This window comes from Agrococcus sp. ProA11 (assembly GCF_039880525.1).
GTDB lineage: Bacteria > Actinomycetota > Actinomycetes > Actinomycetales > Microbacteriaceae > Agrococcus > Agrococcus chionoecetis.
This window is the reverse complement of sequence record NZ_CP156989.1, coordinates 57,672-113,309: the sequence shown is the minus strand read 5'-3', so window position 1 is coordinate 113,309 and position 55,638 is coordinate 57,672. Positions and strand designations below refer to the sequence as shown.

Genomic DNA, 55,638 nt, shown 5'->3' with positions numbered 1-55,638 from the left:
GGCTCTGTCGATGCTGGGGTCGGGAGCGAGAGCGCACGCAACGCCCTGCACGTCATCGGAGCAACACTGGCGATCGGCGGCGGGATGCTGCTGGTGGGCGCCGTGGCCGGAGCGTTGCTGCACGCCGGCCAGCGAAGGTTGAGCGCCGCCATCGGCGCGCTGGCCCTCCTCGACGGGATCGGTGTCGTGCTCTTCACCATCGGCCACGAAGCCACCATCGGAGCCACCGAGCGCCTGGCCGTCTGGCCCACCACGCTCGCCTTCGTCACGCTGGGCGTCGCGGCACTCCACGGAGCACGGCGTGCGTATCGATCCCCCAGCAGCCCGTCCGGATCCTGATTCTGGACCGGCCTCGCTGTGCTCGACTCGCGAGACGTGGTTGCATCGGGTGCGTGGAGGCGACGATGCGCGACGGTGACGGGCACGCGACCCGCAGGGAGTCGCAGGCGATCGTCGCCGCCTGGACCTCGTTCGGCGTCGGCGTGCTCTTCGGCCTGGTCGCGCTGGCGGGCGAGCCGCGGCCGATCGCGGGCGCGGGGTCGGTCGCGCAGCCTGCCGCCGGCATCGCGGCGCTCGTGGCGGCTGCAGCGTTCGTGGCCAGCACGCTGCTGCATCGCCGCGGCGAGACCGCCCCGATGCCGCCTTGGCAGCGCACCGTGGCGCGCGTCTCGGCCGTTGCGCTCACCATCGCGTTCGCCGCGGTCGCCTACATGGGCGTCATCACCGGTGGCGAGATCCTGGCGCTGGGTCTGCAGGGCCTGGAGGCTCCCGTCATCGGCGGCGCGCTCCTCACCGGCGTCGCGAGCGCCGCCAGCGGCTGGCTCGCCTTCCAGGCGGGCGTCGAGCTCAGCACGCACGACCTGGCGACGCTGCTGTTCAGCTACCTGACGATCGGCACGCTGTTCGCGATGATCACCGCGGCGGATCCCCGCTGGTGGGAGCGGCACTTCTCCGAGCTCGGCACGGGCGACGGCGCATGGGCCTTCAACGGCACCCTCGTCGTCGCGGGCCTGCTGGTGGCGACGATCGGTGCCTATCTGGGCCGTGACCTGCACCGGTGGCTCGGCGACGCCGCGCTGCGCCGCATCGCCGCGGTGGTGGTGCTGTTCGCACTCGCGGGTGCCGCGCTCGCCGCGGTCGGGCTCTTCCCCGTCAGCGATGCGCCGCTCCTGCACAGCATCGCGGCCTTCGGCACGCTCGGGGTGTTCGCCGCCAGTGCCGTCGCGGTGATGATCGTCATGCCGGGGCCTCCCCGCGCGATGCGGCTGACGACCGCGGGCGCCGGCGTCGGCGTGGTGCTGGCGCTGCTGCTGTGGCGCCCGTTCGCGCTCATCAGCATCGCGGGGCTCGAGGTCATCGTGGTCGGCGTCATCTTCGTGTGGCTCACCACGCTCGTGCGCACCGTCGCTGCAGGCGCCCCGCAGGCCACGCTCGTCTCGAGCCGATCGAGCCTGCGCCGCGCCTGAAGGCGCGCGCCGCGACCCGATCGGCGGATGCGGTTCGGCCGCAGGGCGGGTCGGGGTCGACATCCGCGGGTGAAGGCGGCAAGGTTGAGGCATGACGAGTCACGATGCCGAGCCGGACGAGGTCGAGACCCCTCCGGACACCCCTGAGGGCAGCGAGACGCAGGAGGACGCGCAGCGCCGCAAGTTCCGCGAGGCGCTGGAGAAGAAGAAGCTCGGTCACCACGGTCAGGGCATGAGCCCCAGCAGCAGCGTGCAGGGCGCCCACAGCGGGCCCGCCGTGCAGAAGCGCGTGCACCGCCGCAAGAGCGGCTAGGCCTCCCGAGCGGCCCCGGTCGCTCTGATCGCAAGCCGCAGGGCCAGCCTGGCCTCCACGTCGCCGAGGTCCATGCCGAGCAGCGACTCGGCGCGCGCGACGCGCTGCGCGACCGTATTGCGGTGGATGCCGAGCGCACCCGCCGTCGCTGCAAGCGAGGACTCGTGGTCCAGGTACGCCGCGAGCGTCTCCCGATCAACGTCGCGCAACGGCTCGAGCAGGTCGCGAGCCGCGGGCAGGAACGCGTCGCTGCCAGTCCATGCCAGCAGCAGTTGCTCGACGCCCAGCCGATCGACGTGCAGGAACCATCGCGCAGCTGACCGGTCCGCAGCGAGTCGGGCAGCGTCGATGGACTCTTGGATGGTCTGCGCGAACCCCTGCACGCCCCGCTGCAGGGTGCCGACGCCGGTCGCGATCGGTAGTTGACGGAGCGCCGACTCGTGGAGCTGCTGCAGGGCGGCGACGGCGCGCTCGAGCTCAGGGCGCGTCGGGGCGTGGGGGAAGCTGATCCATCCGGCTACCCCTGGGCCGCGGATCGTCAAGTACGCGGCGACCGGCAGCGTGCTGAGGGCTGGTTGGAGCAGGCGCAGCAACTCGAGCGGCTCGACCCTGCCCCGAGGTTGCGCGCTGAAGCCGACGTGCCATCCCTCGGGACGCCACCCGCGTTCAGCAACCCTGCGGTCGAGCTCCGAGTCGTGCGCGGTGAAGGGGTCGAGTAGCTCACTCAGCAACGACGACGAGCGCGACGCGTCGTTCATCTCGGCGACTTCATCGATCAGCATGCGTGCCGCGACCGCTGGCATCGCGATCTCGGCGGCGGCGGCGAGCGCAGAGAGCTGAGCGAGGCTGAGCGAGGTGCCATGGAACACAAGGCGCAATCGATCGGCACCCTTGCTGTCGACCCGCACCGAGGCGACGCTGCCTCGTCGATCCTGGAGGCGGTCGACCCAGGAGTCGAACGCGATGCGCTCGAGCAGCTCGGGATCGAGCGCCGGCCCAGCCTGCTGGAGCACGCCGTGCGGGCCGACGAGCGCCACCCCGTGGCCGATGCCGGATGCGAGGTGGCGCAGCTGATCAGGCAGATCGCGCGCGGAGTACTGGATGGTCTGCGCGACCTTGCGCACGAGTGTGAGCTTGAGCGCCTCGCTGCTCGTCGCGAGCTCCCAGCACGTTCGGGCCAGGACGACCGGGCGATCCGTCTGCAGCACAGTGAGACCGATGCGGCGCGCGAGCGCCGCCGTTCCGACGGAGAGCATCACATGATCCGGGAGCGCGATGCCGGTGTATCCGAGATCGCGGACTCTGCGCAGCATCGCATCCAATTGCCACGCGGTGGTGGTGCGATTGGTGACGAGGACGGCGAGCGAGGGCGATGCAACGCGCCCGAGCGACGCCTCGTCGGGTTCGACCTCGACGCGATCCCACGAATCGCTCGCGCGCACGACGACCTCGATCGTCGCGCGCGTCGGCTGCTCCAGAAGCTCGTCGAGGCTGAGTCCGCTCATCGGTCGACCTGGTCGAGCCCCTCGAGGCCATAACGGGACGGCAGCACCATCGCGAGCCGCTCCGGGCTCGCCGTCCACCACGCCGGCGCGTCGAGAACGAGCACAGCGACGCTCTTGCCCACGGCGATGTCTTCGACCTGCAGCACCGCGCCCGACTGCGGGTCGACGACATCGATGATCTGCGGTGCGCGCGCGGCGACGCGACCGTCGACCATGCAGGCAAGCGCGTCGTCCCGGGTGATGACGCGAACGAGCGCGCCATCACTGCCGGCGATGTCGACGGTGCGGATGCGCACATCGGACCGATCGTGCTCGATCGCGGTCACGCGCCCGACCCCCAGCCGCTCCGCGCCGATCGCCGCAATCCGTGAGCCGATCGACATCGGGGCGGCGCCCCAAGCGCCTCCGAGCTCGAGGGCGCGTGCGAGCCCGCCGGCGATCGCGTGCTGCGCCAGATCACCGACGCGGAAGCCGCCGATCACGGTGCCGGCCCACCCTCCCGCAGCCTGGAACGCGGCGCGCAGGACTTGCTCGACATCCTTCGGGCGCGCGTCGGTCATCAACACCGTGCCACGCGTCCACGCCGAGATCGCCACGACGAGATCCGGCACGTCGTCGGCGAGCAGCGTGAACTGGTCGAGCTCGGGCAGCGCTGTGCCCATAAGATCCGCGTCGACCAGTCGCAGCTCATGCGCGAGGGGCAGGGCCGAGAGCGCGTTCATTCCACCGATCTCCGTCATGCACACCGCTTCGGCAGGCGCCCCTGTCCAACGGTCGATGGTCGCGATCGCCTCCGCGAAGAGATCCGGGTGTGGCAGGCGTTCGCCGAAGACGGTCGTGGAGCCGCCCAGGCCGACCGCGACGCAGGGCGTCGCCGGGTCGAGCTCGGCGACCTGGTGCACCTGTACGGGCCAGTCGGCGGACTCGCCCGCGCTCAGGGCCATCAGCCGCGGATTCCCACCGCCGCCGCCGCCAAGCAGTGATGCGCCGCGACCCAGCGCGGCCAGATCGGCACGCTCGAGAGTCCAGGGCATGGGTTCAGCCTAGATCTGCACCGCTCCTGCCCTCGTCTCGACCGGCACAAAGCGCTCCGCGAGCCCGAACGCGGACGGCCCGAACGCCGCGAGCGCTTCCGGCGTGCGCATCATCTCGGGTGTCGAGATGCCCAGCACGCGCACTCGCTGCCCGTAGCGCAGCCCCTCGGTGGTGATCGGCTCCGCCGTGTCCGCGTCCAGCACGCAGATCAGGTCGGGCACGATCGCGACGGTCTCCCCGCCGCGCGTGGCGATCAGGTTCTCGTTCTGGAATCGGATCTCGAGATCGTCGCCCTCGCCTCCGAGGCCGGCGATGCGAGCTCGACCCTTCGCGAAGCCGTCGGTCGTCCTGCGCTCGACGTCAGCCACCTTGCCGTGGAACAGCTCTCGGACGTGGCTGTAGAGCGTGCTCGCGAGCGCGTCTGCGATGGCGTCGAACGGCGACCGATTGTCCTCTCGCGCCTCTCGGATCGCGCGACCGAGCGAGAGCGCCATCGAGAGCGTGCGTGGGATTGCCGTGCGTCGCACATCTGCGCCCGACATCGCGTATTCGGCGATGTGCCCCACGCCGCCCAGCCGGATCGTGATTGCGCGCGCGAGCCACTCCATCTGCCGGTCGTCGTCGCCGGTGTCGATGATGATGCGCTCGCCGCGCTCGCCGGCGAGCGCGAGCGGAGACCCGTGCACGCCGTAGACGGCGAAGGTCTCCATCGACAGCTCGGGGAACGCCCGCCCCATTCCATCGGCATCGACGACCGGCAGCCCCGTCTCCGCTGCCACGACGAGGGGGATCATCGAGTTGATGCCACCGCACTCGATCGGCATCGTCGCATCCGCCCTCCGGCCAAGGTGCTCCTCGAGGATGCGCAGCGAGAGGCTCGGCTCCGTGCCTGCCGGGATCTTCTCGATCATCACGGTGGGCGCACCCATCTGCGCGGTGGGGATGACGAATAAGTCGTCAGCGATCTCGTCGGGGTCGAGGATCGTGATCGCACCGTCGCCGAGCACGCGCTCGACGAGCCGGCGGCCGATGTAGGGATCGCCCCCGCCACCGGTCCCCAGCAGCGTCGCGCCTCTCGCAAGGTCGCTCAGATCGCTCGCGCGAAGCTCGAAGCTCATGCCGCAGCCTTCCTCACCGTGCCGTCGAATCGCGTGGGTGCATGGTCGTACCCGAAGTAGCCGGGGCCCGCCAGCGCCAGACCCTCATCTGAGTGCCACCGCTCGTCTGCGGGTGCCGCGATCACCCGCACCCGCTGGCCGTAGCGCAGCGCTTCCGTCGTGATCGGTTCGCCCGTGTCGTGCTCGAGGACGATGATGAGGTCGGGCGTCGTGACGAGCACCTCGCCGTCGAGCTCGGCTATGAGGTGCTCGTTCTGGAAGGAGAGCTCGAGCTCGCCCTCAGAGCCTCTGAGGTGCGCGCTGCCGCGGGCGAAGCCTGCGGTCGTCGCGCGTGCGACATCGATGACCTTGCCTGCGAAGAGCTCGCGGCCACCGAGGCGGTGCACGACGGCCGCCACCGGATCGTCGTTGGCAGCGCGCGCGTCGGCGATGCGATCGCCGAGCTCGACGCACAGCGAGAGCGAACCGTCGACGAGCGACTCTCGCGCCTGCGCACCGCTCATCGCGAAGCCCGAGATCATCACCGAGCAGCCCATCTCGACCGCCGCGACCCGAGCGATGCGCTCCGTCCAGTGGTTGTCGGCGGTCTGGAGCACGGCGACGTTCCCCTTCTCGTCGGCCAGACCGAGCGGCGACGCGGTGATGCCGTACATCGTCGGAAGCACCATCTGCAGCTCAGGGAACGCCCGTCCCATGCCGTCGGCGTCGAGCAGCGGCAGTCCGAGTGCGGCTGCCGCCGCCACGGGGATGGTGGAGTTGACGCCGCCGATCTCCGCGCAGGCGATGTGCGTCACGTCGCGACCGAGGCTCGCCGCGAGCGCCTCGATCGGCGCCAGCACCTCGTCGATGCTCGGCAGCTTCTCGACCATGACCGTCGGAGCGCCCATCATCGCGGCCGTGATCACGAGTGCGTCGTCGCGCAGCTCGCGGAGCGGGACGACCTCGACCGACCCGTCCCCGAGCGCTTGGCGGGCGAGCAGCGCGCCGACGTACGGATCTCCCCCGCCGCCGGTGCCGAGGACGGCGGCTCCCCGCGCCAGGCCGCGAATGCTGTCGGCGGTGATGTGCCAGCTCATCATCGGCCCATGTCGAGATCGCCGACGGCCTTCGCGCGCACGCGCGTCGCGTTGCCGGGAAGGTACGGGAGCGGCACCTCGTCGAAGTCGACGATCTGCACGGTGCGCGGGGCGGCGCCGGCCGCGATGGCCTTATCCACGGCCTCCTGCCGCACTGCGTCCAGGATTGTGTCGCGGCGACCGGGGTCGACGGCGACGACCTTGTCGATCTCGCCGCCCACCTGCGCGATGGAGGCGCCGATGGCGTTGGCGACCGCATAGTTGTCGGGGCGCTGCACCGCGCCGAAGATCGGCAGCTCGTCCGGTAGCAGGATCGAACCGCCGCCGACGGCGACGACCGGGATCGGCGCGGACGACGTGCGCATGCGATCGACGGCCTCGGAGACCCGCTCCGCGATCCGCTCGATCACCGCGGTGGCGAAGCCCTTGTCGATGTGTCGGACGCGGTCGGCGTCGCCGATGTCTGCCCGACCCGCGGCCACGGCGATGTCCGTCGCCGTGAGCGTCGCCCCGCCGAAGACGAGCGCATCCGTCGTCAAGCGGTACCCGACAGAGGTCGGGCCGACCTCACGGCTCTGCTCGTGCACATGGCTGCCGCCGCCGATGCCGAGCGAGAGCACGTCGGGCATCCTGAAGTTGGTGCGGATCCCGGCCACGGTCACCTCCGTCGACGTCTCCCGCGGGAAGCCGTTGACGAGCAGCCCGATGTCGGCCGTCGTACCACCGACGTCGACCACCGCGCAGTCGGTCAGTCCACTGGTGATGGCTGCACCGCGCATCGAGTTCGTCGGACCGGATGCGAATGTCGCCACCGGGTAGTGCCGCACGAAGTCCTCGTCCATCAGCGTGCCGTCGTTCTGGCTCAGGAAGATCGGCGCCGTGATGCCCTGGGCCCGCACTGCCGCGCTGAGCCCGTCGACGATCTCGACCGCGAGCTCGCGCAGCGCCGCGTTAATGACCGTGGCGTTCTCGCGCTCGAGCAGGCCGATCCGTCCGATCTCGTGGCTCAGCGAGATGGCGACACCATCACCCAACTCACTGCGCACGATCTCCGCGGCCTGCACCTCCAGATCGTGGTTGACCGGGCTGAACACGCTGGAGATCGCGAGCGAGCGGATGCCGTGGGCAGCCATGTCCGCGGCGTGGCGGCGCAGCTCGTCGGGGTCAAGCGGCGAGATCGGCCGTCCGTCAAACTCGTAGCCGCCATGCGCGAGGTAGGTGCGCGCCTTGATCGCCTGCCGCAGCTCCTCCGGCCAGTCGACCAGGGGAGGCAGTGCGCGGGTTGCGGGCAGTCCGAGTCGGAGCGCGGCCGTCGGGGCCAGGTTGCGGGCCTGCACCAGCGCATTGATGAAGTGCGTCGTGCCGATCATCACCGCCGTCACGTCCGAGCCCTCGAATGGCCGATCGGTGCGTAGCGACTCGATCGCAGCGACGATGCCGCTCGTGACGTCCGCGCTCGTCGAGCGCTTGACGCTCGCGAGCACCGTGGTGCCCTCCATGAGCACTGCGTCGGTGTTCGTGCCTCCGACGTCGATTCCGATATGCATCCGATCCCTCTTCCTCTTCCAAGTCTGTGCCGGAGCGCTGGGGCGCGCCCCAGCGCCAACGAGGGCTCGATGGCGCGGCGCCACCGAGCCCTCGCCTGTCAGCGCTCCTGCGGCGCAGCTTCCACGGGGGTTCCGCCAGCACGCGCGTCCGATGCGATCGTCTCTGTCTCGACCTCACCGACTCCGCGCACGAGGCCAAGCTTGCCCGCAGCCACGTAGAGCACGAAGGAGACGAGCAGCGCGGTGATCGACGGGATGCCCCACGTGAAGAAGTAGCCGACCAGGCTCGCGATGAGCCAGATCGCGATCGTCGCGGGCACGACGCGCGGTGCCGTCCTCGGCATCGTCTCGGCGTCGCGAGTCTCATCGAGCTGCGGTCGGAACTTCCGCACAACGAAGTACTCGGCGACCATGATGCCCGCGATCGGCGGGAATGCTGCGGCGAGGATCGTCAGGAATGGGATGAAGCCCTGGAGGATGCCGAAGGCCGCGAGCAGCGTCCCGGCCAGTCCGACGACCAGGGTCGTCGCCAGATGCGGGAGTGCCCTGTTGAAACTGGTGGAGACGAAGTTCACCAGTCCCAGCACGGAGGAGTACAGGTTCCAGTCATTGATCTTCAGCGTCCCCGTGACGATGATGAGCAACCCGATCCAACCGACCGCCGACGTCACGATGGCCACGATGTTGCCCGACTGCGCCGCATGCGCGAGCAGCACGCCGGCCATGCCGATGACGAACTCTCCGAGGGTGATCCCGACGACGGTGACCTTGACCACATCGCCAGGGGTGCGGTTGAACCGCGTCATGTCGCTGGTGATGATCGCTCCGACGATGAAGCCGCCGGCCACGACGCCAGCCCCGGCGAACACCGACATCGGCTCACCAGCAGGGGCGCGCGACATCAAGTCGGCGATGGAGTGCTGGCTCAGCTCACTGACGACCGACCAGCCGACGAGCACGAGGAAGAGCGGCACCGTGACGTTCGCGAGCCACTGCATCCCCTTGAAGCCGAATGCGACCACAGCCGTGACGAGCAGCCCGAAGAGGATCGACCAGACCGGGATGGGCATGAGGTCGGGCATCAGCGAATCGAGGGACTCTGCCGAGATCGCGCTCTGAATCCCGAACCAGCCGATCAGGCTCATCGCGATCGCGAGGCCGACGAGTGCGGAGCCGATCTCACCGAAGCCGGTCCAACGGGTCAGCAGGGAGGTCTGCATGCCCTCCTTCTGCCCGATGATGCCGACGATCGTGATCACGATCTCGAGGATGATCGAGCCGATCAGGAAGGCGAGCGCCGCATCCCAGAAGCTCAGCGCGTAGCCGAGCGTCGCACCCAGCAGAAACTGCGAGAGCGCTGACACCTGCCCGAACCGCTGCACCGCGATCGGAAACCAGTGGCTGCGCGCCGCCTTCGGAACGCGCTGGAGTGAGTAGTCATCGTGTGCCGTGGTAGCCATGCGGGGCCCTTTCCCGGAGCGTGCTGCAGATGCGGCCAACGTATTGAGCCAGCCTCGGGGCCGCCATGTGCACTCCGCTGCTTCTTGGTGCAGATCTGTGCACTCTGCACTCTGCACGCATCCCGGTTCGCACGGCCACCGGGTTCGCAGCATGGCTGCACCACCCTGCCGGCCCCGGCAGCGCGGGCGCGCCGGTCGCGCTCAGTCCGTCGAGCTCAGATACGCGAGCTGCGCCGCCATCGACGCCTCCGCGGCGAAGCGGATCTGCTCGTCCACGTCGGGGTAGACGCGGTCGGTGACCGCGGCGACATCCGCATCCCCCGCGTCGGTCCCAAGCGCGCGGAGCGCCTCGCGCACCTCGGCAAGCCGCTCGCGCCGGTGGGCCCGGTACTCACGTGCCGCTTCGGCGATCGACGGCCGCGGTGCGCCATGCCCCGGCAGCACCTCGAGGTCGCCGAGCGCCTCGAGCTTGTCGAGGCTGGCCAGGAACGCGCCGACCGCACCGTCGGGATGCATGATCACGGTCGATCCGCGACCCAGCACGGTGTCGCCCGTGAGCACCGCCTGCTCTGGGACCACGAAGCAGACGGAATCGGAGGTGTGGCCGGGGGTCGCCAGCACCTGGAGCTCGATGTCGTCGACCGGGATCCACTCGCCGTCGACGAGCGGCTCGCCCCCCAGGCACTGATCCGGGTCAAGTCCGCGCAGCTCGGCGCCCACGGAGCGCGCGAGCTCCGCGGCGCCCTCGGTGTGGTCCCCGTGCCGGTGCGTCACCAGCACCAGCCGCGGCCGGAGCGCCACGAGTCGCTCGATGTGCTCCGGGTCCGCCGGACCCGGATCGACGACCACCTGGCCGCCGATCACATAGGTGTTCGTGCCGTCAAGCGTCATGAGGCCTGGGTTGGGCGCGAGGATGCGCCGGATCTCGACCATGTCCCGACCCTACGCGCCGCGCGTCGCTGCCGCTCGCCCGACCTCGGGGCGGCGCGCGTGGGGTCCGCACGCGCGTGGGTGGCTCGTGGTGTGGTGGCTGCATGGACCCGCTGACCCTTGTCGTCGCTCTCGTCGCCGTGCTGCTCGCGCTCGGCCTCGGCGCGTGGTTCGGCACCCGGATCGGTGCCGCGCGCGCCGGCGCCGAGCTGCATGCCGTGCGCGGCCGGCTCGACGCCGTCGAGCAGGAGCGCGAGCGAGAGCGCGACGCGGCCGAGCGAGAGCGCGACTCAGCCGAGCGACGGCACGCGGCGCAGCTCGAGGAGCTGCGCGCCGAGGCGCAGCGCCGCCTCGCGGACGAGCGCGAGCGCGGTCGTGCGGCGATCGCCGAGCTGCAGGCCGACGCGCAGCGCCGGGCGGACGAGTTCGCCAAGCTCTCGAGCGCGGCGCTTGAGCGCAACTCGGCGGTGTTCCTCGAGCAGGCCGAAGAGCGGCTGCGTCGCTCGTCCACCGAGGGCGCCGCAGAGCTCGCGAAGCGCGAGGCCGCCGTGCAGCAGCTCGTGGAGCCGCTGTCGAAGTCGCTCGAGTCGGTGCGCGGTGAGGTGTCGGCCGCCGAGAAGGCACGAGCAGAGGCCACTGCGGCACTCGCCGAGCAGCTGCACGCGATGCGCTCCTCCTCCGAGCAGCTCTCGCTCGAGACCCGGCAGCTCGTCAACGCCCTGCGCGCACCGCAGGTGCGCGGTCGCTGGGGCGAGCTGCAGCTGCGGCGCGTGGTCGAGGCCGCCGGCATGCTCGAGCACGTGGACTTCACGGAGCAGGCGCATCTCGCCACCGACGACGGCGCGCTGCGACCCGACATGCTCGTGCACCTGGCCGGCGACAAGCAGATCGTCGTCGACGCGAAGGTGGCGTTCAACGGCTACCTGGAGGCGATGGAGGCGCGCGACGACGCCACCCGCGACAAGCGGCTCGACGCCCACGCGCGGCACCTGCGCGACCACATCGACCAGCTGGGCGGCAAGTCGTACTGGGAGGCGGTGCCCGGCACGCCGGAGTTCGTCGTCATGTTCGTACCGGCGGAGCCGTTCCTCAACGCGGCGCTCGAGCGCGACCCGACGCTCTTCGAGCGCGCCTTCGAGCGCAACGTGGTGCTGGCGACCCCTGCCACGCTCGTCGCACTGCTGCGCACGGTCGGCTACACCTGGCGGCAGGAGCAGCTCGCCGGTGAGGCGATGCGCGTGCTGGAGGTGGGCCGCGAGCTGCACAAGCGGCTCGGCACCATGGGCACGCATCTGACGACCCTCGGCACCCGCCTGAACAAGACGGTCGAGGCCTACAACGCCTTCAACGCCTCACTCGACCGCAACGTCGTCACGCAGGCGCGGCGCTTCTCGAGCCTGCAGGGCCTGGATCCATCGCTCGAGCACGCGCCGGCGCTCGAAGTGCTCGCGGTGCCGGCGCAGAAGCCCGACCTGCACACCGTCGACCGCGAGCATGAGGCGCCGAGCGATGCCACGATCCGCGCCACGGCGGGCGAGGCATCCGAAGACCTGCGCGACGCGGCGATAGCGTGAACGTGTGACCGACATTCGCACCGCCGCGACGCTCGTGCTCCTGCGCGACGGCCCCGGCGCCATCGAAGTGCTGCTGCTGCAGCGCCCCGACCGCGGCGCCTTCGCCGGCGGCTGGGTCTTCCCGGGCGGCAAGGTGGAGCCCGTCGACACCGCGCCCGACGACGCCGTTCCGGCCGATCAGGGCGCCGCCGCCACCGAGGCGTCCGCGCGCAACGCCGCCGTGCGGGAGACCGCCGAGGAGACCGGCCTGATCGTCGCACCCGACGCGCTCGTGCCCCTGTCGCACTGGTCGCCGCCAGCCCAGCTCGACACCAAGTTCCTCACCTGGTTCTTCCTCGCCGAAGCACCGGATGGCGAGATCGTGCCGCAGCCGAGCGAGGTCGAGGCGCACGAGTGGATCCGCCCGGCGGATGCGCTCAAGCGTCACGGCGCCGGCGAGCTGCGGCTGTTCCCGCCGACGTGGATCACGCTCGACACCCTGATGGCGTTCTCCACCACCGAGGCCGCGCTGCGCGCGGTGCGCGAGCACGAGCTGCGGGTGTACGAGACGAAGCAGGACACCCAGCGCGGGTTGGCCATCTGGCACGGCGACGAGCGCTACGACGGCGCGCCCGAGACCGAAGAGGGCCCGCGCCACCGGCTGCATGTCGGTGCGCTGCCCTGGCGGTTCGAGCACCGCTGACGCAGCAGCGCTCGCGCTACGTCGCGACGAGGCTTGGCGTGCGCTGCTGCCGCCCGCGCGCCCGCGCCACCGTCTGCCCGATCGTGACGCCCGCGAGCACCACGGCGATGCCGATCCACTGCCCGGCTGTGAGCAGCTCGCCTCCGAGCAGCACCCCGAGCAGCACGCCCGTGACCGGGTTCAGCAGGCCGAGCAGGCCGACCTGCCCAGCGGTCAGATGCCGCAGCGCGCCGAACCAGCACACGAACGCCAAGGCCGTCGCGATGAGCGAGAGATACGCGTAGCCGAGCACCGCAGCGGGATCGAGCCCCGACGGCACACCTTCGAGCGCGAGCGCGAAGGGCAGCAGCAGGCCGCCGGCGGTCAGCTGCCACGACGAGGAGGCCACGGCGTCGACCTCGCCGCTCCATCGCTTGGCGAGCACCGAGCCCAGCGCATACATCGCCATCGCCGTCACGGAAGCGGCAACGCCCCAGCCGTCGATGGTGCCGACGGATGCTGCCATCAGCAGCACGACGCCGATGACACCCATCCCCGCGCCGAGCAGACGCCGGACGGTCGGCCGCTCGGCCACGAGCCCCCAGGCTAGGAGCATCATCGCGACGGGAGACAGGCTCATGAGCATCGCCGCGACCGACGTCGGCAGCAGCTTCGCCGCGAGGTAGACGAGCATGAAGAAGAGGCCGCAGTTGAGCGCGCCCAGCACGAGCGCCTTCCACCACCAACTGCCGCGCGGCAGCGCACGCCGCAGTGCGAGCAGCAGCAACCCGGCGGGCAGCGCGCGCAGCACCGCAGCGGTGAGCGGCTCCCCCGCCGGGATCCAGTGCAGCATGACGAAGTAGACCGACCCCCACGAGATGGGCGCCAGCGCGCCGAACAGGATCCATCGGAGCGAGCCCGAGGCAGCCCCCGAAGTCACTCCCGACGCGAATCTTGTTTCCATAGAAACTATTCTAGTTTCTTGGTCAACTAGAGTGCAAGGATGGATCGCGACCATGTGGCAATCATCATCGAGCAGTGGCGCACCGAGCGGCCTGACCTCGACCCGTCCCCCATCGGGATCTTCGGGCGGCTCAGCCGCGTGACGCAGCGGGCGACTGAGGAGATCGTCGGGCTCTATCGGCGCTTCGACCTCAACGAGGGCGAGTTCGACATCCTCGCCACGCTGCGCCGCACGGGCGCACCCTTCGCGCTCGCGCCCACCGCCCTCGCCGAGCAGACGATGGTGACGAAGGGCGCGGTCTCCAAGCGCCTCGACGCCCTCGCGAGCAAGGGGCTCGTCACGCGCGAAGCCGCGGATCACGACGGGCGCGGTCGCGTCGTGCGCTTGACGGATACCGGTCGCTCACGGATCGACGACGCGGTCGCCGCGCACCTGGCGCAGGAGCATCAGATGCTCGAGATGCTGCCGGCACGTGACCGCGACGCGCTCGAGCGCATCCTCACGACGTGGGCGCTGGCCTACGAGGCTCGTCCGTGACCGGAGCGTCCTGCGTCGGGACGCGTCGCAGCCGCGCGATCACCGTGGCGGCACCGATCACGACGCACACGACGGCCGCGGTGACCGCGACCGTGACGGAGGCGGGCTGATCGTAGAGACGGCCGATGCCGATCCACGACAGACCCCAGAGGATGGCGAGCGTCGGCGCGATGGTGCCACGACCCCGCAGGGTGATGGCGACACCGACCACCGCCACCGCCGCGAGCACCACGATCGCCAGCGGCTCGAAGGGCTCGGGCCGCCAGCCTGCTGCCGTGAGCGCCGCAGCGATGTTCGCCACCGTCGCCACCGAGACCCAGCCGAGATACAGACCGAACGTGCCGTCGACCAGCACCTCCTCCACCATCGACTGCGGCTCGCTGCGGCGCAGCAGCGCGAAGATGGCGGCAAGCACACCCAGCAGCAGCACGATCACGACGACCGTGAGCGGCAGCAGGCCCGCCTGCGCGCACAGGATCCAGGTCGCGTTCAGCACCAGCGACGCGGTCGCCAGCCAGCTGATGGAGCGCTGCCTGGCATCGTGGCGCTGCTTCGGCAGCACCTGCCAGATCGCGTAGGCGGCGAGACCGAGGTAGATCACGCTCCAGATCGAGAACGCGGGCGAGGCCGGAGCGAGCGGCGTGGCGTCGGCGGAGAGCGCGCCGCTGGAGGAGGCCTGCACCTCCTGCCCGCCGAAGGCGCCGGAGCCGAGCGCCGCGGCCGCGAGCGTCACCGGCAGGGCGATGAGCACGACCCACGGGCGGATGCGCTCGGCCGTGGATGGGGTGGTCATGTGGGAAGCGGTCATGGCGGTGCTACCTCTCTGCCGGTGTGCGGTCATCGGGAAGAACGATCGGGTCGGGGCGCTCCCACTCGGCGATGGGCCCCGGTTCGACGGTGAAGAGCGGATGCGGCAGCGGCACGGCAGGCAGCGGCATCTTCGGGCTGCGCACGGTGAGCTTGCGCCGCAGGTGCGCGAGCTCGAAGGCCAGCTGGCCCTCGCTCACCGGGATGCGCGGCGCCGGCCTGCCGTCGGTCGGCACGCGGTCGATGCGCGCCCGGTCGAAGCGGTAGCCGCGCGCATCCGCCTCGGCCGCCACCTCGGCCAGGTATGCGCCGATGCTCTCGAGCGGCTCCGGCTGCTGCTGGAAGCGCAGCAGCTGCGGGTGCCGGGTGTAGCCGCGCGTGCGGCCCGCGAGCACAGCTTGGGCGAGCAGGCCCTCGCGCCAGCAGGCGGTGAGCCCCTGCCGATCCAGCGCGGCGGGATGCAGCGACCAGAGCCTCATCCCGCGGCCCTCGCCTCCGCGGCCGCCACGATGCGCGCCGCCATCGCCTCGAAGATCACGTGATGCGCGGGCACCAGCGACCACCAGTAGAGCCGCCCGGTGAGCCCGCTGGGCAGGAAGATCGCGCGCTGGCTGTAGCGCGTGCGCTCGGAGCCGCCATTGTCGATCGGCTCCACCCGGAACTCGATCCACGCGCGCCCCGGCACCTTCATCTCGGCGCGCAGGCGCAGCAGGCTGCCGCGCTCGATGCGCTCGACGCGCCACCAGTCGACCGTGTCGCCCTCGCGCAGCCGCGCCGGGTCGCGGCGGCCGCGACGCAGGCCCACGCCGCCGACCAGTCGGTCGGCGATGCCGCGCAGGCTCCATAGCAGCGGCACCGAGTACCAGCCGTGCTCGCCGCCGATGGCCTCGACCACCTCCCACACCGCCTCGGGCGGGGCGCTCGTCGTGCGCTCCCGCGCGTCCTCGTAGACCGTCGAGCCCGACCACGCCGGGTCGCTCGGCAGCGGATCGGACGGTGCGCCGGCGGCCGACGCCGATCGCCAGCTCGACTCGATGTCGCCGGCCCGCTCGCGCGCGAGCGCGAGCCGCACGGCCTCGCGATAGCCCATCAGCCCTTCCTCCGGCGGCGGGATGACGGCGTCGATCCGGCGCTCCTCGACCACGCAGTCGTGCAGCAGCGAGCCGATCAGCGGCATCGCGATCGCTCGCGGCACCGGCGTCACGAGGTTCACCCACTGCGAGGCGAGCCACGGCGTCAGCACCGGCAGCGGGGCGATCGGTCGCTGCGGCAGTCCCGCCTCGAGCGCGTAGCCGTTCATCACCTGCCCGTAGCGCAGCACATCCGGCCCACCGATGTCGAACGCGCCATGCACGTCGTCGGGCACCGTCGCGGCCGCGACCAGGTAGTGCAGCACATCGCGCACGGCGATCGGCTGCACGAAGTTGCGCACCCACCGGGGCGCGGGCATGTAGGGCAGCACCTCGGTGAGGTGTCGGATCATCTCGAAGGATGCCGAGCCCGAGCCGATCACGATGCCCGCCTCGAGCACCAGCGTCGGCACGCCGGAGGCGAGCAGCGCATCCCCCACGGCGACGCGGGACGCCAGGTGCTTCGAGAGCTGCTCGCCCTCGGGGTGCAGGCCCGAGAGGTAGACGATCCTGCTCACCCCGGCAGCCTTGGCCGCCGTCGCGACGTGCCGTGCCTGCTCGAGCTCGGCGCTCGCGAAGTCCCCGCCGGCCGCCATCGCGTGCACGAGGTGGAAGACCACGTCGACCCCGTCGACCGCGCGAGCGACGTCGCCCTGCACCTCGAGGTCGCCCTGCACGATCTCCACCGAGTCCGCCCACGAGGCGCCACGCAGGCGGCCTGGGTCGCGGGCGAGCACCCGCACCTCGTGGCCCGCATCGACGAGTCGCGGCGCGAGCCGACCTCCGACGTAGCCGGTCGCACCGGTCACCAGGATCCGTCTGCCGTTCATCGCACTCCCATCGCCCACGCAATGCTCACCATCGTGACGACGAAGCCGCTCACGTAGTTCACCCACAGGAACCGCCGCCAGCCGCGATTCGCGGTCGCGCTCTCGTCGTCACGCACGCTCCAGAAGGGCGCCGCCAGCACGAGGTAGGGCACGGCGATGACCGCGGCAATCGAGGCCGGCCAGGGCGTCAGCAGCATCAGCACGCCGGCCGCCGCCCACAGGGCGATGGCGAGCCGCACCGTGCCGCGAGCACCGAGCGCGGTCGCGATCGAGTGGATGCCGGCCTGGCGATCCGGCTGCACATCCTGCACCGCGCCGAACGCGTGGCTCGCCATCCCCCAGCAGAAGAACGCAGCCAGCAGGGCGACCAGCTGCGGCGTCCACTCGGCGCCCGCGAGCACGAGCCCGTAGACGGCAGGGCTGACGAAGTGGGTGCTCGAGGTGACCGAGTCGAGCACCGGCACCTCCTTGAAGCGCAGCCCCTTGGCCGAGTACGCGACGACAGCGAACAGGCTCACGGCCAGCACCGCCCAGGAAGCCGGGGAGCCGAGCACGACGAGCGCGACGACGAACGGCAGCGCCAGGCCCGCCGACCACGCGAGCGTCGCGCGGTGCGTCTCGGGCGGCAGCAGCGCACCCTCGATGCCGCCCTTGCGCGGGTTCTGGGCATCGGAGGCGTAGTCGAAGACGTCGTTGATGCCGTACATCGCGAGGTTGTACGGCACCAGGAAGAACAGCGTGCCGATGACCAGGCGCGCGTCGATGGCGCCGGTCGTCAGCAGCATGGCCGCCGCGAAGGGGAACGCGGTGTTGATCCAGCTCACCGGTCGCGACGCGAGCAGCATTCGGCGTGCGAGCGAATCCGGGCGGATGCTGCCGGTGCCGGCGGTGCGCTGCGGACGCTCAGGCATCGGCATCCGCCCGTCGCGTTCCCGCATCGAGCGCTCGCGCCCGGCCGAGCAGCCGCCAGATAGCGGCGACGGAGAAGAGCGCGATGAGCGCGTAGCCGAGGTCCTCGACCGGCGCCAGCCCCAGCCGCAGCCCGAGCAGCAACGCGTCGTCGAAGCGGAACAGGTCGATCGCGATCATGAGGGAGTCGAAGGCGACCGTGAGCGTGAGCACCGCGGCGGCCGCCAGCGCGAGCGCGGCCCAGCCGCGGCGGTCGCTGCGCAGGGTGCTGACGGCCAGGATCGCCGTGGCCAGCAGCGGTGCGGCGAGCAGCAGGGCGTAGCTCATGCGCGGCGCTCCTGCCTGGCCGCCAGCAGGCGCTCGGCTCCGGCGAAGGCCACGAGCGAGACGTAGGCGAGGAAGACGATGAAGACGAGCTCCTCGATGGGCAGGTGCGGCAGCACCTCGATGCCGGTCATCCACGGGGAGGCGCCGAGCCGGAAGTTGCCGGTGGCGATGCCCGCGAGGTCGATCAGCAGCAGCAGCAGGGCCGTGGCCCCGACCGCCGCAAGCGCCCGGCCGGTGTCGCGGAACATCGCCAGCCGCCAACGCGCGTCGATCGCGCCGGTGCCGAGCGCCGCGAGCAGCAGGGCGCCGAGGTAGGCGAGCATCACGACGGCACCGCGGGGTCGAGCGGCTGCAGCGGGCCCGTCGATCGATCGCCGCGGACGTGCTTGACCACCAGCTCTGCCGACAGCAGGCACATCGGCACCCCGATGCCCGGCACGGTCGTCGCGCCGGCGAGCAGCAGGCCGCGCACCTCCGAGTGCTTGGTCGAGCCGCGCAACATGGCGCTCTGCCGCAGGGTGTGCGCCGGCCCGAGCGCCGTGCCGCGCCAGGAGTCGAAGTCGCTCGCGAAGTCGGCGGGGCCGATGGTGCGCCGCGTGACGATGCGGCTCGCGAGGTCGTCGATGCCCGTCCACTCGGCGATCTGCGCGATCGCCCGATCGGCGACCAGCTCGACATCGGGGTCGCCGGCGCCGTCGATGCCGCCGGCCCCGAGCCGGATGTCGGGGCGCACGGGCACCAGCACGAACAGCGCCTCCTGCCCCGCGGGTGCGACCGAGGGGTCGGTGGCGGAGGTGCGGCTGACGTACAGCGAGGCGGGATCGGTGACCCCGTCGATCGCGCGCTCGGGCTCCGCGCCGAAGATCCGGTCGAAGCCGCTCTGCCAGTCCTTCGCGAACAGCAGCGTGTGGTGGCTCAGCTGCGGCAGCGGCCCGTCGACGCCGAGCATCACGAGCACGGCGGATGGCCCGGCGACCCTGGCGGCCCAGCGGCGTGGGCCCCGGCGCGCGACGCTCGGCACCTGCGCCAGCAGTCGCGTGTCAGTCGCATGGCCGTCGACGGCCGAGACCACGATGTCGGCGTCGATCCGCTCGCCGTCGTCGAGCTCGACGCCGCGCGCCGTGCCGTCCTCGACGAGGATGCGGCGCACGCCGACGCCGGTGCGGAGCGTGGCTCCCGCCTCCGCGGCAAGCCGCGCGAGCGCATCCACGATCTTCGTGAAGCCGCCCATCGGGTACCAGACGCCCTCGACGAGGTCGAAGTGGCTCATCAGGTGGTACATCGAGGGCGCCGACCGGGGCTCCGTGCCGAGGAACACCGCGGGGTAGCCGAGCACCTGTCGCAGGCGCGGATCGCGCACGACCCGCGCCACGCGCGATTCGAGCGACTGCAGCAGCAGGCGCGTGAGCGTCGGCACCCGCCGCGTCAGCCCGAGGCCCAGGAACGAGCCGACCGAGTCGAAGCGGTTGGAGAGCAGTCCACCGGTCGCGAGCGTCGCCGTCTCGGTCGCGGAGCGAAGGTAGCGTCGCAGCCGGTCGCCAGCACCGGGCTCGATGGCCTCGAAGCGCTCGATGGTGGTCTCGACGTCGCCGGAGACCTCGAAGGGCTCGCACTCGCCCTCGAACAGCACGCGGTAGGCGGGATCCAGGCGCCCGATCTCGAGCTCGCGCTCGAGCGTCGACCCGAGCATGCGGAACGCATGCTCGTACGGCTCGCGCATGAGCATCCAGGACGGCCCGGTGTCGAAGGTGAAGCCCCGCGAGCGCCAGGCGCCGGCGCGGCCGCCGAGCTCGGGCCGGCGCTCGAGCAGCGTCACGTCGTGCCCGTCGCGCGCGAGCAGCCCGGCCGAGGTGATGCCGGCGACGCCGCCGCCGATGACGACGATGCGACTCATCGTGAGGCCGCCGTCGGCATCGGGCGGGATGCGGAGGCTCGAGCGATGCCGGCGCCGAGCGCCGCACGCGAGACGATGCCCGCCTTCTCGAGCTTCGGCACGCTGATACGGCGATGCGGCAGCTGGGCGGCGGGCGTCGCGCGGATCCGTCGGGCGAGCGCCGCGAAGATGTCGTGCGCGGCGATCACGGCGGGCCGCGCCTCGCGCGGCAGCAGCTCGATGGTTGCCCGAGCGATGCGCAGATCGCCGTCCAGGCCATCGAGCACGCGACCGATCGCGGCATCGGTGGGATGGACGGGATCCACGCCAGGAAGGTAGGCGCGGCCGAGCGTGTCGGCGTCCGCACCGAGGTCGCGCAGGAAGTTGACGACCTGGAACGCGCGGCCGAGCGCGCGGGCGCCGCGAGCGACCGTGCGGGCCTGCGCGTCCGGCAGCGTGCGACCGCCGAGGAAGCACCGCACGCACATGAGCCCGACGACCTCGGCCGACCCATAGACATACCTGCGCAGCTCGCGCTCGTCCTGGAACGTGACCGGCTCGAGATCGCGGCGCATGGCGGCGAAGAACGGCGCCGTCTGGCCCTCGTCGATGCCGACCCGGCGAGCCGTCTCCGCGAAGGCGTGCACGACCAGATCGGCGCTGAAGCCCGTGCGCATGGCGCGCATGACCTCGCGCTCGAAGGCGTCAAGCACCTCGCCGCACGCCGCGGTGTCGAGTCCCGCCTCGGCGCCCGGGCCATCGACGATCTCGTCGGCGACCCGCACCAGCGCGTAGACCGTCTCGATGTCGCCGCGCATGCCCGGCGGCAGCAGCCGGCTCGCGAGCCCGAAGGAGCTGGAGTATGCGCTGATGACGGCCCCGCTCGCGCGCCGGGCGGTGGCGGAGTAGAGCTCGAGCCCGGTCATCGGGTGCGCTCCACGCAGCGCTCGAGGATCTGCCGCAGCTCGGCCCGCAGCGCCTCGTCGACCGGGGCCACGTCGATCAGGCTCCGCAGCGTCGCGCTGCCCTCGCCGATGCGCTGCTCGATCGACGCGAGCGCGCCGCTCTCGCGCAGTACCCGCCGCACGCGCTCGGCGGCGTCGGCGTCGGCGGCGGGATCGCCGTAGTCGCTCGCGATGCGCTCCCACGACGGGTCGCGACGCGCGAGGGCCGAGAGCAGCGTCGGGGTGCCGGCGCGGATGTCGCTGAGCACGCTCTTGCCGGTGTGCTGCTCGTCGCCGAAGACGCCCAGCACGTCGTCGCGCAGCTGGTAGAGCACGCCCAAGCGCAGGCCGATCTCGCCGAGTGCTGCGATCGCGGCCGGGCTGCGACCTCCGAGCACGGCACCGAGCTCGAGCGGCGCGCGGAAGGAGTAGTCGGCCGTCTTGCCCTCCAGCACCCGCTGGATCACGCCCTCATCGGCTTCGCGCCCCGCCAGCAGCACGTCATCGTGCTCGCTCTCGGCGGCGCGGAGCATTGCGCGCTCGATGATGTCGACCAGCTGCACGCGCACCTCGAGCGGGACGTCGAGGCGCGCGATCGCCGCGAGCGCGCGGACGAGCAGCGCGTCGCCCGCCACGATCGCGGTGGTGAGGCCGAGCCGTGCCGCGACGCGCGCGGTGATGCCCGAGGCGGCGGCCGCCTCGCGGGAGGCGCGCGCGACCGACGCCACGCCCCGGCGATCGTCGTCGTCGTCGATCACATCGTCGTGCACCAGCAGCGCAGCATGCAGCAGCTCGATCGCCGCCGCCGTGAGCACCACGGCTTCGCGATCGCCGCGCTCTCCGGCTGCCGCGATCACGAGGCGCGGTCGCAGCAGCTTGCCGCCGTGCACCGCGTGGGAGGCCGCCAGCTGCACGGGGTGCGAGGCGGTCGGGGTCGCGAGCTGCCGAATGCACTCCTCGACCTCGGCGAGCAGCGTCGGCTCCTCGACCGGGATCACGATGCCCCCGCGAGCGCCGGCAGCTGCTCGGCCTGCAGCACCAGCCACGGGCTGAACGCCCAGGGCGTCGCGCGGATGGCCACGCCGAGCCGCTCAGGCTCCACCCACTCGAACTCCACGACCTCATCCGGGTGCGGCTGCAGCGACCCGGTCACCCGGGCGAAGAACACCGGGCACTGCTCGTGCTCGACGATCCCGCTCGGATCGACCGCGCGGTAGCTGAAGTCGGGCAGCACGAGCTCCAGCTCGTCGGCGACCGCGCCGAGCTCCTGCTCGAGTCGGCGGCGCACCGCGGCCTCCAAGGGCTCGTCGGGCGCCGGATGCCCGCAGCACGCGTTCGTCCACACCCCGGGCCACGCGACCTTGCCGAGCGCGCGACGCGTCACGAGCATCCGCCCATCCGCATCGAGCACATGGCAGGAGAAGGCCTGATGGTAGGGCGTCGTGGTGCTGTGGACCGTGGCCTTGTCGGCGGTGCCGATCGGCTGGCCGTCGTCGTCGAGCAGGATCACGAGCTCGGGTGCGGCGATGGGCGCGGGCGACATGTAGACAGCCTAGCAATACTTAGCCAAGGCAATAATGAGTCACGCGCCTAGGATGAGGGCATGACCCGCACGCCGCCGCAGCACGCACGCGAGCGCGCGATGCTCGATCCGCGCCGGATGGACGCCACCTCGCAGCTCGTGACCGAGCTGGGTCTCGGCGACGACGACGTGGAGGAGATCGTCGATCTCTTCCACTCGCTGCGCAGCTGGCACGAGGTCGCCGAGGAGCACAGCGCTGCGGGCCGCCGCTTCATGCAGCTGGGCGAGAACGACATGCGGGCGATCCGCTTCATCATGGCCGTGACGCGCGACGGCAGCGTCGTCACATCGACCATGCTCGCCGCGCACCTGGGGATCACGGGGCCGTCGGTGACGAAGCTGCTGGACCGGCTCGAGCGCGCCGGCCACATCCGTCGGTCGCAGCACCCGACCGACCGCCGGGCGCTCTCGCTCGTCGTCACGGAGCACACGCGCGCCGCGGCGACGGCGACCGTGGGGCGCGACCACGCGCGGCGCTTCGCGGTGGCGGCGGCAATGACCAGCGAGGATCGTCGTGCCGCGACGCGGTTCCTGCGCGCGCTCGCCGCGCTGCCGGTCATCGATCACGCCGCCGAGTCGCAGACGGCCTGACAGCCCGGCAGTCGCCGGATGTCGCCGCGCCCGGCCTGCTAGAACGGCGTGGGCCCGCCCGGCGCGAATCCGGCATCGATGCGATCGCGCGTGTCCTCCTCGGCGGCGGTCTCCGCCGGCGCGGCGGGGCTCTGCGTAGACGGACTCTGCGCAGCCGGCCCCGTCGCCGAGGCGCTCGAGGCGCCTGGTGCCGGGGCGTCGCGCAGGTCGTCTCGAGCGGCGCGTGCGGCATCGCGTTCGCGCACCTCGTGGATGAAGCGGCGCACGCGCTGGTCGACGATGATGTCGCGCGGCTGCAGCGGGCGCGTGAGGTAGAGGCCGGCGAGCGACGTGAGGCGGGAGAGCGCGACATAGGTCTGCCCGGGCGCGAACGCGCGCGAGCCGAGGTCGACGACGGCGCGGTCGAAGGTCTTGCCCTGCGACTTGTGGATGGTCACGGCCCACGCGAGCCGCAGCGGGAACTGCGTGAACTCGGCGACCACATCCCGCTTGATCTCCTTCGTCGTCGGCGAGTAGGAGTAGCGGAACTGCTCCCACACGGCCGGCTCCACCTCGTGCTGCTCGCCATCGACCTCCACCCAGACGGTGCCCCCGATGTCGACGACCTTGCCGAGCGACCCGTTCACCCAGCGGCCGGCCGAGTCGTTGCGCAGGAACATCACCTGCGCGCCGATCTTGAGCTGCAGCTCGGCATCCGCCGGGTACTGCCGACCGCTGAAGTCGCCGGAGACCTCGGCGACCGCGGTCTTCGACCTGCCGGAGAGACGGGCGAGCTCCCGCGAGTTGATGCGCGACACGGTGTCGTTGCGCGTGGCGAGCGTCAGCACGTCGTCGCCGGGAGGCGTCCGAGCGCCCGCATCGTTGAGCAACTGGGCGATCTCGGCGGTCACCGTGCCGTGCCGCACCGCATTGAGTGCCTGCTTGAACTCCAGGTCGGTCTGGCGGTGGATGTGCACGAGCTCGACCACCTCGAGCCGCTCCTCGCGCCACACGCGGGCGTCGAAGAACCACATCGAGTCGTAGTGGTCGGCGAAGTAGGCGCGCTCCTCGGCATCGCCGGGCACGGGGGCCAGCTGGTACGGGTCGCCGAACATCACTACCTGCACGCCGCCGAACGCCACCGAGCGCACGCCCCGCGCCTGGCGCAGCGATCGATCGATCGCATCCATCAGGTCGGCATTCACCATCGAGATCTCGTCGATCACGAGCAGATCGAGCTTGCCGAGCATGCGCTTGAGCTCGGCGCTCTGCCGCAGCGGTGCCTCGGCGATGACGCCCAGCGGCAGCTTCAGCAGCGAGTGGATCGTCTGGCCGCCGACGTTGAGCGCGGCGACCCCGGTCGGCGCGCAGACGATGATCTGCTTCTTCGAGGTGTCGGTGAGGTGCCGCAGCAGCGTCGACTTGCCGGTGCCGGCGCGGCCGGTGATGAACAGGTGATCGTTGCCCTGCTCGATCCGCTCAGCGATCGCCAGCTGCTCCTCGGTCAGCGCGATCGTCGGGTCGTCAGGCACCAGCCCAGGGTAGTCACGCGGGTGCGATCCGGTCGCGACGACTCACAGCCAGCGACGCAGCAGCCAGCGCTCCGCGACGCCGATGAGCGCGTCGGTCGCCTTGCCGAGCAGGGCGAGCAGCACGATCGCGAGCAGGATGCGGTCGACCCGCCCGTTGTTCTGCGAGTCGATCAGCAGGAACCCGAGCCCCATCGATGAGGCGATGAGCTCGGCTGCGACGAGGAAGAGCCATGCCTGCGCGAGCGCGAGGCGGAGGCCCGACACGACCGAGGGCACGACTGCGGGCAGCTGCACGGCGGCGAGCAGCCGCACGCCGTGCAGCCCGAAGGCCCTGCCCGCCTCCACCAGGTGCGGATCCACATGCCGGAGCGCCCCGGCAACGGTCGTGAAGACCGGGAAGAGCGAGCCGATGGCGATCAGCGCCACCTTGGAATCCTCGTTGATGCCGAGCGAGAGCACGAGCAGCGGCACCCAGGCGAGCGACGGCACGGCGCGGAACGCGCCCACCGTGGGCCCGAGCAGCCTGTTGGCCCCGCGCGAGAGGCCCACGAGCGCCCCGAGCGCCAGCCCGGCGGTCGCCCCGATCGCGAACCCGAGCACCACGCGCTGCGCCGAGATGCCGATGTGCCGCCACAGCGCGCCGTCGTCGGCGAGCTGGAGCCCGGCGTCCAGCACCGCCGCGGGCGGCGGCAGCCGATGCGGCGGCACGAGCCCGAGTGCCGTCGTCGCCCACCACAGCGCCAGCAGCGCCACCGGCACGATCGCGCCGGCCAGCACCGCAGACGTCGGGACTGCGCGCCGGGCACCGACGCGGCTGGTGGAGGGCGACTCCAGCACGGCGGTCACGAGAACGAGCCCGGGTCGGCCGCGTCGGCGAACCGCGGCTCGAAGAGCGAGTCCAGCGCCGCATCGACGGCGTCCTGACTGGTGACGTCGCCCGACTCGACGAAGATCGGCCCGATGAACTCGAGCACCTGCCGCTGGGCGTCGCCGGGCGCCGGATCCAGCTCGAAGTTCGTGCGATCGCGGATGACGGCGGTCGCGACCTCCGGATCGATGCCGGCGACCTCCGCGAGGATGCTGGCGGTCTCCTCGGGCTCGGCGATCGCGAACTCGCGCGCCCGCTCGTAGGCGTCCACGACGAGCTGCGCCAGATCTGGCGAAGCCTCGAGGAACTCCTCGGTGGCGTTGAGGAATCCGTAGGAGTTGAAGTCGATGTTGTCGTAGACGACCCGCGCGCTGCCGTCGGCGAGCGACGACGAGAGCATCGGGTCGAGCCCCGACCACGCCTCCACGGCGCCCGACTGCAGCGCCGTGAGCCCGTCGGCGTGCTGCAGGTTCTGCACCCGCACGTCGGCTGCCGTCAGCCCGCCCGCCGCCAGCGACTGCAGCAGGAAGAAGTAGGGGTCGGTGCCCTTCGTCGCCGCGATGGAGGCGCCCTGCAGCTGCGAGACCTCGGTCACCTCGGATGCGGCGGGCACCAGGATCGCCGACCAGTTGGGCTGGGAGTAGACATCGATCGTGCGGATGGGCAGGCCGTTCGCGCGAGCGAGGAGCGCGGCGGAGCCGGCGGTCGAGGCGACGTCGGCGGCGCCAGCGCGCAGCAGCTCGTTGGCCTTGTTCGAGCCGGTCGACTGCACCCAGTTGACCGCGACCTCGCCTGCCGTCGCATCCTCGAGCCATCCCTGCTCCTTGATGATGAGGCTCAGCGGGTTGTAGGTTGCGAAGTCGATGTCGAGCGTGTCGGCGCTCCAGCCGGCCTCGGGGTCGCCGGTCGAGCTCTGCTGCGGGGCGACGCTCGAGCCCTCGCCCGCACAGCCGACGAGCATCGCCGCCGCGACGAGGCTGGCGCCGATGGCTGTGGTTCGTGTGGGAATCATGCGAGGACCTCCTGGTCGACGGTGTTCGGTACGTGGTCGGGGACGAGTGCGTTCGGCGTGGACCTGCGCGGCACGCCGAGCCGCTCGAGCAGCTGGGCGCGAAGCTCGCCGAGCGCCGCGGTGCCGCGATCGCGCGGCCGCTCGCCCGGCACGTCGACGAGCGACACGACGGTCGAGCCCTCGGTGGTCAACGCTGGGCCCAGCAGCACGATCCGGTCGGCTAGGCGGAGCGCCTCATCGACGTCGTGGGTGACGAGCACGATCGTGCGCGGCTCGGCCGCGTGCACATCGAGCAGCAGCTCCTGCATCGCCAGCCGCGTCAGTGCGTCGAGCGCACCGAACGGCTCGTCGAGCACGAGCACGCCCGGCTCACGGGCGAGTGCGCGGGCGAGCGAGGCCCGCTGCGCCATGCCGCCGGAGACCTGCCGCGGTCGCAGGCCCGCGGCATCCGAGAGCCCGACCAGGTCGAGCAGCTCGTCGACCCGCGCCAGGCCTGCGCGCGATCGGCCGTGATCGGCCAGGCCGAGTGCCACGTTGCGCGTGATCGTCCGCCACGGCAGCAGTCGTGGCTCTTGGAATGCCACCGCGACGCGCTGATCAGCGGGGAGCGCGGGCACGCCGGCGATGCGCACGGCGCCCGCATCGGCGGCGTCCATGCCTGCGATCAGGCGCAGCAGCGTCGACTTGCCGCAGCCGGAGGGCCCGAGGATCGCGACGATCTCTCCCGCGCCGACCCGCAGATCGACATCGGAGAGCACGGTGCGCGACGTGCGGCCCTGCGCGAAGGCACGGCCGATGCTGTCGAGTTCGACGGGGAGGGCTCTCGTGGTCATGCCGCTGACGCTACGAACCCTGGGCGCCGTGCGCACGCCGACGCCGTCACGTGGCGTAGCAATCGCCCCGGCCCTGCGGCGCAGGCCCGAATGTGACCGACTGTGACGGCTCGCGCGGTGCCCGCTTGACGCATGCGAGAGAATGGAGGAGGAAACGGAGGGGATGCATATGTGTCGGTTGCTCGCGCACGTCTCCCCGACCCCTGCCACGACCCGGGATGTCATCGGCGATGCCTCCTGCCAGGAGTGGCAGCGGCTGGGCCGCCTGCACACCGACGGCTGGGGCACCGCGTGGCTCGATGGCGACCAGGTGCGCCGCTACCGAGACGCCGCCCGCGGCCTCGACAACGCCGATCTCACCGACGCCCTCATCGACACCCCGACGCGCGCTCGGCTGACGCATCTGCGCCTGGCCACCGAGGGCCTCGCGACCCGGGTGGCGAACACGCATCCGTTCCGGGTGGGCGAGATCGTGCTGGCGCAGAACGGCTCGATCACGCCGATCTCGCGCCTGCGCGAGAAGGTGACGGATGCCGAGCTTGCCCGCGTCGGCGGCGAGACCGACACCGCCATGGTCTTCGCGCTCATCCTGCGTCGACACGAGGCGGGCGAGCCGCTCTTCGACGCCGTGACCTCGACCGTCGCGGAGATCCGCCGCGAGTTCCCGGCAGCGGCGCTCAACCTGCTGGTGCTCTCACCTGATGAGCTCATCGCCACGCACGCGAATGCGGGTGCGCCCGTGCCGCACGACCTGTTCGAGGAGTCGGGCCTCGGCGACGACCTGCCGGCCGATCACATCGACCACTACTACCAGCTGTCGTGGCGGCGAGCGGAGGACGGCGCCATCGCCGTGACCTCGAGCGGCCTCACCGGCGAGGGCTGGCAGCGCATGGCTCCCGAGACCGCGGTGCGTGTCGATCTCGCCACGCTCGAGGTGTCGCGCCGCGATCTGCACGAGCACGCAGCGCAGCCTGTCGCCTAGCGCGATGACAGCTGCCGTCGAGCACGTCGCGCTCCTCGTGCACGGCGGCGTGCTCGTCGACGCGAACGGCTCGCTGCCGACGCTGCCGGGGGTCGAGGACGGGCACACGCTGGCCGAGGTGCTCGCGCTCGTCGACGCCGACATCCCCATCGCTCCGACCGCGAAGCTCGCCGATGGGCGCCTCGTGCACTTCGTCGGCACGCGAGCCGACGCGCGCGCGGTCGGCTCCTTCATCGTGCCCGAGGCCCTGCCCGATGCCGCGCTCGCCATCGTCGTCGCACGTGCGGTCGACGAGCTCGATCCCGCGCGGACGCCCGCCGGACGGCCCGACTGGTTCCGAGCAGGGTGGTTCGACGTGCTCGAGGCGTGGCTCGACTCCGTGCTCGAGCCGCGCGGGCGGCGTCGCACGGGCCCAGTGGAGCCCTACAAGGTCTGGAGCATCTCGGCGGTCGTGCGCGTGCCGACCGAGCACGGCACGCTGTGGTGCAAGGCGCCGTGCGCGCACTTCCGCGCCGAGCCGCGCATCCATGCCGCGGTGTCCGACATGCTGCCTGCGCTCGTGCCGGAGCTCGTCGCGATCGAGGCGACCGAGGGATGGGTGCTCATGGAGCCGTTCGCGGGCGCCGAGGAGGACGAGCAGGCGCAGGGCGCTGCGCTGGAGACCGCTCGCCGCTGGGCCGCGGCGCAGCTTGCGACGATCGGGCGCGTGCCGGAGCTGCTGGCGGCCGGCTTTCCGGATCGCGGCCTCGAGAGCACGATCACCGCGTTCGAGCGCGTGCTCGAGGGGAGCGCAGAACTCGCGCTGCTCAGCGACGCGGAGCGGCTCGCCCTCAGCACGGCGGCGGCGCCCGCGATGGAGCTCGTGCGAGCGTTCTGGGGCACCGGCATCCCCGACACGCTCGCGCACGGCGACCTGCACCTGGGCAACGTCGCGTGGGATGGCGCGACGCTGCGGATCTTCGACTGGACGGACGGCTGCGTGAGCCACCCGTTCCTCGACGCGAGCCATCTCGGTCGCTGGGCCGATGACGATAGCGCTGCTCGCGCGCTCGCCGCCTACGCGGATCCGTGGCGCGCGCGCTTCCCTGACGCCGACATCGACCGCGCGCTAGCGCTCGCTGCGCTGGCCGATCTGGTCTTCCAGACCGTCACCTACGACGCGATCATGAACGCCACCGAGCCGCAGTCCGCGTGGGAGCTGGGCGGCATGGTCGCCCGAAATCTGCGGCAGCTGCCGCAGCTGGTCGCCGAGGCCTAGCGCCGCCCGAAGACGGCCAGCGCGATCCCGCCGATGATGACCACCGCGATGCCGGCCGCCGCAGCGATCCACGGCGTCGGGTCCTCGTTGTAGGAGTCCTGTGCCTTGCCCACCGCGCGGTCTGCGACCTTCTTCGGGTTGACGCGATCCTCGAGCTCGTTGAGGTGCTGACGCAGCTCCTCGCGCTTGCGGTCCACTTCGCGCTGCTCGGTCATCGCCGTGCTCCATTCGTGTCGGCACCGGTCGTGTCGCCGCCGGTCGTGGCGGCACGGGTGGTGTCGCCGCCGGTCCGGTGCACCCCGGTCGTGTCGAGGTCGTCCAGCGGGTCGCTGCCGTCTGCCGCGTGGCCGAGGCCGCGCACCATGTTGACGTCGTCTTTGATGCTGTCGACGGCCTCGAGGTTGCTGAAGTCCTTGTTCTTCTTGATCGACGAGATGCCGACGAGCGCAAGGATGACGATGAGCACCAGCAGGAACGCCGAGACCAGCAGCGCCGAGAGCCACGGTGCGAAGACCACGTTGAGACCCTCGAAGGCGGCGTACAGCAGCCAGCTGAGCAGGAAGATCCCGAGCAGCCCCGCGACGGCGAGCAGCGCTCCGCCGATGCCGATGCCCTTGGCCTTCCCCGCCACCTCGGCCTTGAGGTTGTCGATCTCGGCCTTGACGAGGTCGATCATGAGCTTGGGGATCTCAGCGACGAGGTCGCCCAACGGCTTCCGCGGCGCCATCAGGCACCACTCGATCCTGTGCTCCCGGTGCCGCCTGCGCCGCCCTTGGACGATCGCTTCGACGAACCCTTGGACGAGCCCTTGCGCTTGGAGACCTTGTCGATCGCGCCGGTGGCGACGTCAGAGGCCGACTCCATGAGCTTCGGGGCCTGCGTCTCGACGAAGTGCTGCACCTCGTGCCGCTGCTTCGTGACCGAAGGGGAGTTCCAGACCTTGTCGGCCGCTCCCGCGATCTGCTCGTAGCGCTGACGGCCAGCCTTGGCTCCGAGCACGTAGCCCGTGCCGAGTCCGACCACGAAGAGGATCTTGCCGCGCATGTTCGCTCCTGCCGTTGGTTTGCCAGCGAACGCTGGCCGGTCGACACCACGATACCGACGGAGCGCTTGGGTGCGCTCTCAGGTTGCTGCGCATCCGCACGCGGTTCGCCTCGTTCCGCCCTTGTCGGTGCCAGAGCGCTCCCCCGCTCGGCGGAGCCGGCACTCCGACGCGGGCCGGATGCGCAGGCGCTCGCCGCCGACGAGGATGGAGCCATGACGACGCCGACCGCCCTCGACCCGCAGCGCGTGCCCTGGCGCGCAGTGGCGCTGTTCGCCGCGCTGGCCTGCACGCTCGCGTGGCTGGTGCAGATTCCCACCTGGCTGACCGGCGGCCTCGAGTCCCCGCTGTTCCTGCCGCTCACCACCGTGATGATGGCCACGCCCGCGATCGCCGCGCTCGTGGTCACGTTCTTCGTGCTGCGGCCGTCGCACCGGGCCCGCTTCCTCGGCCTGATCCCGTTCCGGCCCGTGCGCCGATCGATCCTCGTGATCCTGCTGGCGCCGGTCGTCTGGCTCCTGCTCGCCATGGGCGCGCTGCTGCTGGCCCAGGCGCTCGGCTGGGTGCAGCTCGACTGGAGCATGAGCGCGGTCGCGGCCACGCTGCCGGACGACCTCGACCCATCCGCCCTGCTGCTCATCACGGTGCTCGCACTGCCGCTCAACACGCTCGTGAGCGCCGTGCCCGCGTTCGGCGAGGAGCTGGGCTGGCGCGGGTTCCTGCAGTCCGCGCTCAGCCCGCTCGGGTTCTGGCGCATGAGCCTGCTGTCAGGCGTGCTGTGGGGCGTGTGGCATGCGCCGGTCATCCTGCTCGGCTACAACTTCGCCCGGCCCGATCTCATTGGCCTGCTGAGCATGATCGTCTTCTGCGTGCTCGTCGGCACCCTGCTGCACTGGCTGCGCGCGATCTGCCGCAACGTCTGGGTCGCGGCCGTCGCGCACGGCGCGATCAACACCGTGACCGGCACCACGCTGCTGTTCCTGCCGTCGGGTGCCGATGTGCTCTGGACGACCGTGCTCGGCGTGCCGGGATGGATCGTGCTGGGCGCGGTCATCGCCGTCATGGCGTCGTTCGGCCTGTTCACCGCGCGACGCCTGGGCGCGCTGATCCCCGCGCCTGAGCGGTCGACAGATCCGACGATCACCAGATCGTGACGCGCGCCTCCGGGTCGAGCCATAGGCCGTCGCCCGGCTGCACCCCGAACGCCTCGACGAATGCGTCGATGTTCTTGACCACCTGGTTCGTGCGGTGCTCGTTGGGCGAGTGCGGGTCGACGGAGACGAGGCGCACGGCCTCCTCCGGCCGTATCTTCATCTGCCAGGCGTAGGCCCACGACAGGAAGAAGCGCTGCGCGCCGGTGAGGCCGTCGATGACCGGCGGCTCCTCACCCGCGAGCGAGTGCAGGTATGCCTTCCACGCGATGCCGAGGCCGCCGAGGTCGCCGATGTTCTCACCGATGGTCAGCGCGCCGTTCACCTTGTGGCCGGGCGCCGCGTCCGGCTCGAGCGCGTCATACTGCGCGATCAGCGAGCTGGTGCGCTCCTCGAAGGCCGCGCGATCGGCATCCGTCCACCAGTCGATCAACCGGCCGTCGCCGTCGTACTTCGAGCCCTGGTCGTCGAAGCCGTGCCCGATCTCGTGCCCGATGACGGCACCGATCGCGCCGTAGTTCGCCGCCGCATCCCGGTGCGCGTCGAAGAACGGCGGCTGCAGGATGGCGGCCGGGAAGACGATCTCGTTGAAGCCCGGGTTGTAGTAGGCGTTGACGGTCTGCGGGTTCATAAACCACTCGTCGCGATCGATCGGCTTGCCGATCTTGGCGAGCTCGCGATCGTGCTCGAAGCGCGTCGCGGCCTGCACGTTGGCGACCAGGTCGTCGCCGATCTCGAGCGCGGCGTAGTCCTTCCATCGCACCGGGAAGCCGATCTTCGGCGTGAACTTGCCGAGCTTCTCGAAGGCGCGCTCGCGCGTCTCCTCGCTCATCCACGGGAGCTCCTGGATCGACGAGCGGTAGGCCACCACGAGGTGCTCGATGAGCACATCCATGGCCGACTTCGCCTCCGGCGGGAAGTGCCGCTCGACGTAGATCTTGCCGATCGCGTCGCCCAGCATGCCCTCGACCAGCGAGATGCCGCGCTTCCAGCGCTCCCGCTGCTCGGTCGTGCCGGTGAGCGCGGTGCCGTAGAACGCGAACTGGTCGCGCGAGATCTGCGTGCTGAGGTAGCTCGCGAAGGAGCGCAGGATGCCCATGCGCAGCCACGACTTCCACTCCTCGATGCGCTCGTCCACGAGCAGCGAGGCGAGCCCGGCGAAGAAGCTCGGCTGGCGCACGACGGCCTCGTCGTAGGTGCCGGCCGGCGCGTGGATCGCCTGCAGCCACGCCCGCAGCCGCGGGTGCTCGTCGGTGACGCGCTGCAGGTTGTAGGTCTTCTCGTCGTCGCGGCTGTCGACGCGATCCCAGTGGTGGCTCGCGAGCTCGGTCTCGAGCGCGAACACGACGGCGGCCTCGGCCTCGGCGTTCTCGGCGCCGAGGTGCTCGAACATCGTCTGCAGGTGCGCCAGGTAGGCGGTGCGGATCTCGGCGAACGCATCCTCCCGGTAGTACGACTCGTCGGGCAGGCCGATGCCGCCCTGGTTCAGGTGCACGAGGTAGCGCGTGGGGTCGCCCGGGTCGGTGTCGACCCACTGGGCGGCGAACGTGGGGCCGCCGATCGACTCGAGGTCGCCGAGGAGCGCGAGCATACCGTCGATGTCGCTCACCTGCTCGACGCGCTCGAGCAGCGGCCGGATCGGGTCGATGCCCTTCGCGTTGGCCGCATCCTCGTCGAGGAACGAGGCGTACAGGTCGCCGACCTTGCGGGCATCGGTGCCCGGCTCGGCGTCCTGCATCTCGATGACGATCTCGCGCACCGCCGCCTCGGCAGCCTCGGCGAGCACCGCGAACGAGCCCCAGCGGGCCTTGTCGGCGGGGATCTCGCTGCGTGCGAGCCACTGCGAGTGCACGTGCTGGAAGAGGTCGTCCTGGGGGCGGATGTCGGCGTTGAAGTCGTCGACGGGCAGGCCGGAGGGCAGAAGCGTCATGCGATCCAGCGTACGCGGCACGCCTGGGCGCCCTCCGTCGCGCCACCGCCGTCCGTCGACCGGGCCCCTGGTCTGGGAGCCGCGCTCTTGGCTTGCCAGACCAGGAGGCCGGTTGACGGACGGGGTGGGGCGCGGGGTCGGTAGCGTGGAGCGGTGCGACTGAAGCCGGATGCGCTGGATCGGCAGATCCTGCACCTCGCGATCCCCGCGCTCGGCGCGCTCATCGCTGAGCCGGCCTTCCTGCTGGTCGACACCGCCCTGGTCGGTCACCTGGGCGCAGAGCAGCTCGCTGGCGTGGGCATCGGCGTCGCGGTGCTCTCGACCGCGGTCGGCCTGCTGATCTTCCTCGCCTACGGCACCACGCCAGCTGTCGCGCGGCTGTTGGGCGCCGGCGATCGGCCAGCGGCGATCCGCGCGGGCCTCGACGGCATCTGGCTCGCGATCGTCGCCGGCGGCCTGCTGCTGCTGACCGCCCCGCTCGCAGGCCCTTTCGTCGCCGTCTTCGGCGCCGCGCCCGCCGTCACCGAGCATGCCGCCGTCTATCTCGGCATCTCGATCCTCGGGCTGCCCGCGATGCTCATCGTGCTCGCCGCGACCGGCCTGATGCGCGGGCTGCTCGACACCAAGACGCCGCTCGTGGTCGCGACCATCGGCTTCACCGCCAACGCGGTGCTCAACGTGGTGCTGATCTACGGCCTCGGGCTGGGCGTCGCCGGCAGCGCGCTGGGCACGGTCATCGCGCAGTGGGGCATGGCGGCGTTCTTCCTGTGGTTCGCGGTGCGCGAGGCCCGCCGCGAAGGGGTGTCGCTCGCCATCCACTGGAGCGATCTGGGTCGCACCGCCTCGACGGGCGGCTGGCTGTTCCTGCGCACGCTGTCGCTGCGCGCCGCGCTGCTGGCGACGACCGCGGTGGCGACGCAGGCCGGCACCACGACGCTCGCCTCGACGCAGATCGCCTTCGCGCTGTTCTCGACGCTCGCGTTCGCGCTCGACGCGCTCGCGATCGCCGGCCAGGCGATGCTGGGCCAGGCGCTGGGGTCGGGCGATGCGGGCGCGGCACGCGCCGTGACCCGAAGGCTGCAGGCCTGGGGCCTCGGCTTCGGCTGCGTCGTGGGAGCCCTGCTGCTCGCCGTCGCGTGGGTGCTCGGCGGCGCCTTCACGAGCGATGCGGCGGTGCTCGAGGCGCTGCCCATCGCGCTCGTGCTGCTCGCGCTCGCGCAGCCCATCGCCGGGTACGTCTTCGTGCTCGACGGCGTGCTGATCGGCGCCGGCGACGTGCGCTACCTGGCCTGGACGGGCGTGCTGAACCTGCTCGTCTACCTGCCGCTGCTGCTGCTCGCGCTCCTGCCGGGCTGGAACGCACTCGCGGTCATCTGGGGCGCGTTCTCCTTCGGCTACCTCGGCGCCCGGGCCACCACGCTCGGTCTGCGAGCGCGCTCCGACGCGTGGATGCGCCTCGGGCGCCACTGATCGATCGAGCCGAAGCGGCGAATCAGACGAGCGCGTCGCGCCGCCGGAAGCGCCATACCGCCGCGACCAGCAGCACCGCCGCGATGCCGAGCAGCCACCAGCTGCCGGTCCAGTCGGGATCCGCCTCCAGCGGGTTCGCCACCCAGTGGAAGGGACTGAGGTTCTCGAGCCACTGCCATGCATCACCCAGCAGCGGCGCGAAGTCGCCGACCAGCAGCAGACCGATGAGCAGCACCCACCCGAGCCACGCCACCGTCGAGGGCAGGAACGCGACGAGCGCCGCGCCCACCGCCAGGTAGACGAGCACGAGCGGCACATGCGTGAGCGCGATGTCTCGCAGCACGGCCCAGCGTTCCTCCCCGTCGAGCGCGATCGACGCGCCGGCGACCACCGTGAAGACGGCCAGCACGAGCGCTCCGGTGAGTGCGCCGATGGCAAGGTGGCTCGCGAGCCAGCCGGTGCGGGGCACGGTCGTGGCCAGCACCAGCTCGCCGCGCACGAGCGCCTCGTGCCGCAGCCGCAGCACGCCCTGCATCGCGGCTGCGCTGGCGACCACACCGACGATCGCAGCCAGAGCGACGAGGAACAGCGTCTCGCTGTCGCCGCCCGTCTCGCCGCCGAGCTGCGCGATGATGGCGCGCATCTGCGGGATGTCGTCCAGCGCCTCCGCGATGACGGGTACCAGGCGACCGGTCACCAGCCCCAGCACCGCGGCGACGATCGCCCACGAGAGCATCGCTCCGCGCTGCAGCCGGAGCGCGAGCCCGGTGGGTGCGCCCGCCGGATGCCAGCCGAGCAGCGCGCTGCCGGTCGCGCTCCCCAAGCGATCGGGCAGCAGCGAGCGACCGAGCTCGCGGCGCGCCTCGAGCGCGAGCACCATCGCCAGCAGCGCGAGCACCGCGGGCACGAACAGCAGCAGCGGCGTGCCGTCGGGCGCCCATGGCTCGTCGACGAACGGATGCGTCTGCGCGCCCCAGCCGATCGGCGACAGCCACGCGAGCCAGGCCGACGTCACCCGGCTGAGGTCGGCGCTCGGCTCGCCCAGGGCATCCCCGACGCCGCGCACCAGGAACCAGAGCCCGATCACCATCGCGGCGGCGCCGTTGGCCGAGCGCGAGGTCGGGAACACCTGCCCCGCCAGCAGCCCCGTGAGCATCGCCAGCAGGCCGACACCGGCGAGCGCCCCGGCGAGCAGCCACGACCCGGTCGCCTCGAGGCCCATCGCCAGCGACACGGCGAGCATCGCGCCGCACACGATCACGAGCTCCACGAATCCCGCGAGCAGGGTCGCCAGCAGCGGCGCCCAGCGACCGACCGCCGTGCCGCGCACCAGCTCGGCCCTCCCGGCATCCTCGTCACCGCGGGAGTGCCGCACGGCGAAGAACGTCATCATGAAGCCCACCATCACGGCGAGGTAGGCATAGACGGAGACGAACATGACGGCGCCGAGGCTCGTGCCGGCGGGTGCCCCGCGCAGCAGCAGGAGCCCCGGCTGCGCCGACAGCAGCGCCACCAGTCCGCGGCGCGCCTGCTCATCGAAGGCGGCGCCCAGCCCGCCGAGCACCGCTGCCCAGAGCCCCACGATGCCGAGCACCCACAGCAGCACCAGGAGGCGATCGCGGCGCAGCGCCGCACGCAGGAGCAGCCCGGTCCCGGTCAGCATGGCGTCACTGCCCGATCACCGCGCATGGCGGCCATGCGGCGGGCGATCCGGCCTGCCCGCGCCCGCCTCGACATCCGCATGCGGGTTCGAGGATGGCCCGGCCGGCGCGGGCGCAGCCGTCGCATCGGTCGGCTCTCCGGTCGCGTGCGACAGCCCGATCGCACGCTCACCGCGCGCGGCCTCGACCCGCGCCTCGTCGCCGTAGTGGCGCAGGAACAGCTCCTCCAGGCTCGGCGGCGTGAGCGTGACTGCCTGCGCCTCGCGCTCACCCAGCCAGCGCAGCACGGCGGGCACATCCACCCCTGCTGCCGAGCCGCGCACGTGCTCGCCGTCGACCTGCACGTCGGTGAGCGGCAGCCCGAGCGGCGCCGGGCCGCGGTAGGCGACCACGGTGTGCTGCAGGTGCCGCAGCTGGTCGAGCGTGCCGGCTTCCACGATGCGCCCGTCGCGGATGATCGAGACGCGCGAGCACAGCTGCTCGACTTCACTGAGGATGTGGCTCGAGAGCAGCACGGTCGCGCCGCGGTCGGCGACGCGACGGATCTCTGCCTGGAAGACGCTCTCCATGAGCGGGTCGAGCCCGCTGGTCGGCTCGTCGAGGATGTACAGCTCTGCCTCGCTCGCGAACGCCGCGATGAGCGCCACCTTCTGCCGGTTGCCCTTCGAGTAGGTCTTCGCCTTGCGTCGCGGATCGAAGTCGAATGCCTCGATGAGTCGTTGCCGGTCGGATGCGGGGGCGCGGTGGCCGCGCAGCCGCGTGATGGTGTCAATCGCCTCACCGCCCGTGAGGCTCGGCCAGAGGGTGACGTCGCCCGGCACCGTGGCGACGCGTCGGTGGATCTCGACCGCGTCGCGCCAGGGATCCATGCCGAAGACGCTTGCCTCCCCGCCGGTCGCACGCAGCATGCCGAGCAGCACCCGGATGGCGGTGGACTTGCCCGCGCCGTTGGGCCCGAGGAAGCCGTGCACATCTCCGCGCTCAACGACGAGATCGAGCTGATCGAGCGCCCGAACGCGCCCGAATCGCTTGTCGAGCGCCCGGGTCTCGATTACCGGCGCTGCCATGGAGCCGACGCTACTCCCCCGGCGCCCCGACACAACGCACGTCGGATGCTCGAGCGCAGCGGCGCAGCCGCGACCGCGGTGGGGCGGGGCCGGGCGGGCTGCCTCAGGGCAGGTGGTGCGGGGGCTGGTCGTGCAGCCTGTGCTCGGCGTGCTGCAGGGTGTTCTGCACCAGGCGTGCGACGTGCTCATCGGGCTGGCTGTAGCGCACCGAGCTGCCATCGCGGCGCGCGACGACGAGACTCCTCGCACGCAGCTTCGCGAGATGCTGCGAGACCGCCGGCACGGGGCGGCCGAGCGCCTCGGCGATCGCACCGACCGGCAGCTCGGCGCTCTCGAGCATGGCGAGGATCGCGAGCCTCGTCGGGTCGGCGAGCAGCTTGAGCACCTCGACGGCGACGCGCACCTCGTCGGAGCTCGGCGGGCGCGACGGCCGCTCTGGGTGACTCATGCCTGCATCGTGCCAGACGCCGAGCGCGCCGGAGCCGGCCAGAGCCGCCACGCGGCGATCGTCGCCAGCAGCGCCACTCCGGCGAGCACGAGCGCGGTTCCCGGCAGCCCGATGACGCCGAGCCAGCCCGCCAGCGGATAGGTCAGCAGCCAGCACGCGTGCGAGAGCGCGAACTGCGCCGCGAAGGCCGGCGTCAGATCGGCGGCCTTGACCCCGCGGCGGATGAGCCTGCCCACCGGGGTCTCCACCGCACCCCAGCCCAGCCCGACGACGAACCACAGCCCCGCGATCACGAGCGCTCCCGGCAGCGCCGGCACCATGACGGCGGCGGCTGCCGCAGCGGTCGCGATCACCAGCAGCGCGGCACCGCCGAGCATCACCGGGCGCTCCGGCGCGCGCCGAAGCACGACCGGCAGCGCGAACGCCGCCGCCATCGAGCCGGCGCCGTTGGCCGCCAGCAGCAGCGCCACCGCCTCGTCGCCCAGGCCGAGCGAGCTCTTCGCGATCACGACCGTCTGCACCAGCACGAAGGCGCCGGCTGCGGCGACCACGAGGTTGAGCGCGAGAATCGGCCGCAGCGACGGTGTGCGCACGAACAGCCGCATGCCGTGCCGGACGCGGTCACCGAAGGGCATCGCCGGGGCATCCGGCTCCGCGCGGCGACGCGGCACGGCGGCCGCCAGCACCAGCAGCGCCGAGGCGGCGAAGCCTGCGGCGGTGCCGAAGAAGAGGGCGCTCGCCGGCACGAGCAGCAGGAGCACCGCGGCGAGCACGGGCGAGAGCACCGCCTCGAGGTCGTAGGCCAAGCGCGAGAGCGACAGCGCCGCGGTGTAGTCCTCCTCGTCCTCCAGCACGTCGGGGATGACCGACTGGAAGGTGGGCGTGAAAGTGGCGGAGGCCGCCTGCAGCACGAAGATGAGCAGATAGATCTGCCAGACCTCGCTCACGAACGGCAGGCTCGCGGCGATCAGCAGCCGCACGACATCCGCCCCCACCATCACCGCGCGACGCGGCAGCCGCGCGAGCAGCGCCGCAGCGAGTGGAGCAACGACGACGTACGCGATCATCTTGATGGCGAACACCGTGCCCAGCACGCCCGCTGCGTCAGCCGGTGCGAGCTGGTAGGCGAGCAGCCCGAGCGCGACGGTCGCCAAGCCGGTGCCCGCCAGTGCGACCACCTGCGCGAGGAACAGGCGCCGGTAAGCGGGGTGAGCGAGTGCGCGGCGCATGCCTCCATGATCGCGCGACTTGCATGATTGCGCAAATGCGTAACCAACGGGTGCGGTGCGCATCGGCCGCGCACGGGACCGGGGCACGCATCACAGCCCGAAGCACGGCAGAATGGCTCGGTGCCCTCCCTGACCGCCTGGCGGAACGCCGTCTTCGCCACCTTCTTCGCGATGGGCTGCAGCCTCGCGAGCTGGCTCGCCCGCGTGCCGCACGTGCGCGACCAGCTCGACGTGACGACCGGCGAGATGGGGCTCATCCTGCTGGGCATCTCGATCGGCTCGGTGTCCGGCCTGCTGCTCGCCAGCCACATCCTCCACGCCTTCGGGGCACGTCGGGTGATCCCGCTGGGCATGGTCATCGTCGGCCTCGGGCTCGGGGTCGCCGGCTGGGCCGCCGATGCGAGCCTCATGTGGCTGCTGGTGGCCGGCTTCATCCTGGGCGGCAGCGTCATCGGCATCACCGACGTCGGCATGAACCTCACGGGAGCGGCCTACGAGCGCGCGTCCGGCAGACAGATCATGTCGCTGTTCCACGCCTCCTTCTCGCTCGGCACCGTTGCGGGAGCGGGCCTCGGCGGGCTCTTCGAGCTGCTCGAAATCGGCATCGGCTGGCAGGCGACCGGGATCGGCATCGGCATCGCGGCGCTCGCGGCGTTCGTCGCCCGCGCCATCCCCGAGGAGGTGCTGGAGGAGAATCACGAGCCCGTCACGCTCAGGGAGCGACTCTCGGTCTGGAAGGATCCGCGCACGCTGCTGCTCGGCCTGCTGGTGCTCGGCATGTCGCTCACCGAGGGCAGCGCCAACGACTGGCTCGCGCTCACCATGGTCGATGGGCACGGCTTCTCCAACGAGGGCGGCGCCTTCGTGCTCGCGCTCTTCCTCACCGCCATGACGCTCGGCCGAGTGGTCGGTGTGCCGCTGCTCGAGCGCTTCGGCCGCGTTGCGGTGCTGCGGGCGACGGCCGCGCTGGCCGCGGCCGGGCTGCTGCTCGTGATCGTCGCCGAGCCCGCGCCGCTCGTCATCACCGGCGTCGTGCTGTGGGGCGTGGGCGCGAGCCTCGGCTTCCCGGTCGGCATGAGCGCGGCAGCCGACGACCCGCGGTTGGCGGCGGCACGCGTCGGCACCGTCTCGGCGATCGGCTACCTGGCGTTCCTCGCCGGCCCGCCGCTGCTCGGTCTGCTCGGCGACCTCGTCGGGCTGCGCCTGGCGCTGCTCGTCGTGCTCGCCTTCGTCCTGCTCTCCTTCTTCACCAGCCCCGTCGCCCGCGAGCGCGGCACGACCATCAAGGAGAACGCGTGAGAATCGTCATCGCCCACTGCTCCGTCGACTACGCCGGACGCCTGTCTGCGCACCTGCCGCTCGCGCCGCGCGTCCTCATGCTGAAGGCCGACGGCTCGATCCTGGTGCACTCCGACGGCGGCTCCTACAAGCCGCTCAACTGGATGAGCCCGCCCGCGATCTTCAGCGCATCCGCGCCTGATGACGATCAGGCGGATGCCGGCGTCACCGAGATCTGGAAGGTCACCCACAAGAAGACCGGCGACTCGCTCATCGTCTCGGTGCACGAGATCCTCTCGGACACCTCGCATGAGCTGGGCATCGACCCGGGACTCGTCAAGGACGGCGTGGAGGCGCACCTGCAGGTGCTGCTCGCCGAGCAGATCGAGCGGCTGGGCGATGGCTTCGAGCTGTGGCGCCGGGAGTACATGACGCCCATCGGGCCGGTGGACATCCTGGCTCGCGACTCGGTCGGCGCGACCGTGGCGGTGGAGATCAAGCGGCGCGGTGAGATCGACGGCGTCGAGCAGCTCACCCGCTACCTGGAGCTGCTGAACCGCGATCCGCGCATCGCACCGGTCACGGGCGTGTTCGCGGCGCAGGAGATCAAGCCGCAGGCGCGCACGCTCGCCGAGGATCGCGGCATCCGCTGCGTCGTGCTCGACTACGACGAGATGCGCGGCATCGACTCGGCGCACGCCCGGCTCTTCTGAGCGGCGCTGAGGCGGCGCCTCTGCGGGCCGCACAGCGTCCCGAGCAGAGGACAAATCCCCAGGAGAGGACGAATCCCCAAGAGAGGACGATCCGTCCTCCCTCAAGGACCAACCAGGCGTTCCGTCCTCCGCTGGCGACCTGTGTGGGCTCGGGTGGCGGGCTCGGCGTCGCGCAGCTCGGGGTGGCGCAACTCAGGGTGGCGCTACTCGGGGCCGCGCGCGGGCCAGCCCTCCTCCTCGGCGTCGGTGAAGTCGCTCGTGTCGAGGGCGCGGCCGTCGATCGAGACGCCCGGCCCCGCTTCGCCCGCCGACGCCTCGGCCATCGCGGTCTCGGGCGACACCGCCTCGCCGGGCAGCGGCTCACCCGGCACGCCCTGCGAGCCGGGGTCGGCCGCGAAGGGATCGATGTGGTCGCGCCACTCCCCGTCGCGCTCGGGCACCGGGTCCTCTCGCGACGCGTACGGATCGACGCGGTCGCGCGCCGATCCCCCGCGCTCGGGCACCTCATCGTCGCGGGAGGCGTACGGCTCGACGCGGTCCGGCGCCGACGCCGACCGCTCCGGCACCTCGTCCTCGCGGGATGCGTAGGGCTCGACGCGCTCGGGCGAGGGCGCCGACGACGTCGGCACCGGATCCTCCCTGGAGGCATAGGGCTCGACATGGTCGCGCCAGTCACCTCCGGACGCGATGCCCCCGAAGTCACCGTCGACGAACCGCGACGGGTCCGCCTCCTCTGCAGCGCCGACGTCGCCGTCGGCATCCGACTGCTCACGCATCGTCATCTCCTGTCTCGGGTGCTGCGAACTGCTGAAGGCGACGCCGAACGGATGCTCGGTGGTCGCGGGCCGCGGCCGCTCGAGCGCCACGCCGTGCTCGTCCGCGCGCGTGCCGCACGCCGGGCACTGCAGCGCGGCGACCCTGCCGACGTCGTCGACGTCGATGACGCAGCCGCCGATCGCGACGTCGCCCGCATCGGCGACGTCGGCGATCGTGCCGTAGCCCCAGACGATCTGCTGCATGAGGTTGCCGCACGTCGGGCATGCCGTCTGCGTCGTCATGCCGCCACGGTAGCCCCGGACCGCGTCTGCGACTAGGGGCCGGATGCGGCGGGCTCGCCAGCCCGCCGCGGCAATGCGCTCGCGGACCAGGCGTCAGCGCAGCGGCGTCAGCGCGGGGCGGCCGCGGCCGCCGCGCGCGCGGCCGCCGGCAGCGCGTCGACGATGCGCGCGAGCGGCTCGTCGCCGTGCGCCGCCGTGACGAACCAGGCCTCGAACACGCTCGGCGGCAGGCTCACGCCCGCGTCCAGCATCGCGTGGAAGAACGGCGGGTAGCGGAACGCATCCTGCGTCCGCACCTCGTCGAAGTTCGTCGGCGCCTGCTCGCGGAATGCGACCGAGAACAGGCTGCCGACCCGCGTGATCGCGTGCGCGACGCCCTCGGCGCGCAGCGCATCCGTGAGCGCATCGGTGATGACGTCGGCAGCGTGGTCGAGCCGCTGGTAGACGCCGTCGGTCGTCAGCCGCAGCGTCGCGAGGCCGGCGGCCACGGCGACCGGATTCCCCGAGAGCGTGCCCGCCTGGTAGACGGGGCCGGTGGGTGCGAGCTGCTCCATGACGTCCGCGCGACCGCCGAGCGCGGCGAGCGGCATGCCGCCGCCGATCACCTTGCCGAAGGTCACGAGGTCGGGGGCCTCGTCGCCGGTCCACTGCTCGATCCCCCACATGCCGCCGCGATGGACGCGGAATCCGGTGAGCACCTCGTCGCTGATCAGCAGCGCGCCGTGCGCGTGCGCGGTGCGGGCGAGGAAGCCGTTGAAGTCGCCGTCGGGCTCGACGACGCCCATGTTGGCGGCGGCCGCCTCGACGATGACGGCGGCGATGCGGTCGCCGTGCTCGGCGAACACGGCCTCGATCGCATCGCGGTCGTTGTAGGGCACCACCAGGGTGGTGGCGGCGACCGCGGCGGGGATGCCGGCCGAGCCGGGCATCGCGAGCGTCGCGAGGCCGGAGCCCGCCGCGACGAGCAGGCCGTCGGAGTGGCCGTGATAGTGGCCCTCGAACTTCACCAGCAGGTCGCGGCCGGTGGCGCCGCGCGCGAGTCGAATGGCCGTCATGGTCGCCTCGGTGCCGGTGGAGACCAGCCGCAGCCGCTCCACCGGGCCCACGCGTCGCTCGACCTCCTCCGCGAGCAGCGCCTCGCCGGGTGTGGACGCGCCGAACGACAGCCCGCGGCCTGCGGCATGCTGCACCGCCTCCACGACCTCCGGGTGCGCGTGGCCGAGGATGGCGGGCCCCCAGCTGGCGACCAGGTCGACCAGCTCGCGGCCCTCGGCATCCGTGACGTACGCGCCCTTGGCGCTGATGAGGAACGAGGGCGTGCCGCCGACCGAGCCGAAGGCGCGCACGGGGCTCGAGACGCCGCCCGGGATGGCCAGCTTGGCGCGCTCGAAGAGCTCTGCGTTGGTGCTCATGAACGGACTCCCAGCCACTCGGCCTGCTCGATCGCCCAGTAGGTCAGCACCGTGTCGGCGCCGGCTCGGACGATCGAGGTGATGCTCTCGGTGATGAGGCGGTCGCGGTCGATCCAGCCGCGCTCGGCGGCCGCTTCGACCATCGCGTACTCGCCGGAGACCTGGTAGGCCCAGACGGGCACGTCGGATGCGGTGGCCACGTCGGCAAGCACGTCCAGATAGAGGCTGGCAGGCTTCACGATCACGATGTCGGCGCCCTCGGCGAGGTCGAGCAGCGCCTCGCGCAGACCCTCGCGGCGGTTGGCGGGATCCTGCTGGTAGGTCTTGCGATCGCCGGTGAGGCTGGAGTCGACGGCCTCGCGGAACGGTCCGTAGAGCGCGGAGGCGTACTTGGCGCTGTAGGCGAGGATCGCCGTGTCGGCGTGCCCGCGCTCGTCGAGCGCGGCGCGCACGCGAGCGACCTGGCCGTCCATCATGCCGCTGAGGCCGAGGATGCGGCTGCCCGCCTCCGCCTGCGCGATCGCCATGTCGGCGTAGCGCTCGAGCGTGGCGTCGTTGTCGACCGAGCCGTCGCCGGCGAGCACGCCGCAGTGGCCGTGGTCGGTGAACTCGTCCAGGCACAGATCGGTCTGCACGACCGTCGCGTCGCCGAAGCGCTCGGCAAGGAACGCGGTCGCGGCGTTGAGGATGCCGTCGGGGTCGGTCGCGCCGGAGCCCTGCGCATCCTTCTCCTGCGGCACGCCGAAGAGCATCACGCCGCCGACGCCTGCGACGATCGCACGCTCGACCTCACGGGCGGCGGAGTCGAGCGTGTGCTGCACCTGACCCGGCATCGAGCTGATCGGGCGGGGCTCGCTGAGTCCCTCGGCGATGAACATCGGCAGCACGAGCTGCGCGGGGTGGATGCGGGTCTCGGCCACGAGGCGACGCATGGGAGCGCTCTGCCGCAGCCGGCGGGGACGGATGGTGGGAGGCATTGCCTCCAGGGTACTCGCGGTGCCGCCGGCACGCCCCGTCGGCCCGCCCCCTGGCCCGCTCCACCGAACCGCTCCACCGACCCGCTCCACCGGCCACCCGTCACGGCAGCCGGTGGAGCGGCATCCTCACGCGCGTGCGGCGTCCAGCTCGTCGATGCGCTCGATGTCGGTGTCGAGCTGCTCGTAGATCTCTGGCCGCCGGGTGCGCAGGTAGAAGGCGTAGCCGATGCCACCGACCAGTGCCAGCACCAGCAGCCACGGCATCAGCCGCACGTAGAGCGCCTCGGATCCCGCGACGAGCGTGAAGTTGAAGATCGCGCCGCCGCTGAACCCGAGCAGCGCCAGGAAGCCAAGCCCCGGCGCGATGAGCGTGCTCCAGAGGCGGGGATCCGACTGCTTGCGGAAGTAGGCGACGACCGACAGGGCCGCAATCGTCTGCACGATCAGCACCGCGAGGGTGCCGAAGCCCAGGCCGACCGGCACGAGCGTCAGCACCGGCGGCAGCGGGTTGCCGTCGGGGTCGGTCTCCACCGCGAGCGCGAAGATGCCCGCCACGGCGACCGCGAACAGCAGGTTGACGAGCTGGGCCCGCTCCGGCGCGCCATTGCGGTTGGTCCTGGCGAGCCAGACCGGCAGCACGCGCGCCCTGCCGAGCGCGTAGAGGTAGCGGGCGGCGGCGTTGTGGAATGCCAGCTGCGCGGCGAACAGGCTCACGACGAGCAGCACGAGCGCGATCATGCCGATGACCGGGCCGAGGAAGGTGTCGATGAGCACGAGCGTCATGTCGCCCGCCGCAAGGCTGTCGAGCGCGACTGCCTGCGCGCCGTCGACGCCGACGGCACTGACGATCGCCCAGCCGGTGAACGCGTGCAGCACGCCGATCGAGATGATCGCCGTGTAGGTCGCGCGCGGAATCGTCTTGCGGGGCTCGCGCGCCTCCTCGCTGAACAGCGCCGTGGCCTCGAAGCCGATGAAGGCCGTCGCCACCATCAGGAACGCGATCCAGATCGAGCCGCCGACGAGGATCTCGGGGCTGAGCGCCAAGGTGAAGGCATCGAGGCTGAACCCGACCTGCACCAGCACGGAGATCGCGAACGCGACCAGGATGACCGTCTCGAGCACGAGCGCGACACCGAGCACGACGGCGCTCATGTGGATGCCGGAGCGCGCGAGCAGGAAGACGATGCCGAAGAGCACGACGCCGGCAAGGAACCAGTGCACCTCGAAGCCGAACAGCGCCGGCAGGACGACGGCACCGGTGAAGAAGCCGATGGTGCCGAGGGCTCCCGCGACGAAGAAGTTGTAGCCGAGCGTGGCGATGAGGCCGGTCACGAGGCCGGCCGTGCGGCCGAGTCCCTTGACGGCGATGGCGTAGAAGCCGCCGGCATTGACGAGCTCCTTCGACATCTGCGCGTAGCCGATGGCGAAGAGGAGGAGCGCGATCGCGACGACGATGACGGCGACCGGGATGCCGCCGCCGTTGCCGAACCCGATCGCGAGCGGCAGCACCACGATCGCGACGGTGAGCGGCGCGACGGCGGCGAGGACGAGGAAGACGATGGCCGGGACGCCGAGCTGGTTCGGCTTCAGGGCACCACGCTGTGCTTGATCGGACACGGGACTCCTAGGGATCGAGGGTCTTCTGCTCCCTCATGGTCGCGCGATGGCCCCAAGCGCGATTGACTGCCCGCGCCGATGGATTGACTACCCGCGCGCAGCGTGCGGAGCGTCGGACGGCGATCGCAGGGTCAGGAGAGCGACGCCTCGATCGCGTCGCGCAGCACCCGCATGACGGGCCAGCCGCCCTCGGAGCTGTTGCCGAGCACGCTCACCGAGGTATCGGAGGCCGGGATGTGCCAGGAGCAGAACGAGGCGCCGGCGTCGTAGCCCTCGAGCACGAGCACCGGGAGCGTTTCGTGCAGGAACAGCCCCATGCCTGCGCGCATGCGCTCGTCGGGGACGTCATTGCGCGGCTGCATCATCGCGTCGAGCGTTGGGCTCGAGACGATCCTGCCTCCGAGCAGCGCGCGCCAGAAGCGATGCAGGTCGTCGGCCGTGGTGAAGACACCCCCGTCTCCGTTGCCGAGCACCGGCAGATGCAGCGTGTTGACGAGGTCGCCCGCGTCGTGGACATAGCCCAGAGCCGCATCCGACGGCAGCGCATTCAGGGGCAGGAAGCCGGTGCGGTCGAGACCCGCTGGGTCGAGGACGAGTCGCTGCACCGCCCGGTGGTACGACTGGCCCGTGACCCGTTCGAGCAGCACGGCGAGCACCAGGTAGGCCCCGTTGCAATAGGCGAAGCGCTGCCCTGGCGCCGATGACTGCGGCCAGCCATCGAGCATCGGCACGAACGCCTCGGCCGTCGTGAGCGCGTGCACTGGCAGCGGGAGCACGAATTCGTCGACCTCCCGCTCGACAGCTTCGTCGAGGTAGTCGCCGATGCCGGACGTGTGATCGAGCAGCTGCTCGATCGTGACGGCGTCGTCGATGAGTGGCAGGTCGTCGCCGAGCAGCGCTCGCGCGCGCTGGTCGAGCCGCAGCGCGCCCTGCTCGACCAGTCGCATGACGGCGAGCGCCGTGAACGCCTTGCCGCCGCTGGCGATCGCGATCCGCGCATCGGCGCGCATCCGGACATCGAGCGCGCGATGCAGGAAACCCTCCGCGCGCTCGAGGGTGCGGTCGTCGCCGACGTCGATCGCGATGACGCCCGTGAAGGGCCGCCTCGCGATCGCCCGGTCGAGGCTCGCCACGTCGACGCGCATCCTGACCTCCGAGGCCGATCCGTTGCCTGCTCTTGGCGGTCCTGACGCTACGCCCGTCGCTCCGCCTCCGCCAGGCCCCCACGTCTGGGCGGTCGATGCTTCGCTTCCGGCCGAACGGTCGGCGGGTTCAGGCCGCGGCCGTGAGCGCGTCGACGAGGCCCGCCGCGTTCGGGTGCTTCGCGATGCTCGCCACCCGCAGGCCGACGCGGCGGCAGTCCTCCGCCGTCTGCTCCCCCATCGCGATGATGCGGGTGTCGGCCGGCAGGCCCAGCCGCGCGACCTGCTTCGCGACCGATCCCGAGGTGACGAGCACCGCGTCGATGGGGGTCTCGGCCGGCTCGACGGCGGTCAGCACCGCGTCGGTGCCGTCGTGGCCCGCCTCCTCCTGCTCCTGCAGCTCCTGCTGGTGCCGCAGCCCATCCGCGTCGAGCACCGGGATGACGTCGGTCACGGCGGCGACCAGCGCCTCGCCGGAGGAGAAGGCCGGCACCGTCTTGTACGCGACGACCTCCGACACCTGCATGCCGTGCTGACGCAGGCCTGCGGCGATGGTCGGCTTCGCATCCAGCGCGTGCGGCCACAGCACGCGGCCCTCCCGGATCGGCCACTCGTCGACCAGCCCCGCAGCCGACTGCTTCGTGGGGATGAACGCCACCGGCACTCCGCGCTCGCGCAGCGCGGCTGCCGTCACCGAGCCGACCGCAGCGACCGAGACGCTCGCCGGCACGCGCGGCAGCACCCGCACGGTCGACTGGCTCGTCACGATCAGCCAGTCGAAGCGGCCCTCGGCGAGGTGATCCAGCATGAGCTGCAGCTGCTGCTGGTCATCGGCCGGCTCGATCTGCACGAGCGGCAGGATGAGCGGCTCGAAGCCAGCGTCGGTGACGCGCTGGGCGACATCGTCGCCCCAGCTGCCGCCGCGGGGGATCAGGACGCGCATGGGTCTCCTCCGATGGATCGCGTGCTCCGCATCCAATCACCGACGGCGGACGCCGCGCGTCGGCGCTCGCGCGTGGCGCTGAGATGGCGCGTCGCGGCCGGCGTCAGTGGATGAGCTCGGCGGCGCCTGCCTCCATGAGCTCGGCCACCGCTCGATCCGCGACGTCGAGCGCCGCCTCCTGCAGCTCTGCCGGTCTGGTCGAGTCGAGCGTGTAGGCGTGCGATGCCGTGAGCTTGCTCGAGCCGTCGGTCGCGTAGGCGATGGCGGTGAGGAACAGCATCCCGTCGACCACCTCGGCATGCGCGGCGAGCGGGGCGGCGCATCCGGCCTCGAGCCGCGACAGCACGCGGCGCTCGGCCGCGGTCGCCGCGCGCGTCGAGGCGTGATCGGTCTTCGCGACGGCCTTGCGGGCGACCGCGTCGTCGGCGCGGATCTCGACGGCGAGCGCTCCCTGCGCGGGCGCGGTGGGGAAGTCGATCAGGTCGAGGATGTCGGTCGCGGCGCCCTCGAGCCCGAGTCGCTTGAGCCCCGCGAGCGCGAGCACGACCGCGTCCAGGTCGGCGCCCTCACCGGTCTCCGCGTCGCCCTGCGCGCGGGCGAGCCGGGTGGGCACGTTGCCGCGGATGTCGACGACCTCGAGGTCGGGGCGGGCAACACGCAGCTGCGCCGCACGGCGCGGCGAACCGGTGCCGACCTGCGCGCCTTCCGGCAGTTCGGCGAAGGTCAGTCCGTCGCGCGCGCAGAGCGCATCCCGCGAATCCTCGCGCTTGACGACTGCCGCCAGCTCGATGCCCGGTGCGTCCGCCGTCGGCAGATCCTTCATGGAGTGCACGGCCACGTCGACGCGCCCGTCGAGCAGCGCGTCGCGCAGCGCCGACACGAACACGCCGGTGCCGCCGATCTGCTGCAGCGACGAGCGGTCGGTGTCGCCCTGCGTGGTGATCTCGACGATCTCCACCTCGACGTCGAAGCGCGCGGCGAGCGCGCGCGTCTGCGCCAGTGCGAGCGCGGAGCCGCGCGTGCCGACCTTCAGCGCGCTCACGGCTGCAGCCCCGCGATCGCGGGCCGGAAGCCCAGTCGCGGGTTCTCGCAGCACCCCGGCCGGCAGGTGTCATACCAGGCGTGGATCGTCGTCACGGCCTTCCGCTCGGCGGCCGGACGGCCCTCGAGCCGCTCCTGCACGAGGTCGACGAGTGCGCCGACGTACTGCGGATCGACACCGGGCGTCGGTGCGCGCCGCACCCACAGGCCGCGCTCGGTGGCCGTCTCGATGGCCTCCTCGTCGAGATCCCACATGACCTCCATGTGGTCGCTGACGAAGCCGAGCGGCACGATCACGACCGCCTTGCGCTCGGGCGCCCCATCCGTGCCGAGCGCCTCGATCGCGTCGTTGATGTCGGGCTCCAGCCACGGCTGCGACGCGGGGCCCGAGCGCGACTGGTAGACCAGCTGCCAGGCGAGCCCGGGAGCGGCCTCCGTCATCACGTGCTCGGCGGCGGCGAGGTGCTGCCCCTCGTAGCCGCCGCCCGGCCCCCACTCGTGCAGGTCGGGCGCGCCGGATCGCTCCGCGTCGGCGGTGGGGATGCTGTGGGTCGCGAAGAGCACCTCGATGTCGGCATCCGCGAACCCGGCATCGCGTGCCTCGGCCACGGTGTCGCGCACGCCATCGATGAACGGCGCGAGGAACCCCGGGTGGTTGAAGAACTGCCGCACCTTGTCGATCTGCATGGTGCCCTGCAGCCCGGTCGCCTCGAGCGCATCCGCCCAGTCCTCGCGGTACTGCCGGCACGACGAGTAGGAGGAGTAGGCGGAGGTGGGGATGGCGAGCAGCGAGGTGGCGCCCGCATCGGACGCCTGCTGCAGCGCCTCGTCGAGGTAGGGCGCCCAGTTGCGGTTGCCCCAGTAGACCGGCAGGTCGATCCCGGCCGCCTGGAGCGCAGCCTCGAGCGCAGCCTTCAGGTCGCGGTTCTGCTGGTTGATGGGGCTGACGCCGCCGAAGTGCCGGTAGTGGGTCGAGACCTCCTCCAGGCGCTCATCCGGGATGCCTCGGCCGCGCGTGACGTTGCGCAGGAACGGGATGACGTCATCCTGACCCTCCGGGCCGCCGAAGCCCGACAGCAGGATGCCGTCGTAGGCGACCGGCTGCTCGACGTGCTCGGGGCCGGACTGCGCGGCGGGGGTCGCGCTCGGCACCGCCGCACCGGGCTCGATGTGCACCGCGGTCGCGGCATCCGGCTTGGTCTCGCGACGCTCGGCGGCGGCCTGCGCCTGCTGCTGCTGCGTCTGCCGCTGCGCGGGCTGGGCCTGCTCGGGCTGGGCCTGCGCGGGCTGGGTCTGTGCCCCGCCGCAGCAGCCTCCTCCGCAGCATCCGCCGCCCTGCTCGCTGGCGGTCTGGTCGTTGTCGATGGTCTCGCTCACGCGAGCACCTCCTCGATCTCGTCGACGTCGATGCGACGTCCGGTGTAGAAGGGGATCTCCTCGCGCACGTGGAGACGGGCGTCGACGGCGCGCAGCTCGCGCATCATGTCGACCAGGTCGGTCAGCTCGTCGGCCTCGATCGGCAGGATCCACTCGTAGTCGCCGAGCGCGAACGCGGCGACCGTGTTCGCGATCACCCCGCGGAAGGCGGCGCCGGCCCTGCCGTGCTCGGCGAGCATGCGGCTGCGCTCCTCGGCGGGCAGCAGGTACCACTCGTAGGAGCGGTTGAAGGGGTACACCGTCACCCACCGCCTCGGCTCGACGTCGCGCAGGAATCCGGGCACGTGCCGCTTGTTGAACTCCGCATCGCGGTGCACGCCCATCGCGCCCCACACCTGCTCGGCACCCGCGAGCTCGCGTGAGCGGCGCACCCGGCGCACGGCCGACTGCAGCGCTTCCGGTGCCGTCGACGCGCCCTTGGCACCATGCATCCAGATCATCAGATCGGCGTCGGCGCGCATGCCGGAGACGTCGTAGATGCCGCGCGTGACCACGCCCTCGGCCTCGAGCTCCGACAGCACGCTCGCGAGCGACGCACCCTGCTCGCCGCCGCCTGCGCCGCGCTGGAACACCGCCCAGATCGTGTAGCCGTCGCCGATCTCGGGCTGCGGGGTCTGCTGCTCGCTCATGCCTCTCCTCGTCCTGCTGCTGGTGTGTCGGGCGCGCCCTGCTCGCTCGGCTCGATGGACCGGTTGGGCTCGTCGGGCTGGTTGCGCTCGTCGGGGTCGACCGACTCATCGGGGTTGCCCGTCTCGTCGGGCAGGATGTCGTCCGTCCAGGGGGTGCCCTGCACGGCGAAGTGCTCGCGGCGGATCTCGAGCGCGGTCCTCCTCGCATCGGGCACCACCTGCGCGATGCCGGTGCCGGCGACCGCGCCGCCGACGACGAACAGGTTCCGATGCGCTGCCGCGACATCGCGGAGCTCCTGCTGGCGGCTGCGCGCGCCGACGATGCTGGTGGGCTGGCCGCGTCGCCAGCGCACACGAGCGCTGGCGATCGGCTGCGGCAGCGTCGTGCCGAGGATCGCCTGCGCGTCGGCGAGCGCGAGCGCTGCGGCGGCCGCATCGTCGAGACCCTCGGTGGCGGGCGCTGTGGCGCCCGTGCCGTAGGAGAGGCGCACGATCTCGCGGCCTCCGGCCGCCTCGCGCAGCCAGGCCCACTTGGCCGTCGCGTGGGTCATGGCCTTCGCCCGCACCTTGGTGTTGTCGGCGGCGACGAGGACGCCGGTGCCGCGTGGATCGCCCTCGATGGCGCCGGGCGGGAAGACGAGGGTGACGAGCTCGACGGTGACGTCGTGGTCTCCTGACGCGTGCGGCTGGGCGGAGTGGTCTCGTGACGCGTGCGGCTGCGCCGCACGCTCCTCGACCGGCGGAAGCGACTCGACCGCGGGCAGGAGCAGCTGGCGCGCCTCGCGCTCGGGAAGCGCGACGACCAGCGATGACGCCTCGTGCGTGCCCGCATCCGTCTCCACCGACCAGCCGTCGTCGGTCTCGGTCGCGCGCACCACCCGCGCACCGGTGCGGATGACGGCGTGGTGCTCGCGAGCCCGCGCCGCCAGCCGCTCGGACAGCTGATGGATGCCGCCGCGGATGCCCTGCACGGCACTGCCCGGCTTGTCGTCGGCTCCGCCCGCTGCCTGGGCGCGCTCCTCGAGCACGTAGGCGACGCCGCCGGAGAGCGAGCCAGCGCGCGTGATGCCGCCATTGAGGCCCGGCGCGACGACGTCGACGTCGAGCAGCTCCGGGTCGGAGGAGTAGACGCCTCCGGCGAGGGGCGCGACGAGACGGTCGAGCACCCTCTGCCCCATGCGCCGCCGCACGAGCGGCCCCAGCGCGTCGTCGGTGCCGATGCGCAGCACCGGCATCAGCCGGTCGAGGTGCGCCCGCAGCGCGCCGCCCCAGCCAAGCGCGTCGATGACGTCGCGAGCGAGCGGGACCGAGGGGATGCCGAGCAGCGTGCGCTTCGGCATCGGCACCGCCTTGTCGGTCAGCTGCAGCCAGGCGCCCGCCGCATTCGGCTCGACGATCGCCTCGCCGAGACCCAGCTCCCCGGCGAGCGCGGCGACCGCGCCGCCGCGCACCGCGAACGACTCGGCGCCCGCATCCAGCGCGAGGTCGAGATCGGGCAGCTCCAGCTTCGCGGCGGTGCCGCCGATGCGGTCGCCGGCCTCGAGCACGAGCACGCGATAGCCCCTGGCAGCCAGGTCGTGCGCGACCATGAGACCCGCGATGCCGCCTCCGGCCACGATCGTGTCGACCCGCGCGCGCTCGTCCGGCACCGACGCAGGCGCCTGCGCCTCAGGGCCCGTCACCGTGCGTGCACCGCCTCCACGATGCGCGTGAGCACCGCGGGGTCCGCCGACGGCGGCACGCCGTGGCCCAGGTTGAACACGTGCGCACGAGCCACCGAACCGGCCATCAGCACGTGATCGATGGCCGCCTCGATGATCTCCCACGGCGCGCCCAGCACCGCCGGGTCGAGGTTGCCCTGCACCGTGACGTCGCTGCCGATGCGCTCGAGCGCGACATCGAGCGACACGCGCCAGTCGACACCCACCGCGTCGACGTCGAGATCCATGGCGCTGTAGAGCTCTCCCGCGCCGACGCCGAAGTGCACCAGCGGCACCCGCGCGCCGGATGCGTCGGTGAGGTCGCGCACTGCGTCGAGCGCCAGGCGCGAGGCCGGGGCGGCGTGCTCGTGGTACTGGTCGAGCGGCAGCGATCCCGCCCAGGAGTCGAACAGCTGCGCGGCGCTCGCGCCCTCCTCGACCTGCGCGCGCAGGAAGCGGCCGGTGACCTCGCCCGCCCAGCGGGCGAGACGATCCCAGGCGTCGGGGAAGGAGCGCATGAGGGTGCGCGCCTCGAGGTGATCCTTCGACGGGCGACCGGCGACCAGGTAGGCGGCCAGCGTGAACGGCGCGCCCGCGAAGCCGATGAGCGGGGTGGAGCCGTCGCCGAGCTCGGCGAGGCCCGCGACCGTCTGCCGGACGCCCTCCCGCACCGGCTCGAGTGCCGCATCGAGACCGGCCGGGTCGTTGGCGACCAGCCGGTCGACGTCCTCCGGGGTGCGGATGGGCTCGGCCACGACCGGCCCGACCCCGGGCTCGATGCGCACGTCGACACCCGCGAGGCGCAGCGGCACCATGATGTCGCTGAAGAAGATGGCGGCGTCGACACCGTGGCGGCGCACGGGCTGGAGCGTGATCTCACTCGCCAGCTCCGGCACCAGGCAGGTCTCGATCATGTCGCGCGCCGGCCCGTCGGTGCGCGCTCGCAGCTCGCGGTACTCCGGCAGTGAGCGCCCCGCCTGCCGCATGAACCAGACCGGCGTGACCTCGGGGCGGTCACCGCGGTAGGCGCGCACCAGGCGCGAGGCCCCGGTGCGGGTGTTGAGCGGGTGGTCTTCACGGAGCGTGGACATCGCCTCCAGTCTCCCACCTTCCTGCCGCCGACGGCTCCCAGTTTCACCGCGTCAGCGCCGTCCGCTCCCCGCGCTCCGCGCTCCACCCGCGGCGCCCGCCGCCCGGACGCCCCACACCGCCCGCCCCGACCTCCGCCCGTCCGTCAACCGGCCCCTTGGTCTGGCGGCCGCGTATTCGCGCTGCCGAGCCAGGGAGCCGGTTGACGGACGGCGCGCAGGAACCAGCAGGGGACACCGGGTAGGATGGGTCAGTGCTGATCTGCCTCACGGCGAGCCACAAGAACGCCGACTTCACCGCCCTCGAGGCTTTGTCGACCGCGGACGCAGCACAGCTTCCCACCGCGTTCGCCGCGCACCCTGCCGTCGACGGCGCGGTGGTCGTCTCGACCTGCAACCGCTTCGAGGTCTACCTCGACGTGCACGCGGCCGGCGACGCGCAGGAGGCCGCCGACATCGCGCGATCCGCAGCCGCGGCCGCGCTGGGCCCCCACCAGCCGGAAGCCCTCGAGCCGCTCGCCGAGCTGCGCGCCGCCGAGCACCTCTTCTCCGTCGCCGCCGGCCTGGAGTCGGTGGTCATCGGTGAGGGCGAGATCGCCGGCCAGGTGCGCCGGGCGCTCGCGTCTGCACAGCAGGCCGGCACCACCAGCCCGCACCTCGAGCGCCTCTTCCAGCGCGCCTCCGAGACGCAGCGCGGCATCAAGAACCGCACCGGCATCAGCGAGGCTGGCCGCTCGATCGTGCGCCTCGCGCTCGACCTGGCCAGCGCTCGCGTCGACTTCACCGACACCCGCGTGCTGCTGGTCGGCACCGGACGCTTCGCGGGCGTCTCGCTCGCCGAGCTGCGCAGACGTGGCGCCTCGCACATCGAGGTCTGGAGCCCGTCCGGCCGCGGCGACGGGTTCGCGCGCAGCCACGCGATCGGCCACGTCGACGGACGCGAGGCCGCACTGGCGGCTGCC

55 protein-coding genes (2 of these 55 running past the window's edge) are annotated in these 55,638 nt (G+C 71.9%); 14 read left to right on the top strand and 41 right to left on the bottom strand.

Annotated features, from left to right (window positions below; all coding sequences use genetic code 11):
* The 3 genes from ABG090_RS00555 to ABG090_RS00545 all read left to right on the top strand — a co-directional run.
* Positions 1 to 339: the final stretch of a DUF998 domain-containing protein gene (locus ABG090_RS00555; protein ID WP_347755417.1), read on the top strand. The gene continues 345 nt to the left of window position 1, outside the view; only the last 339 of its 684 coding nucleotides appear in the window; its start codon lies beyond the left edge, outside the window; the stop codon is at positions 337 to 339.
* Positions 340 to 404: 65 nt separating this feature from the next.
* A complete protein-coding gene (locus ABG090_RS00550) occupies positions 405 to 1,466 on the top strand; it encodes a DUF998 domain-containing protein (RefSeq protein ID WP_347755415.1) in 1,062 nt (353 codons plus the stop codon).
* Positions 1,467 to 1,557: 91 nt separating this feature from the next.
* Positions 1,558 to 1,779: a DUF5302 domain-containing protein gene (locus ABG090_RS00545; protein WP_347755414.1), complete on the top strand. Its 222-nt coding sequence runs from the start codon at positions 1,558 to 1,560 to the stop codon at positions 1,777 to 1,779.
* On the opposite strand, the gene ABG090_RS00540 is transcribed toward ABG090_RS00545, so the two are convergent.
* The 7 genes from ABG090_RS00540 to ABG090_RS00510 all read right to left on the bottom strand — a co-directional run bounded on the left by ABG090_RS00540 (position 1,776) and on the right by ABG090_RS00510 (position 10,453).
* Positions 1,776 to 3,284 carry a helix-turn-helix domain-containing protein gene (locus tag ABG090_RS00540; RefSeq protein ID WP_347755411.1) on the bottom strand — a complete coding sequence of 503 codons (1,509 nt, stop codon included), beginning with the start codon at positions 3,282 to 3,284 and terminating at the stop codon, positions 1,776 to 1,778. The two genes, ABG090_RS00545 and ABG090_RS00540, sit on opposite strands and share 4 nt — an antisense overlap.
* Positions 3,281 to 4,318 carry a DUF917 domain-containing protein gene (locus tag ABG090_RS00535; RefSeq protein WP_347755408.1) on the bottom strand — a complete coding sequence of 346 codons (1,038 nt, stop codon included), beginning with the start codon at positions 4,316 to 4,318 and terminating at the stop codon, positions 3,281 to 3,283. The genes ABG090_RS00540 and ABG090_RS00535 overlap by 4 nt, the downstream gene beginning before the upstream one ends.
* Before the next feature lie 9 nt (positions 4,319 to 4,327).
* Entirely contained in the window at positions 4,328 to 5,437 is a 1,110-nt protein-coding gene (locus ABG090_RS00530; RefSeq protein ID WP_347755406.1) for a DUF917 domain-containing protein, read from the bottom strand.
* The gene (locus ABG090_RS00525; protein WP_347755403.1) at positions 5,434 to 6,513 is read right to left on the bottom strand and encodes a DUF917 domain-containing protein; all 1,080 of its coding nucleotides are present in this window, start codon (positions 6,511 to 6,513) and stop codon (positions 5,434 to 5,436) included. Before ABG090_RS00525 ends, ABG090_RS00530 begins: the two co-directional genes overlap by 4 nt.
* Positions 6,513 to 8,060, bottom strand: a complete 1,548-nt coding sequence (locus ABG090_RS00520) for a hydantoinase/oxoprolinase family protein (protein ID WP_347755400.1) — start codon at positions 8,058 to 8,060, stop codon at positions 6,513 to 6,515. Before ABG090_RS00520 ends, ABG090_RS00525 begins: the two co-directional genes overlap by 1 nt.
* Before the next feature lie 98 nt (positions 8,061 to 8,158).
* Entirely contained in the window at positions 8,159 to 9,520 is a 1,362-nt protein-coding gene (locus ABG090_RS00515) for a cytosine permease (protein ID WP_347755397.1), read from the bottom strand.
* Between the two features lie 201 nt (positions 9,521 to 9,721).
* Positions 9,722 to 10,453: an MBL fold metallo-hydrolase gene (locus ABG090_RS00510; protein WP_347755394.1), complete on the bottom strand. Its 732-nt coding sequence runs from the start codon at positions 10,451 to 10,453 to the stop codon at positions 9,722 to 9,724.
* A gap of 101 nt (positions 10,454 to 10,554) precedes the next feature.
* On the opposite strand from ABG090_RS00510, the gene rmuC reads away from it, so the two are divergent.
* Both rmuC and ABG090_RS00500 read left to right on the top strand, forming a co-directional pair.
* Complete coding sequence (gene rmuC / locus ABG090_RS00505) at positions 10,555 to 12,024, top strand: DNA recombination protein RmuC (protein WP_347755391.1); 1,470 nt, start codon at positions 10,555 to 10,557, stop codon at positions 12,022 to 12,024.
* Positions 12,025 to 12,028: 4 nt separating this feature from the next.
* Positions 12,029 to 12,706, top strand: a complete 678-nt coding sequence (locus ABG090_RS00500; RefSeq protein ID WP_347755388.1) for an NUDIX domain-containing protein — start codon at positions 12,029 to 12,031, stop codon at positions 12,704 to 12,706.
* Between the two features lie 16 nt (positions 12,707 to 12,722).
* Here ABG090_RS00500 and ABG090_RS00495 read toward each other — a convergent pair whose 3' ends face one another.
* A complete protein-coding gene (locus ABG090_RS00495) occupies positions 12,723 to 13,649 on the bottom strand; it encodes an EamA family transporter (RefSeq protein ID WP_347755385.1) in 927 nt (308 codons plus the stop codon).
* Between the two features lie 39 nt (positions 13,650 to 13,688).
* Here ABG090_RS00495 and ABG090_RS00490 point away from each other — a divergent pair, with 39 nt between their 5' ends.
* On the top strand, positions 13,689 to 14,186 hold the full coding sequence (locus ABG090_RS00490; protein WP_347755382.1) for a MarR family transcriptional regulator: 498 nt from the start codon (positions 13,689 to 13,691) through the stop codon (positions 14,184 to 14,186).
* On the opposite strand, the gene ABG090_RS00485 is transcribed toward ABG090_RS00490, so the two are convergent.
* The 10 genes from ABG090_RS00485 to idi are packed head-to-tail and all read right to left on the bottom strand — an operon-like array spanning position 14,149 to position 22,549.
* Positions 14,149 to 14,979, bottom strand: coding sequence for a tryptophan-rich sensory protein (locus ABG090_RS00485; protein WP_347755380.1), 831 nt, complete (start codon positions 14,977 to 14,979; stop codon positions 14,149 to 14,151). The two genes, ABG090_RS00490 and ABG090_RS00485, sit on opposite strands and share 38 nt — an antisense overlap.
* A gap of 22 nt (positions 14,980 to 15,001) precedes the next feature.
* Positions 15,002 to 15,472: a pyrimidine dimer DNA glycosylase/endonuclease V gene (locus ABG090_RS00480; RefSeq protein WP_347755377.1), complete on the bottom strand. Its 471-nt coding sequence runs from the start codon at positions 15,470 to 15,472 to the stop codon at positions 15,002 to 15,004.
* Entirely contained in the window at positions 15,469 to 16,953 is a 1,485-nt protein-coding gene (locus ABG090_RS00475; protein WP_347755374.1) for an SDR family oxidoreductase, read from the bottom strand. Before ABG090_RS00475 ends, ABG090_RS00480 begins: the two co-directional genes overlap by 4 nt.
* A complete protein-coding gene (locus tag ABG090_RS00470) occupies positions 16,950 to 17,864 on the bottom strand; it encodes a prenyltransferase (protein ID WP_347755372.1) in 915 nt (304 codons plus the stop codon). The genes ABG090_RS00475 and ABG090_RS00470 overlap by 4 nt, the downstream gene beginning before the upstream one ends.
* Entirely contained in the window at positions 17,857 to 18,189 is a 333-nt protein-coding gene (locus tag ABG090_RS00465) for a lycopene cyclase domain-containing protein (protein ID WP_347755369.1), read from the bottom strand. Before ABG090_RS00465 ends, ABG090_RS00470 begins: the two co-directional genes overlap by 8 nt.
* Entirely contained in the window at positions 18,186 to 18,512 is a 327-nt protein-coding gene (locus tag ABG090_RS00460; protein ID WP_347755366.1) for a lycopene cyclase domain-containing protein, read from the bottom strand. Before ABG090_RS00460 ends, ABG090_RS00465 begins: the two co-directional genes overlap by 4 nt.
* Positions 18,512 to 20,083 (bottom strand): phytoene desaturase family protein, encoded by a 1,572-nt coding sequence (gene crtI / locus ABG090_RS00455; protein WP_347755363.1) that lies wholly within the window; start codon positions 20,081 to 20,083, stop codon positions 18,512 to 18,514. The genes ABG090_RS00460 and crtI overlap by 1 nt, the downstream gene beginning before the upstream one ends.
* On the bottom strand, positions 20,080 to 20,988 hold the full coding sequence (locus ABG090_RS00450; protein WP_347755360.1) for a phytoene/squalene synthase family protein: 909 nt from the start codon (positions 20,986 to 20,988) through the stop codon (positions 20,080 to 20,082). Before ABG090_RS00450 ends, crtI begins: the two co-directional genes overlap by 4 nt.
* A complete protein-coding gene (locus tag ABG090_RS00445) occupies positions 20,985 to 22,004 on the bottom strand; it encodes a polyprenyl synthetase family protein (RefSeq protein WP_347755357.1) in 1,020 nt (339 codons plus the stop codon). Before ABG090_RS00445 ends, ABG090_RS00450 begins: the two co-directional genes overlap by 4 nt.
* Positions 22,001 to 22,549 carry an isopentenyl-diphosphate Delta-isomerase gene (gene idi, locus ABG090_RS00440; RefSeq protein ID WP_347755354.1) on the bottom strand — a complete coding sequence of 183 codons (549 nt, stop codon included), beginning with the start codon at positions 22,547 to 22,549 and terminating at the stop codon, positions 22,001 to 22,003. The genes ABG090_RS00445 and idi overlap by 4 nt, the downstream gene beginning before the upstream one ends.
* A gap of 60 nt (positions 22,550 to 22,609) precedes the next feature.
* Between idi and ABG090_RS00435 the strand changes: the two genes are divergently transcribed.
* A complete protein-coding gene (locus ABG090_RS00435; RefSeq protein ID WP_347755351.1) occupies positions 22,610 to 23,179 on the top strand; it encodes a MarR family transcriptional regulator in 570 nt (189 codons plus the stop codon).
* A gap of 38 nt (positions 23,180 to 23,217) precedes the next feature.
* Here the strand turns inward: ABG090_RS00435 and ABG090_RS00430 are convergent, their stop codons facing one another.
* Genes ABG090_RS00430 through ABG090_RS00415 form a run of 4 tightly spaced genes read right to left on the bottom strand, consistent with a single transcriptional unit; the run spans position 23,218 to position 27,403 of the window.
* A complete protein-coding gene (locus tag ABG090_RS00430; RefSeq protein ID WP_347755348.1) occupies positions 23,218 to 24,690 on the bottom strand; it encodes a DEAD/DEAH box helicase in 1,473 nt (490 codons plus the stop codon).
* 42 nt (positions 24,691 to 24,732) lie between these two features.
* A complete protein-coding gene (locus tag ABG090_RS00425; protein ID WP_347757632.1) occupies positions 24,733 to 25,527 on the bottom strand; it encodes an ABC transporter permease in 795 nt (264 codons plus the stop codon).
* Positions 25,528 to 25,532: 5 nt separating this feature from the next.
* Complete coding sequence (locus tag ABG090_RS00420; protein ID WP_347755346.1) at positions 25,533 to 26,570, bottom strand: aliphatic sulfonate ABC transporter substrate-binding protein; 1,038 nt, start codon at positions 26,568 to 26,570, stop codon at positions 25,533 to 25,535.
* Positions 26,567 to 27,403: an ABC transporter ATP-binding protein gene (locus ABG090_RS00415; RefSeq protein ID WP_347755343.1), complete on the bottom strand. Its 837-nt coding sequence runs from the start codon at positions 27,401 to 27,403 to the stop codon at positions 26,567 to 26,569. The genes ABG090_RS00420 and ABG090_RS00415 overlap by 4 nt, the downstream gene beginning before the upstream one ends.
* 169 nt (positions 27,404 to 27,572) lie before the next feature.
* On the opposite strand from ABG090_RS00415, the gene ABG090_RS00410 reads away from it, so the two are divergent.
* Positions 27,573 to 28,385 (top strand): class II glutamine amidotransferase, encoded by an 813-nt coding sequence (locus tag ABG090_RS00410; protein WP_347755340.1) that lies wholly within the window; start codon positions 27,573 to 27,575, stop codon positions 28,383 to 28,385.
* Between the two features lie 4 nt (positions 28,386 to 28,389).
* Positions 28,390 to 29,643, top strand: coding sequence for a phosphotransferase (locus ABG090_RS00405; RefSeq protein ID WP_347755337.1), 1,254 nt, complete (start codon positions 28,390 to 28,392; stop codon positions 29,641 to 29,643).
* On the opposite strand, the gene ABG090_RS00400 is transcribed toward ABG090_RS00405, so the two are convergent.
* The 3 genes from ABG090_RS00400 to ABG090_RS00390 are packed head-to-tail and all read right to left on the bottom strand — an operon-like array spanning position 29,640 to position 30,687.
* Positions 29,640 to 29,858, bottom strand: coding sequence for a DUF3618 domain-containing protein (locus tag ABG090_RS00400; protein ID WP_347755334.1), 219 nt, complete (start codon positions 29,856 to 29,858; stop codon positions 29,640 to 29,642). The genes ABG090_RS00405 and ABG090_RS00400 overlap by 4 nt on opposite strands.
* The gene (locus ABG090_RS00395; RefSeq protein WP_347755332.1) at positions 29,855 to 30,370 is read right to left on the bottom strand and encodes a phage holin family protein; all 516 of its coding nucleotides are present in this window, start codon (positions 30,368 to 30,370) and stop codon (positions 29,855 to 29,857) included. Before ABG090_RS00395 ends, ABG090_RS00400 begins: the two co-directional genes overlap by 4 nt.
* Positions 30,370 to 30,687, bottom strand: coding sequence for a hypothetical protein (locus tag ABG090_RS00390; protein ID WP_347755329.1), 318 nt, complete (start codon positions 30,685 to 30,687; stop codon positions 30,370 to 30,372). The genes ABG090_RS00395 and ABG090_RS00390 overlap by 1 nt, the downstream gene beginning before the upstream one ends.
* 213 nt (positions 30,688 to 30,900) lie before the next feature.
* Here ABG090_RS00390 and ABG090_RS00385 point away from each other — a divergent pair, with 213 nt between their 5' ends.
* Complete coding sequence (locus ABG090_RS00385; protein ID WP_347755326.1) at positions 30,901 to 31,839, top strand: CPBP family intramembrane glutamic endopeptidase; 939 nt, start codon at positions 30,901 to 30,903, stop codon at positions 31,837 to 31,839.
* On the opposite strand, the gene ABG090_RS00380 is transcribed toward ABG090_RS00385, so the two are convergent.
* A complete protein-coding gene (locus ABG090_RS00380) occupies positions 31,826 to 33,766 on the bottom strand; it encodes a M13-type metalloendopeptidase (RefSeq protein ID WP_347755323.1) in 1,941 nt (646 codons plus the stop codon). The genes ABG090_RS00385 and ABG090_RS00380 overlap by 14 nt on opposite strands.
* Before the next feature lie 153 nt (positions 33,767 to 33,919).
* Here ABG090_RS00380 and ABG090_RS00375 point away from each other — a divergent pair, with 153 nt between their 5' ends.
* Positions 33,920 to 35,236, top strand: coding sequence for an MATE family efflux transporter (locus tag ABG090_RS00375; protein ID WP_347755320.1), 1,317 nt, complete (start codon positions 33,920 to 33,922; stop codon positions 35,234 to 35,236).
* A gap of 22 nt (positions 35,237 to 35,258) precedes the next feature.
* Here the strand turns inward: ABG090_RS00375 and ABG090_RS00370 are convergent, their stop codons facing one another.
* From ABG090_RS00370 to ABG090_RS00355, 4 genes are all read right to left on the bottom strand, one after another.
* Positions 35,259 to 36,899, bottom strand: coding sequence for a hypothetical protein (locus ABG090_RS00370; RefSeq protein ID WP_347755318.1), 1,641 nt, complete (start codon positions 36,897 to 36,899; stop codon positions 35,259 to 35,261).
* 15 nt (positions 36,900 to 36,914) lie between these two features.
* Positions 36,915 to 37,964, bottom strand: a complete 1,050-nt coding sequence (locus ABG090_RS00365) for an ABC transporter ATP-binding protein (RefSeq protein WP_347755315.1) — start codon at positions 37,962 to 37,964, stop codon at positions 36,915 to 36,917.
* 103 nt (positions 37,965 to 38,067) lie between these two features.
* Complete coding sequence (locus ABG090_RS00360) at positions 38,068 to 38,412, bottom strand: metalloregulator ArsR/SmtB family transcription factor (protein WP_347755312.1); 345 nt, start codon at positions 38,410 to 38,412, stop codon at positions 38,068 to 38,070.
* Positions 38,409 to 39,641, bottom strand: coding sequence for an MFS transporter (locus tag ABG090_RS00355; protein WP_347755309.1), 1,233 nt, complete (start codon positions 39,639 to 39,641; stop codon positions 38,409 to 38,411). Before ABG090_RS00355 ends, ABG090_RS00360 begins: the two co-directional genes overlap by 4 nt.
* A gap of 120 nt (positions 39,642 to 39,761) precedes the next feature.
* On the opposite strand from ABG090_RS00355, the gene ABG090_RS00350 reads away from it, so the two are divergent.
* A complete protein-coding gene (locus ABG090_RS00350) occupies positions 39,762 to 40,940 on the top strand; it encodes an MFS transporter (RefSeq protein ID WP_347755306.1) in 1,179 nt (392 codons plus the stop codon).
* On the top strand, positions 40,937 to 41,632 hold the full coding sequence (gene nucS / locus ABG090_RS00345) for an endonuclease NucS (protein ID WP_347755304.1): 696 nt from the start codon (positions 40,937 to 40,939) through the stop codon (positions 41,630 to 41,632). The genes ABG090_RS00350 and nucS overlap by 4 nt, the downstream gene beginning before the upstream one ends.
* Positions 41,633 to 41,835: 203 nt before the next feature.
* On the opposite strand, the gene ABG090_RS00340 is transcribed toward nucS, so the two are convergent.
* The 11 genes from ABG090_RS00340 to hemE all read right to left on the bottom strand — a co-directional run bounded on the left by ABG090_RS00340 (position 41,836) and on the right by hemE (position 54,679).
* Positions 41,836 to 42,690: a hypothetical protein gene (locus ABG090_RS00340; RefSeq protein ID WP_347755302.1), complete on the bottom strand. Its 855-nt coding sequence runs from the start codon at positions 42,688 to 42,690 to the stop codon at positions 41,836 to 41,838.
* Positions 42,691 to 42,797: 107 nt separating this feature from the next.
* Entirely contained in the window at positions 42,798 to 44,102 is a 1,305-nt protein-coding gene (gene hemL / locus ABG090_RS00335) for a glutamate-1-semialdehyde 2,1-aminomutase (RefSeq protein ID WP_347755299.1), read from the bottom strand.
* Entirely contained in the window at positions 44,099 to 45,079 is a 981-nt protein-coding gene (gene hemB, locus ABG090_RS00330) for a porphobilinogen synthase (protein WP_347755297.1), read from the bottom strand. The genes hemL and hemB overlap by 4 nt, the downstream gene beginning before the upstream one ends.
* Before the next feature lie 126 nt (positions 45,080 to 45,205).
* Complete coding sequence (locus ABG090_RS00325) at positions 45,206 to 46,696, bottom strand: APC family permease (protein WP_347755294.1); 1,491 nt, start codon at positions 46,694 to 46,696, stop codon at positions 45,206 to 45,208.
* 131 nt (positions 46,697 to 46,827) lie between these two features.
* Positions 46,828 to 47,841, bottom strand: coding sequence for a serine hydrolase domain-containing protein (locus ABG090_RS00320; protein ID WP_347755291.1), 1,014 nt, complete (start codon positions 47,839 to 47,841; stop codon positions 46,828 to 46,830).
* Between the two features lie 127 nt (positions 47,842 to 47,968).
* A complete protein-coding gene (locus tag ABG090_RS00315) occupies positions 47,969 to 48,781 on the bottom strand; it encodes a uroporphyrinogen-III synthase (RefSeq protein WP_347755289.1) in 813 nt (270 codons plus the stop codon).
* A 103-nt stretch (positions 48,782 to 48,884) separates the two neighbouring features.
* Positions 48,885 to 49,823 (bottom strand): hydroxymethylbilane synthase, encoded by a 939-nt coding sequence (gene hemC, locus ABG090_RS00310; RefSeq protein ID WP_347755287.1) that lies wholly within the window; start codon positions 49,821 to 49,823, stop codon positions 48,885 to 48,887.
* The gene (locus tag ABG090_RS00305; protein ID WP_347757630.1) at positions 49,820 to 50,974 is read right to left on the bottom strand and encodes a ferrochelatase; all 1,155 of its coding nucleotides are present in this window, start codon (positions 50,972 to 50,974) and stop codon (positions 49,820 to 49,822) included. The genes hemC and ABG090_RS00305 overlap by 4 nt, the downstream gene beginning before the upstream one ends.
* A gap of 221 nt (positions 50,975 to 51,195) precedes the next feature.
* On the bottom strand, positions 51,196 to 51,888 hold the full coding sequence (gene hemQ, locus ABG090_RS00300; RefSeq protein WP_347755285.1) for a hydrogen peroxide-dependent heme synthase: 693 nt from the start codon (positions 51,886 to 51,888) through the stop codon (positions 51,196 to 51,198).
* Positions 51,885 to 53,570 (bottom strand): protoporphyrinogen oxidase, encoded by a 1,686-nt coding sequence (gene hemG / locus ABG090_RS00295; protein ID WP_347755282.1) that lies wholly within the window; start codon positions 53,568 to 53,570, stop codon positions 51,885 to 51,887. Before hemG ends, hemQ begins: the two co-directional genes overlap by 4 nt.
* Entirely contained in the window at positions 53,567 to 54,679 is a 1,113-nt protein-coding gene (gene hemE, locus ABG090_RS00290) for a uroporphyrinogen decarboxylase (RefSeq protein WP_347755280.1), read from the bottom strand. The genes hemG and hemE overlap by 4 nt, the downstream gene beginning before the upstream one ends.
* Positions 54,680 to 54,930: 251 nt before the next feature.
* On the opposite strand from hemE, the gene ABG090_RS00285 reads away from it, so the two are divergent.
* On the top strand, positions 54,931 to 55,638 hold the 5' end (the start) of the coding sequence (locus ABG090_RS00285) for a glutamyl-tRNA reductase (protein WP_347755278.1). 708 nt of this gene lie beyond the right edge of the window; only the first 708 of its 1,416 coding nucleotides appear in the window; the start codon lies at positions 54,931 to 54,933; its stop codon lies beyond the right edge, outside the window.

Coding starts and splice junctions, on each gene's coding strand:
- ABG090_RS00550 (WP_347755415.1), top strand. CDS start 405: ATGCGCGACGGTGACGGGCACGCGACCCGCAGGGAGTCGCAGGCGATC.
- ABG090_RS00545 (WP_347755414.1), top strand. CDS start 1,558: ATGACGAGTCACGATGCCGAGCCGGACGAGGTCGAGACCCCTCCGGAC.
- ABG090_RS00540 (WP_347755411.1), bottom strand. CDS start 3,284: ATGAGCGGACTCAGCCTCGACGAGCTTCTGGAGCAGCCGACGCGCGCG.
- ABG090_RS00535 (WP_347755408.1), bottom strand. CDS start 4,318: ATGCCCTGGACTCTCGAGCGTGCCGATCTGGCCGCGCTGGGTCGCGGC.
- ABG090_RS00530 (WP_347755406.1), bottom strand. CDS start 5,437: ATGAGCTTCGAGCTTCGCGCGAGCGATCTGAGCGACCTTGCGAGAGGC.
- ABG090_RS00525 (WP_347755403.1), bottom strand. CDS start 6,513: ATGAGCTGGCACATCACCGCCGACAGCATTCGCGGCCTGGCGCGGGGA.
- ABG090_RS00520 (WP_347755400.1), bottom strand. CDS start 8,060: ATGCATATCGGAATCGACGTCGGAGGCACGAACACCGACGCAGTGCTC.
- ABG090_RS00515 (WP_347755397.1), bottom strand. CDS start 9,520: ATGGCTACCACGGCACACGATGACTACTCACTCCAGCGCGTTCCGAAG.
- ABG090_RS00510 (WP_347755394.1), bottom strand. CDS start 10,453: ATGGTCGAGATCCGGCGCATCCTCGCGCCCAACCCAGGCCTCATGACG.
- rmuC (WP_347755391.1), top strand. CDS start 10,555: ATGGACCCGCTGACCCTTGTCGTCGCTCTCGTCGCCGTGCTGCTCGCG.
- ABG090_RS00495 (WP_347755385.1), bottom strand. CDS start 13,649: ATGGAAACAAGATTCGCGTCGGGAGTGACTTCGGGGGCTGCCTCGGGC.
- ABG090_RS00490 (WP_347755382.1), top strand. CDS start 13,689: ATGGATCGCGACCATGTGGCAATCATCATCGAGCAGTGGCGCACCGAG.
- ABG090_RS00485 (WP_347755380.1), bottom strand. CDS start 14,979: ATGACCACCCCATCCACGGCCGAGCGCATCCGCCCGTGGGTCGTGCTC.
- ABG090_RS00480 (WP_347755377.1), bottom strand. CDS start 15,472: ATGAGGCTCTGGTCGCTGCATCCCGCCGCGCTGGATCGGCAGGGGCTC.
- ABG090_RS00475 (WP_347755374.1), bottom strand. CDS start 16,953: ATGAACGGCAGACGGATCCTGGTGACCGGTGCGACCGGCTACGTCGGA.
- ABG090_RS00470 (WP_347755372.1), bottom strand. CDS start 17,864: ATGCCTGAGCGTCCGCAGCGCACCGCCGGCACCGGCAGCATCCGCCCG.
- ABG090_RS00465 (WP_347755369.1), bottom strand. CDS start 18,189: ATGAGCTACGCCCTGCTGCTCGCCGCACCGCTGCTGGCCACGGCGATC.
- ABG090_RS00460 (WP_347755366.1), bottom strand. CDS start 18,512: ATGCTCGCCTACCTCGGCGCCCTGCTGCTCGCGGCGCTCGGCACCGGC.
- crtI (WP_347755363.1), bottom strand. CDS start 20,083: ATGAGTCGCATCGTCGTCATCGGCGGCGGCGTCGCCGGCATCACCTCG.
- ABG090_RS00450 (WP_347755360.1), bottom strand. CDS start 20,988: ATGACCGGGCTCGAGCTCTACTCCGCCACCGCCCGGCGCGCGAGCGGG.
- idi (WP_347755354.1), bottom strand. CDS start 22,549: ATGTCGCCCGCGCCCATCGCCGCACCCGAGCTCGTGATCCTGCTCGAC.
- ABG090_RS00435 (WP_347755351.1), top strand. CDS start 22,610: ATGACCCGCACGCCGCCGCAGCACGCACGCGAGCGCGCGATGCTCGAT.
- ABG090_RS00420 (WP_347755346.1), bottom strand. CDS start 26,570: ATGATTCCCACACGAACCACAGCCATCGGCGCCAGCCTCGTCGCGGCG.
- ABG090_RS00415 (WP_347755343.1), bottom strand. CDS start 27,403: ATGACCACGAGAGCCCTCCCCGTCGAACTCGACAGCATCGGCCGTGCC.
- ABG090_RS00410 (WP_347755340.1), top strand. CDS start 27,573: ATGTGTCGGTTGCTCGCGCACGTCTCCCCGACCCCTGCCACGACCCGG.
- ABG090_RS00405 (WP_347755337.1), top strand. CDS start 28,390: ATGACAGCTGCCGTCGAGCACGTCGCGCTCCTCGTGCACGGCGGCGTG.
- ABG090_RS00400 (WP_347755334.1), bottom strand. CDS start 29,858: ATGACCGAGCAGCGCGAAGTGGACCGCAAGCGCGAGGAGCTGCGTCAG.
- ABG090_RS00395 (WP_347755332.1), bottom strand. CDS start 30,370: ATGGCGCCGCGGAAGCCGTTGGGCGACCTCGTCGCTGAGATCCCCAAG.
- ABG090_RS00390 (WP_347755329.1), bottom strand. CDS start 30,687: ATGCGCGGCAAGATCCTCTTCGTGGTCGGACTCGGCACGGGCTACGTG.
- ABG090_RS00385 (WP_347755326.1), top strand. CDS start 30,901: ATGACGACGCCGACCGCCCTCGACCCGCAGCGCGTGCCCTGGCGCGCA.
- ABG090_RS00380 (WP_347755323.1), bottom strand. CDS start 33,766: ATGACGCTTCTGCCCTCCGGCCTGCCCGTCGACGACTTCAACGCCGAC.
- ABG090_RS00370 (WP_347755318.1), bottom strand. CDS start 36,899: ATGCTGACCGGGACCGGGCTGCTCCTGCGTGCGGCGCTGCGCCGCGAT.
- ABG090_RS00365 (WP_347755315.1), bottom strand. CDS start 37,964: ATGGCAGCGCCGGTAATCGAGACCCGGGCGCTCGACAAGCGATTCGGG.
- ABG090_RS00360 (WP_347755312.1), bottom strand. CDS start 38,412: ATGAGTCACCCAGAGCGGCCGTCGCGCCCGCCGAGCTCCGACGAGGTG.
- ABG090_RS00355 (WP_347755309.1), bottom strand. CDS start 39,641: ATGCGCCGCGCACTCGCTCACCCCGCTTACCGGCGCCTGTTCCTCGCG.
- ABG090_RS00340 (WP_347755302.1), bottom strand. CDS start 42,690: ATGACGACGCAGACGGCATGCCCGACGTGCGGCAACCTCATGCAGCAG.
- hemL (WP_347755299.1), bottom strand. CDS start 44,102: ATGAGCACCAACGCAGAGCTCTTCGAGCGCGCCAAGCTGGCCATCCCG.
- hemB (WP_347755297.1), bottom strand. CDS start 45,079: ATGCCTCCCACCATCCGTCCCCGCCGGCTGCGGCAGAGCGCTCCCATG.
- ABG090_RS00320 (WP_347755291.1), bottom strand. CDS start 47,841: ATGCGCGTCGACGTGGCGAGCCTCGACCGGGCGATCGCGAGGCGGCCC.
- ABG090_RS00315 (WP_347755289.1), bottom strand. CDS start 48,781: ATGCGCGTCCTGATCCCCCGCGGCGGCAGCTGGGGCGACGATGTCGCC.
- hemQ (WP_347755285.1), bottom strand. CDS start 51,888: ATGAGCGAGCAGCAGACCCCGCAGCCCGAGATCGGCGACGGCTACACG.
- hemE (WP_347755280.1), bottom strand. CDS start 54,679: ATGTCCACGCTCCGTGAAGACCACCCGCTCAACACCCGCACCGGGGCC.